This is a genomic window from Marinimicrobium locisalis, assembly GCF_039822625.1.
In the GTDB taxonomy this organism is placed as follows: domain Bacteria; phylum Pseudomonadota; class Gammaproteobacteria; order Pseudomonadales; family Cellvibrionaceae; genus Marinimicrobium; species Marinimicrobium locisalis.
The window spans coordinates 1-57,671 of the sequence record NZ_JBDLLG010000023.1; the positions used below are offsets into that span (position 1 = coordinate 1).

At 59.0% G+C, this 57,671-nt stretch carries 48 protein-coding genes, 1 tRNA gene and 1 riboswitch (1 of these 50 running past the window's edge); of the genes, 41 read left to right on the forward strand and 8 right to left on the reverse strand.

What is annotated here, in order from left to right; genetic code table 11:
• Window positions 1-151: 151 nt before the first annotated feature.
• Together AAE514_RS14530 and AAE514_RS14535 are read right to left on the reverse strand one after the other, a co-directional pair.
• Window positions 152-280 carry a hypothetical protein gene (locus AAE514_RS14530; RefSeq protein ID WP_347332279.1) on the reverse strand — a complete coding sequence of 43 codons (129 nt, stop codon included), beginning with the start codon at window positions 278-280 and terminating at the stop codon, window positions 152-154.
• A 6-nt stretch (window positions 281-286) separates the two neighbouring features.
• Window positions 287-913 carry a DUF2306 domain-containing protein gene (locus tag AAE514_RS14535; RefSeq protein ID WP_347332280.1) on the reverse strand — a complete coding sequence of 209 codons (627 nt, stop codon included), beginning with the start codon at window positions 911-913 and terminating at the stop codon, window positions 287-289.
• A 453-nt stretch (window positions 914-1,366) separates the two neighbouring features.
• On the opposite strand from AAE514_RS14535, the gene AAE514_RS14540 reads away from it, so the two are divergent.
• The 4 genes from AAE514_RS14540 to AAE514_RS14555 are packed head-to-tail and all read left to right on the forward strand — an operon-like array spanning window position 1,367 to window position 8,037.
• Entirely contained in the window at window positions 1,367-2,866 is a 1,500-nt protein-coding gene (locus AAE514_RS14540; RefSeq protein ID WP_347332281.1) for a DUF3375 domain-containing protein, read from the forward strand.
• Window positions 2,867-2,868: 2 nt separating this feature from the next.
• The gene (locus tag AAE514_RS14545) at window positions 2,869-3,600 is read left to right on the forward strand and encodes a DUF4194 domain-containing protein (RefSeq protein WP_347332282.1); all 732 of its coding nucleotides are present in this window, start codon (window positions 2,869-2,871) and stop codon (window positions 3,598-3,600) included.
• Window positions 3,597-6,902, forward strand: a complete 3,306-nt coding sequence (locus tag AAE514_RS14550; RefSeq protein WP_347332283.1) for an ATP-binding protein — start codon at window positions 3,597-3,599, stop codon at window positions 6,900-6,902. Before AAE514_RS14545 ends, AAE514_RS14550 begins: the two co-directional genes overlap by 4 nt.
• Window positions 6,886-8,037, forward strand: a complete 1,152-nt coding sequence (locus AAE514_RS14555; protein ID WP_347332284.1) for a DUF3322 domain-containing protein — start codon at window positions 6,886-6,888, stop codon at window positions 8,035-8,037. The genes AAE514_RS14550 and AAE514_RS14555 overlap by 17 nt, the downstream gene beginning before the upstream one ends.
• A 246-nt stretch (window positions 8,038-8,283) precedes the next feature.
• Here the strand turns inward: AAE514_RS14555 and AAE514_RS14560 are convergent.
• Window positions 8,284-8,370: transfer RNA gene (locus AAE514_RS14560), tRNA-Leu, on the reverse strand.
• Between the two features lie 149 nt (window positions 8,371-8,519).
• On the opposite strand from AAE514_RS14560, the gene queA reads away from it, so the two are divergent.
• The 5 genes from queA to AAE514_RS14585 all read left to right on the forward strand — a co-directional run bounded on the left by queA (window position 8,520) and on the right by AAE514_RS14585 (window position 16,033).
• Window positions 8,520-9,635: a tRNA preQ1(34) S-adenosylmethionine ribosyltransferase-isomerase QueA gene (gene queA / locus AAE514_RS14565; protein ID WP_347332285.1), complete on the forward strand. Its 1,116-nt coding sequence runs from the start codon at window positions 8,520-8,522 to the stop codon at window positions 9,633-9,635.
• 12 nt (window positions 9,636-9,647) lie between these two features.
• Entirely contained in the window at window positions 9,648-10,766 is a 1,119-nt protein-coding gene (tgt, locus tag AAE514_RS14570; RefSeq protein ID WP_347332347.1) for a tRNA guanosine(34) transglycosylase Tgt, read from the forward strand.
• A gap of 124 nt (window positions 10,767-10,890) precedes the next feature.
• The gene (gene secD / locus AAE514_RS14575; RefSeq protein WP_347332286.1) at window positions 10,891-12,768 is read left to right on the forward strand and encodes a protein translocase subunit SecD; all 1,878 of its coding nucleotides are present in this window, start codon (window positions 10,891-10,893) and stop codon (window positions 12,766-12,768) included.
• A gap of 12 nt (window positions 12,769-12,780) precedes the next feature.
• Window positions 12,781-13,944, forward strand: coding sequence for a protein translocase subunit SecF (secF, locus tag AAE514_RS14580; protein WP_347332287.1), 1,164 nt, complete (start codon window positions 12,781-12,783; stop codon window positions 13,942-13,944).
• 70 nt (window positions 13,945-14,014) lie between these two features.
• Complete coding sequence (locus AAE514_RS14585) at window positions 14,015-16,033, forward strand: hybrid sensor histidine kinase/response regulator (protein ID WP_347332288.1); 2,019 nt, start codon at window positions 14,015-14,017, stop codon at window positions 16,031-16,033.
• Window positions 16,034-16,129: 96 nt separating this feature from the next.
• Here AAE514_RS14585 and AAE514_RS14590 read toward each other — a convergent pair whose 3' ends face one another.
• Window positions 16,130-16,933, reverse strand: a complete 804-nt coding sequence (locus AAE514_RS14590; RefSeq protein ID WP_347332289.1) for an inositol monophosphatase family protein — start codon at window positions 16,931-16,933, stop codon at window positions 16,130-16,132.
• A gap of 477 nt (window positions 16,934-17,410) precedes the next feature.
• Between AAE514_RS14590 and trmJ the strand changes: the two genes are divergently transcribed.
• The 20 genes from trmJ (at window position 17,411) to AAE514_RS14690 (ending at window position 37,052) form a co-directional block, all read left to right on the forward strand.
• Complete coding sequence (gene trmJ / locus AAE514_RS14595; protein ID WP_347332290.1) at window positions 17,411-18,202, forward strand: tRNA (cytosine(32)/uridine(32)-2'-O)-methyltransferase TrmJ; 792 nt, start codon at window positions 17,411-17,413, stop codon at window positions 18,200-18,202.
• Window positions 18,203-18,304: 102 nt separating this feature from the next.
• Complete coding sequence (gene iscR, locus AAE514_RS14600; protein ID WP_347332291.1) at window positions 18,305-18,781, forward strand: Fe-S cluster assembly transcriptional regulator IscR; 477 nt, start codon at window positions 18,305-18,307, stop codon at window positions 18,779-18,781.
• 38 nt (window positions 18,782-18,819) lie between these two features.
• Window positions 18,820-20,013, forward strand: coding sequence for an IscS subfamily cysteine desulfurase (locus AAE514_RS14605; protein ID WP_430623905.1), 1,194 nt, complete (start codon window positions 18,820-18,822; stop codon window positions 20,011-20,013).
• 142 nt (window positions 20,014-20,155) lie between these two features.
• Window positions 20,156-21,595 (forward strand): Fe-S cluster assembly protein SufB, encoded by a 1,440-nt coding sequence (gene sufB, locus AAE514_RS14610; RefSeq protein WP_347332292.1) that lies wholly within the window; start codon window positions 20,156-20,158, stop codon window positions 21,593-21,595.
• A 154-nt stretch (window positions 21,596-21,749) separates the two neighbouring features.
• A complete protein-coding gene (gene sufC / locus AAE514_RS14615) occupies window positions 21,750-22,499 on the forward strand; it encodes a Fe-S cluster assembly ATPase SufC (RefSeq protein WP_347332293.1) in 750 nt (249 codons plus the stop codon).
• A 3-nt stretch (window positions 22,500-22,502) separates the two neighbouring features.
• Window positions 22,503-23,813 (forward strand): Fe-S cluster assembly protein SufD, encoded by a 1,311-nt coding sequence (sufD, locus tag AAE514_RS14620; RefSeq protein WP_347332294.1) that lies wholly within the window; start codon window positions 22,503-22,505, stop codon window positions 23,811-23,813.
• A gap of 28 nt (window positions 23,814-23,841) precedes the next feature.
• Window positions 23,842-25,092: an aminotransferase class V-fold PLP-dependent enzyme gene (locus AAE514_RS14625; RefSeq protein ID WP_347332295.1), complete on the forward strand. Its 1,251-nt coding sequence runs from the start codon at window positions 23,842-23,844 to the stop codon at window positions 25,090-25,092.
• Window positions 25,093-25,113: 21 nt separating this feature from the next.
• Window positions 25,114-25,473, forward strand: a complete 360-nt coding sequence (locus AAE514_RS14630; protein WP_347332296.1) for a HesB/IscA family protein — start codon at window positions 25,114-25,116, stop codon at window positions 25,471-25,473.
• Window positions 25,474-25,477: 4 nt separating this feature from the next.
• Window positions 25,478-26,014, forward strand: a complete 537-nt coding sequence (gene sufT, locus AAE514_RS14635; RefSeq protein ID WP_347332297.1) for a putative Fe-S cluster assembly protein SufT — start codon at window positions 25,478-25,480, stop codon at window positions 26,012-26,014.
• Between the two features lie 8 nt (window positions 26,015-26,022).
• Window positions 26,023-26,442, forward strand: coding sequence for a SufE family protein (locus AAE514_RS14640; RefSeq protein ID WP_347332298.1), 420 nt, complete (start codon window positions 26,023-26,025; stop codon window positions 26,440-26,442).
• Window positions 26,443-26,607: 165 nt separating this feature from the next.
• Window positions 26,608-27,033: a nucleoside-diphosphate kinase gene (ndk, locus tag AAE514_RS14645; protein WP_347332299.1), complete on the forward strand. Its 426-nt coding sequence runs from the start codon at window positions 26,608-26,610 to the stop codon at window positions 27,031-27,033.
• A gap of 33 nt (window positions 27,034-27,066) precedes the next feature.
• Entirely contained in the window at window positions 27,067-28,242 is a 1,176-nt protein-coding gene (gene rlmN / locus AAE514_RS14650; protein ID WP_347332300.1) for a dual-specificity RNA methyltransferase RlmN, read from the forward strand.
• A gap of 28 nt (window positions 28,243-28,270) precedes the next feature.
• A complete protein-coding gene (gene pilW / locus AAE514_RS14655; RefSeq protein ID WP_347332301.1) occupies window positions 28,271-29,050 on the forward strand; it encodes a type IV pilus biogenesis/stability protein PilW in 780 nt (259 codons plus the stop codon).
• 7 nt (window positions 29,051-29,057) lie between these two features.
• Entirely contained in the window at window positions 29,058-30,053 is a 996-nt protein-coding gene (locus tag AAE514_RS14660) for a RodZ domain-containing protein (protein WP_347332302.1), read from the forward strand.
• Window positions 30,054-30,088: 35 nt separating this feature from the next.
• The gene (gene ispG / locus AAE514_RS14665) at window positions 30,089-31,213 is read left to right on the forward strand and encodes a flavodoxin-dependent (E)-4-hydroxy-3-methylbut-2-enyl-diphosphate synthase (RefSeq protein WP_347332303.1); all 1,125 of its coding nucleotides are present in this window, start codon (window positions 30,089-30,091) and stop codon (window positions 31,211-31,213) included.
• A gap of 62 nt (window positions 31,214-31,275) precedes the next feature.
• Window positions 31,276-32,565, forward strand: coding sequence for a histidine--tRNA ligase (hisS, locus tag AAE514_RS14670; protein ID WP_347332304.1), 1,290 nt, complete (start codon window positions 31,276-31,278; stop codon window positions 32,563-32,565).
• Window positions 32,566-32,607: 42 nt separating this feature from the next.
• The gene (locus tag AAE514_RS14675; RefSeq protein ID WP_347332305.1) at window positions 32,608-33,312 is read left to right on the forward strand and encodes a YfgM family protein; all 705 of its coding nucleotides are present in this window, start codon (window positions 32,608-32,610) and stop codon (window positions 33,310-33,312) included.
• A complete protein-coding gene (gene bamB / locus AAE514_RS14680; RefSeq protein WP_347332306.1) occupies window positions 33,309-34,454 on the forward strand; it encodes an outer membrane protein assembly factor BamB in 1,146 nt (381 codons plus the stop codon). The genes AAE514_RS14675 and bamB overlap by 4 nt, the downstream gene beginning before the upstream one ends.
• Before the next feature lie 252 nt (window positions 34,455-34,706).
• Window positions 34,707-36,149, forward strand: a complete 1,443-nt coding sequence (der, locus tag AAE514_RS14685) for a ribosome biogenesis GTPase Der (protein WP_347332307.1) — start codon at window positions 34,707-34,709, stop codon at window positions 36,147-36,149.
• A 9-nt stretch (window positions 36,150-36,158) separates the two neighbouring features.
• Window positions 36,159-37,052 carry an AEC family transporter gene (locus tag AAE514_RS14690; protein ID WP_347332308.1) on the forward strand — a complete coding sequence of 298 codons (894 nt, stop codon included), beginning with the start codon at window positions 36,159-36,161 and terminating at the stop codon, window positions 37,050-37,052.
• 192 nt (window positions 37,053-37,244) lie between these two features.
• Here AAE514_RS14690 and AAE514_RS14695 read toward each other — a convergent pair whose 3' ends face one another.
• Genes AAE514_RS14695 through thiO form a run of 3 tightly spaced genes read right to left on the reverse strand, consistent with a single transcriptional unit; the run spans window position 37,245 to window position 39,396 of the window.
• Window positions 37,245-38,036 (reverse strand): thiazole synthase, encoded by a 792-nt coding sequence (locus AAE514_RS14695; RefSeq protein ID WP_347332309.1) that lies wholly within the window; start codon window positions 38,034-38,036, stop codon window positions 37,245-37,247.
• Window positions 38,037-38,240, reverse strand: coding sequence for a sulfur carrier protein ThiS (thiS, locus tag AAE514_RS14700; protein ID WP_347332310.1), 204 nt, complete (start codon window positions 38,238-38,240; stop codon window positions 38,037-38,039). It abuts the gene before it with no gap.
• Window positions 38,233-39,396, reverse strand: coding sequence for a glycine oxidase ThiO (gene thiO / locus AAE514_RS14705; protein WP_347332311.1), 1,164 nt, complete (start codon window positions 39,394-39,396; stop codon window positions 38,233-38,235). Before thiO ends, thiS begins: the two co-directional genes overlap by 8 nt.
• 79 nt (window positions 39,397-39,475) lie before the next feature.
• Window positions 39,476-39,590, reverse strand: a riboswitch (TPP riboswitch).
• A 61-nt stretch (window positions 39,591-39,651) separates the two neighbouring features.
• On the opposite strand from thiO, the gene AAE514_RS14710 reads away from it, so the two are divergent.
• Complete coding sequence (locus tag AAE514_RS14710; RefSeq protein WP_347332312.1) at window positions 39,652-39,930, forward strand: Rdx family protein; 279 nt, start codon at window positions 39,652-39,654, stop codon at window positions 39,928-39,930.
• Between the two features lie 106 nt (window positions 39,931-40,036).
• Here AAE514_RS14710 and xseA read toward each other — a convergent pair whose 3' ends face one another.
• Entirely contained in the window at window positions 40,037-41,383 is a 1,347-nt protein-coding gene (gene xseA / locus AAE514_RS14715) for an exodeoxyribonuclease VII large subunit (protein WP_347332349.1), read from the reverse strand.
• A 169-nt stretch (window positions 41,384-41,552) separates the two neighbouring features.
• Here xseA and guaB point away from each other — a divergent pair, with 169 nt between their 5' ends.
• From guaB to AAE514_RS14770, 11 genes are all read left to right on the forward strand, one after another.
• On the forward strand, window positions 41,553-43,025 hold the full coding sequence (gene guaB / locus AAE514_RS14720; RefSeq protein ID WP_347332313.1) for an IMP dehydrogenase: 1,473 nt from the start codon (window positions 41,553-41,555) through the stop codon (window positions 43,023-43,025).
• A 203-nt stretch (window positions 43,026-43,228) separates the two neighbouring features.
• A complete protein-coding gene (gene guaA / locus AAE514_RS14725; protein ID WP_347332314.1) occupies window positions 43,229-44,806 on the forward strand; it encodes a glutamine-hydrolyzing GMP synthase in 1,578 nt (525 codons plus the stop codon).
• A 48-nt stretch (window positions 44,807-44,854) separates the two neighbouring features.
• On the forward strand, window positions 44,855-45,571 hold the full coding sequence (locus AAE514_RS14730) for a YebC/PmpR family DNA-binding transcriptional regulator (RefSeq protein WP_347332315.1): 717 nt from the start codon (window positions 44,855-44,857) through the stop codon (window positions 45,569-45,571).
• A gap of 182 nt (window positions 45,572-45,753) precedes the next feature.
• Window positions 45,754-47,175 (forward strand): ATP-binding protein, encoded by a 1,422-nt coding sequence (locus tag AAE514_RS14735; protein ID WP_488212735.1) that lies wholly within the window; start codon window positions 45,754-45,756, stop codon window positions 47,173-47,175.
• A gap of 7 nt (window positions 47,176-47,182) precedes the next feature.
• On the forward strand, window positions 47,183-47,875 hold the full coding sequence (locus tag AAE514_RS14740) for a response regulator (protein WP_347332317.1): 693 nt from the start codon (window positions 47,183-47,185) through the stop codon (window positions 47,873-47,875).
• A gap of 210 nt (window positions 47,876-48,085) precedes the next feature.
• Window positions 48,086-48,445 (forward strand): hypothetical protein, encoded by a 360-nt coding sequence (locus tag AAE514_RS14745; protein ID WP_347332318.1) that lies wholly within the window; start codon window positions 48,086-48,088, stop codon window positions 48,443-48,445.
• 91 nt (window positions 48,446-48,536) lie between these two features.
• Entirely contained in the window at window positions 48,537-49,553 is a 1,017-nt protein-coding gene (locus tag AAE514_RS14750; RefSeq protein ID WP_347332319.1) for a hypothetical protein, read from the forward strand.
• Between the two features lie 220 nt (window positions 49,554-49,773).
• Complete coding sequence (locus tag AAE514_RS14755; RefSeq protein ID WP_347332320.1) at window positions 49,774-50,364, forward strand: methyltransferase; 591 nt, start codon at window positions 49,774-49,776, stop codon at window positions 50,362-50,364.
• A gap of 32 nt (window positions 50,365-50,396) precedes the next feature.
• Entirely contained in the window at window positions 50,397-51,473 is a 1,077-nt protein-coding gene (locus AAE514_RS14760; protein ID WP_347332321.1) for an efflux RND transporter periplasmic adaptor subunit, read from the forward strand.
• Window positions 51,473-54,562, forward strand: coding sequence for an efflux RND transporter permease subunit (locus tag AAE514_RS14765; RefSeq protein WP_347332322.1), 3,090 nt, complete (start codon window positions 51,473-51,475; stop codon window positions 54,560-54,562). The genes AAE514_RS14760 and AAE514_RS14765 overlap by 1 nt, the downstream gene beginning before the upstream one ends.
• 628 nt (window positions 54,563-55,190) lie before the next feature.
• On the forward strand, window positions 55,191-57,671 hold the 5' end (the start) of the coding sequence (locus AAE514_RS14770) for a glycoside hydrolase family 94 protein (RefSeq protein WP_347332323.1). Its footprint extends 6,141 nt past the window's final position; only the first 2,481 of its 8,622 coding nucleotides appear in the window; it begins with the start codon at window positions 55,191-55,193; its stop codon lies beyond the right edge, outside the window.

Consider the following 57,671-nt stretch of genomic DNA (forward strand, 5'->3'; position numbering starts at 1 on the left):
GCTGACAGCCAATGAGGAAAACCGGCAACTATCTGAAAAATTGCCGTTTATGGACGGGCACTAATTACGAGAGGTGATCTCGATTCCTCGCAAGTGGACGCAAGGTCGAAGACTACATATCCCAGAAATACACACCTACCCTTGTCGATAACTACTCGCGTCTATATTCAAAGATGCGGGAAGCGGGTAAGACATTCAGTTTGTTGTCGCCAAAGCCGGTCGCCCGTGTAATGGCCATTGACGCCCCCGAACCGGGCAACCCCCGACGTTTCGGTTTCATGAAGGCTCACCTGGGTGTTTCAGAAGATTTTGATCGCATGGGTGAGGCTGAGGTCACGACGCTATTTTGATTCAAGGGCCGATGCCCGCCCGGCGCAAACGCGAAAAGAATCTTTGGAACCCGCGTGTGGAGCAGGACACCTCCAATGATGACAACCAGAGCAGAGGGTACTCCCGCGGCAAACTGTGCGGGCAGGGTAAACACCATCGTTGTGAGCTGCGCGACACCGGCGGCCACCAATCCGACGTATGACCAGCTCATAAAATAGGCATGCATCTCAAGCCAGCGCGATGCCGGGCGGCGCAGAATGGCCGGAATGAACCCGCCGGTCAACGTGGCGAGGCTGACGACCGCAAGAATATGGAAGGGCCCTGCGTTGGCCCAGTCCTCATAAACCAAAAGCGCGCAGGCGTTCAGTATGAGCAGGGATAGGGCGTAAAGGTAGCCGAGGGTTCTATGCCGTCGGCCACCTTTCGGGCGCAAGATGACGGCCGCCCCGAGGAGCAGGGCCACTACCGCGAAAATTATATGTATGGTTCCCAACATCTTTTGAATTCCTTTGCCGGTGCGGGTTTTCGGGTGCGCGAGCGCCAGCACCCACAATCGGTTCCAGTTGGGCGAGGTAATGCTCAAAGACCCCTCGGCCTTTTGGGACTGAACGCGAGCTCGGTGAACGGTTTGCTGCCTCGCACATCGCTTTTAAAAGCAATGCGCTTTGTAAAACAAAGCATGTCTATTAAATGCTCCCTGGACGTTGGAGTCAAGCAGGAATTGGCCTTTTGATGATTATCGCGCCATCTGGGGGGGCGGTTGGATTCGGGCTCAGTGCCTGGACCAGATGAAGTGGCCTTGTTCGACGCCTCGTGCCGGAAACAAGTGCTGCTGATCTTCTGCCAGCCGGAAAGCTGGAGGGGCCCGCGGGGCTGGTTGGGGGCCGCTCTCAGTCTTCCCGTGCGGTAGGCGTTATCGAGGATGGGCGAGTCTACAAGGGGTACCGGCTGTCTTCGGTGGTCGTGATACAGTACGCCTTTAAATCCAATCGTAAGGGGTTGGCCCCGTCAACCCATCCGACTTGAAGCAGGACTCATGGATACGTCTGCCCTCGACAAATCCCGCCGCTACGTGACCGCCCGGCATCAGCACCCGGCTTGGCAGTTGCTGGCCTCGCGCCGCGCACCTCTGGTGCTCGGCTGCCTTCAGTCGTTGTTTGAGTTGGCTACCGACGGCGTGCCCATGGAGGATGCGCTGCAAGGACTATCGGAAATGCTAGCGGCCTACGCCAGCGACGATGCTTACAATATCGATCCGGACAATACGCCGCTGCAGGCAGGCCGCGAGCTGCGCGAATGGATCAAGCGCGGCTTGGTGGTGGAGCGGGACGACCGGCTGTACGCCACCGATGCTCTGCAACGCGCCCTCGGGTTTGTGGACTCGCTGGACGGGCGAATCATGACCTCCACCGCCTCTCGCCTGTCGGTTGTTCAGCGGGAAATCGAGAACCTCGAAGTGGGCCTGAACCCCAACCCTGCCAGCCGCATTGCCAGCCTGCGCCGTCGTATCCACGGGCTTGAGCAAGAGCTGGCGGACGCCGAGGCAGGGAGAGTGCCGGTGCTGAGTGAGGCGCAGGCCATCGAGGGGATTCGCGAAGTATACAATCTGTCTACCAGTCTGCGGGCGGACTTTCGCCGAGTGGAAGATTCCTGGCGTGAGGCGGATCGGGAGCTGCGCCAGTCCATTATCAGTGAGCAATACCACCGGGGCGAGATTGTTGACCGCCTGCTCGAGGGTCATGAGACGTTGCTCAGCACCCCCGAAGGGCGAGTGTTCGAGAACTTCCAGCAGCAACTGCGTCAGAAACTCGAACTGGATGATATGAAGGAACGGCTGCGCGCCATCCTTAAACATCCTGCCGTCTCCAAAGCGCTCAATCGGGACCAGCGGCGCGACTTGCAATGGCTGGTGATGCGGCTGGTCAAGGAGTCTCAGGCCGTCTTTCAGGCGCGCTCTCGCAGTGAACGCGACGTTAAAGGTTTCCTGAAAACCGGGCTGGCCGCCGAGCATCACCGGGTGGGCAATCTTCTATCGGAAATTATGAACGTCGCCCTGGGCGTGGATTGGCAGCGTCAAGCCGTGCGGCGCACTCCAACGCCACTGCCCCCGGTGGGTGTAGCGGTCAATGGGTTACCGCTGGCCGAGCGGCTGCGGTTCAAATCCGTTGAAGACGACGCCCGGGAAGAGCTGGATTTGGCCGCCGCCAGCACCGGCCTGGAGCAGATGGGAGAGGAGTTCTGGGAGGCCTTTGATGGTCTCGACCGGCACTTGGTCATTGAACAGACGTTGACGGAGTTGGCCAAAGCCGCTCGCCCCATGAGTATCGGGGAGCTGGCTCGTGCGTTGCCTCCGGCCCACGACCTGGAAACCATGGCCCTGTGGTTGGGTATGGCCCGCGAGGCGGGTATCAATATAGCCGGGGATGAGGTCGAGGAGTTTGAGCTGGTAGACGCCGAACAGCAGCGCTGGCTTTATCGGGTACCCATGACGGGGCTGAGTCATGAGCCCTTACAAGCGATTGACTGGGAGCTGTGACCATGGCGAGTATTTTTGATGAGCTGACCGTGAACCAGAAAGCAAGTGACGAGCCGCAAGCGCCAACGGCCTCCACTACCGAACCGGATGCACCCCAGGCCACAGGCCAGCCACGTACCACCCGGCGCGTGCGTGACGCTGTTCAGGAGTTGCTGAAATTCGGATTGCTGGAGGAGAGCCAAAAGCCCAATTTGTATCGTATTGTCCTGACCCACAGCGAGGCGGTGGCGTCGATTCTCGAGCCGCTCGATCTTGAAATGGGCGCGGACGAGGTGCGCGGGCTGGTGTTTCTCAAAGTGCGCCGGGAAGACTCCCCCGAGGAGGATGACTGGAGCCACCCGCTGGTTCGCCGCCAGCGGCTGAATTTGGAACAGTCACTACTGGTGGCCATTCTGCGTCAGTATTTTATTGCTTATGAACAGGAGTCCGGCACGGGTGCGGGCGAAGCGTTGGTGGCGGTGGACGAGCTGATTCCGCAGCTGCAGGTGTACCTGGGGGACTTGGGAAGTGATGCCAAAGAGCGCACCCGGGTGATTCAATTGCTGGACCAGCTTAAGGGCCACGGCGTGGTCTCAAGCCTGGATGCCCACGAGCGGGTCACCATCCGGCCCATTATTGCGCACCTGGCCAACCCGGATAACCTGCAAGCACTGCTCGCGTGGCTGAAAACCCAAGTGTCACAGCAAGAGGTCGGTGAACGAACGGGTGAAGCAGCAGGAGGCGACGACGAATGAAGCCAACCACGCTCTGGGCCGCCGACGAAACCTATGTGCTTGCTCAGTTGGACCTGTTCAACTGGGGCGGCTTTAGCGGTCGCCATCAGGCCGAGATTGACCCGGCCGGTACGGCGGTCATTGGCCCCACCGGCAGTGGCAAAACCACGTTGGTGGACGCGTTGATGACACTGTTGTGTGCCAGCCCTCGCTACAACCTTGCGTCCACGGGGGGACATGAAAGTGACCGTGATCTGGCCTCCTACGTGCGCGGCGTTACCGGCCCGGGTGATGGCGGCGCGGGTCAGTCCCACATCACTCGCCCCGGTAAAACCGTGACGGCCATTACGGCCACCTTTGAAAACCGTGATCGCCTGGTGCGTCTGGGTGCCATTCTCTGGTTTGAAGGCACTAGTTCGGCCGCGACCGATATGAAAAAACTCTGGCTTTTTACCGAAGCCCCGGAGCATACCCTGGAGCACTGGCTGACGACCCATCAAGAGGGCGGCATGCGCGCCTTGCGTCAGATGGAAAAGCAGGGCACCGGAATCTGGACCTTTCCCAGCAAGAAGCAATACTTGGCCCGCTTGCGGGATTATTTTGATGTGGGGGAAAACGCCTTCACCTTGCTGAACCGGGCGGCGGGCCTGAAACAGTTAAACAGTATCGATGAGATCTTTCGCGAACTGGTGCTGGACGATCATTCCGCCTTTGACCGGGCGGCGGAGGTTGCCACCGGGTTTGATGACCTGAAAGATATTCACGAAGAGCTGGAGATCGCCCGTCGTCAGCAGAACTCGCTGGTGCCGGTGGCGGATGGCTGGGAGCAGTATCAACGCCACCGCGCGACCCTTGAAGAGCAGGAAACCCTGGGTCGCCTTCTACCCATTTGGTACAGCGAACAGGCCCACCGGCTGTGGAAAACGGAGGTGGAGCGATTAGAGCAGCAACAGGCTCAGGCGCACAGCCGTCAGGAGGCGCTGGCGCAGCAGAGCGAGCAGCACAATCAGGCCGTTGCGGATGCCCAACAAGTGTACATGCAGGCCGGCGGCGGCAGCATTGATGAGCTGCAGGCGCGAATTGGCGAGTGGACCAACACCCGAGCCAAACGGGAACGCTACGCGCAGGATTATCAGCAGCTGGTGGCCGTACTGGATTTGCCGGAATCGCTGGATGCCGAAACGCTTGCCAAGAATCAGGCCCAAGTGGCTGAGCGCGAGTCGACCCTGCACCAATCGTTAGCGGAAGCTCAGGAGCAGGCATTTCATCTCGGCGCGGACGAGCGTTCGGTGAATCAACAGCTAAAGGTGCTTCGCCAGGAGTACCAGGACGTCAGTGCTCGGCCCGGCTCCAACTTGCCCGCCAAATTTCAGCGCTTTCGCGCGGAACTGGCTGAACGGCTTGACCGTTCCGAGGACGATTTGCCGTTCGTCGCGGAGTTGGTGCAGGTTAAAGCCGCGGAAAGTGCGTGGCGTGGCGCCATTGAACGGGCCATTGGTAGCCAACGACTGCGCATACTGGTACCCCCGGAGTCCATGAAAACGGCGCTTGAGTGGGTGAATGCGCGGCACAACCAGTTGCATGTGCGCCTGCTGGAAGTCAAAAGCACTGAGCAGCAGGCGCGCTTTTTCGACGATGGCTACACCCGTAAGCTGGAGTACAAGAGCCACCCTTACCGGGAAGCGGTCAAGCATCTGTTGGCGGGTATCGACCGGCACTGCGTCGACAATGCTGAGCAATTGCGCGACACAGCGCACGCGATGACCCTGCAGGGCACCCTGTCCGGCAAGGCCCGTTTTTTCGACAAACAGGACCAGAAACGCCTTGATGAGGACTGGCTTACCGGCTTTGACAACAGGGACCGGCTGGCGGCCCTGAAGGCGCAAATCGACCAGGCTCAAACGGAACACGGAGAGGCCTCCCGGCAGGTGGAGGCGGCCAAGGCCAAGGTCAGCACCTTGACTGGACAGTCAAGGCTACTGGGCCGGTTAAGAGAGCTGGATTTTGAGGACATCGACTTGCCCGGCGCCGATCAAATGCTGGAATCGCTCCGCAAACGTCTCGAACAATTGACCTCACCCGAATCGGATTCGGCAAAAGCCAAAAAAGCCCTGAATGAAGCCAAGCGGTTATTGCGAGAGACCGAGCAGCGCTACCACGAGGTGTACGCCGACGTGAAGCAACTGCAGCGCGACCACGAACGGGCCACCGCTCAACGCCAGAAAGCCTACCGCCGGTCTGAAGCGGGGTTAAGCGAGACGGAGAGGGCATTGGCCGAGGCTCATTTTGAGCGGCTCTCTGAAGACCAGCGCGAGGAGGCCCGCGACTTGGAAGCTCAGGCCTCTGACGCCTTGCGAGAGAAGACCGACAAACAGCGCGATAAATGCAGTGAGTTGAAAGGGACGCTGATTAAACGTATGTCTGACGCTCTGAAAGAAGACCGTGGTGCGCTGTCGGAAGTGGGGCGAGAACTGGAGGATGTCCCCAAGTATCTGGAGCGACTGCAGGTGCTGACCGAAGAGGCCTTGCCGGAAAAGCTCAACCGGTTTCTCGATTATCTGAACCGCTCTTCCGATGAAGGGGTGACTCAGTTGCTGAGTTTTGTCGACAACGAAGTGTCTATTATCGAAGAGCGTATTGAAGACTTGAATAGCACCTTGCGCCGAGTGGACTTTCAGCCCGGGCGCTACCTGCGCTTAGTGTCCAAAAAGGTGGTGCACGAGAGCTTGCGCACTCTGCAGCGGGCGCAACGGCAACTGGCCTCGGCTCGCTACAATGATGATGCCGGTGAAAGCCAGTACAAAGCGTTACAACACTTGGTGAACCTGCTGCGCGATGCCTGCGAGCGCCGCCGTACGCAGGGCGCCAAGGCGTTGCTCGACCCCCGCTTTCGCGTGGAGTTTGCGGTGTCTGTGGTGGACCGGGCTACCGGTCAGGTGATCGAAACCCGCACCGGCTCCCAGGGCGGCAGCGGCGGTGAAAAAGAAATTATTGCCTCCTACGTACTGACCGCCTCGTTAAGTTATGCGCTCTGTCCAGACGGGAGTGCTCGGCCGTTGTTTGGTACGATCGTGTTGGATGAGGCGTTCTCCCGCAGCTCTCATGCGGTAGCCGGCCGTATTATCGCCGCTTTACGGGAGTTCGGCTTGCACGCCGTGTTTATTACGCCCAACAAAGAAATGCGCCTGCTGCGCAACCATACTCGTTCGGCCATTGTGGTACACCGTCGGGGCATGAAATCGAGCCTGACCTCGCTCAGCTGGGAGGCTCTGGGGGAATACCACCAACAGCGGATGAAAGCGCGGCATGAAGTCGCCCAGTGAATGTCGCCAACGTCTGGCTCGCCAGTGGCACCAAGCGTCGGTGCGCGAGGCGCGCCTGCTGAGCGGTGATCCCTGGCCCCTGGCTCTGCCCATCGGCCGGCCTAGCGCGAAGGCTTTCGCCGAGAACCCTCGCGAGGTTCAAGCCCATGTGCAGGCTTGGAAGGCGGTCGGTGTGGGCGAGGTTCAATGGCAGCCCGTCAACTATCGGGCCGGGGCCGAACCGGTATCCATGCCCGTCTGTTGGTGGCTGCGCACTCCCACAGAATGGGTGGCGGCGATGGAGGATTCGGCCATCCGGAACGAGTTTTCCGCGCTGGAACAACTAGTGGGGGAGGCGGATGAGCGTTTTCGTTCCTTGCTGATTCGTCGGCGGTCGCTATGGTTGAACAAACCGCTGGACGAAGTCATCAGCACTTTGCGGCTCGCTCAAACCCTAACGCCGGGCTGCGCACAAGGCCGCCCTTTGCGGTTGCTTGCCGGTCACGGGGTGGACACCAAGTTTTTTGAGCGCAACGGCGCGCTCCTGACCCGACTACTCGATGAGCGCTTTGACGGCGCCGCCAGTGAACAGGGGCTCACCACGCTTCTGGACGCTCTGGACGAAGGAGACCACTGGGTTTTGGTCGCGCCGTTGTGCGATGGGTTGCTACCTTTCAAGCGGCTACGGGTTTCTACGTCGGAGCTGACGAACACGGCTGTTCCTGGTACACGGGTGTTGATCGTTGAAAACGAACGGTGTCTGCACCAACTGCCCGAATTACCCGACACGGTTGCCATTTTGGGGGCCGGGTTGGACCTGCAGTGGCTGGGTGCCAGCCACTGGGGCGAAAAGTCACTGGCTTATTGGGGCGATATGGACACCTGGGGCCTGCTGATGCTCGCCCGAGCTCGTACCTGCCAGCCCCAACTGACGCCACTGCTAATGAACCAACCACTATTCCAGCGCCATGCCCCGCGCTCCGCCGTTCCAGAACCGGTAGCCGCTCAGCAGAGCGCTCCAGAGGGGCTGACTGAGCCCGAAACGGCTTTGTATCAATACCTGCTGAGTCTCAGCCGAGGTCGCCTGGAGCAGGAGTATCTGGCGCCTGAGGAGGTAAGAGGCGCACTAGAAGGCTGGTTGAATCAGTCGGTATAAGCAAGATATTGATGAGCACTATATTGCTCAAAGAGTGGGGTTGAGTCTTTTTGTGCGCATTATGATGTCCTCAAGGTGAGCTTTATAGGGTGGTTTGAGCAAGGAGGGTGGGTTTGTCTCCGGTATTTGATTTTGCGCCTATGAAAGCGGACCCGGAAAGGGTTGTGCGTACCAGGAAGAAGCCTCCCCGAAAAGTGGATGCCTCGCTATTCTTATAGCATTTTCTTGGGAGGATAAATAAAGAAGTGGTACCAGAGGCCGGACTCGAACCGGCACACCCTCGCGGGCGGGGGATTTTGAATCCCCTGCGTCTACCAATTTCGCCACTCTGGCACAGGTTTGCTGCTTTGCTGCGTTTCGGGGCGGGATTATAGCAGCGTGCGGAGCGGCGTCAACCGGAGATTGCTCGGGAGGCTTGAGATAGCCAGAACGGGGCTTTTGGGGTACCCTTGCGGGCTTTTCTTAGCCAACTCCGAATGTCTATGCGTCGCCAGGATTTTAACTACCACTTACCCGAGTCACTGATCGCCCGTGAACCCGCCTCCGAGCGGCGGGGCAGCCGCTTGTTGTGTTTGGACGGGCCCACCGGTGAGCTTCAGCACGCCCAGTTTCCCGATATTTTGGACCAGGTCCGGCCCGGTGATTTGATGGTGTTTAATGACACCAAAGTCATCCCCGCCCGGTTGTTTGGCACCAAAGAGACCGGGGGGCAGGTGGAGATTTTGATTGAGCGCTTGCTGAGCGATCAGCGAGTGCTTGCTCACACCCGGGCCAGCAAGTCCCCCAAAATCGGCAGTACCATCGTGCTCGAAGACGGGACCCGCCTGGCCGTGACCGGGCGCCGGGATGACCTGTTTGAGCTGAACTTCCCGCCGGAAGAGCCGGCGCTGGAGGCTCTGGAGCGGCTCGGGCATATGCCGCTGCCGCCCTATATTGAGCGCGAGGACGAGGCCCTGGACCGGGAGCGCTATCAAACTGTTTACGGGCGGCGCGCCGGGGCGGTGGCCGCGCCCACCGCCGGCTTGCACTTTGATGCGGATTTGCTGGAACAACTACAAAAAAGAGGCGTGACGCTGGCGTTTGTGACGCTGCACGTTGGGGCCGGTACCTTTCAGCCGGTGCGGGTGGAGAACATCGCCGAGCACCGTATGCACAGCGAAGTCATGGAAATTGACGAGGAGGTGTGCCGGAAGGTGCGCGCCACACGGGCCGGCGGTGGACGGGTAATCGCGGTGGGCACTACCAGCGTCCGCTGCCTGGAAACCGCCGCCATGCAGGCCGAAGACGGGCCGAGCGCGGAGGAGGGCGCCCCACAGGTGGCCGAAGGCGGCATAGTGCCTTACCGCGGCGAGACCGACATCTTTATTACCCCAGGCTACGAGTTCCGCGCGGTGGATGCCCTGCTGACCAATTTCCACTTGCCCGAATCCACGCTTCTGATGTTGATATCCGCCTTTGCTGGCTACCGCCACACGCTGGCGGCGTATGAAGCGGCGGTGGAGCAGCAGTACCGTTTTTTCAGTTACGGCGATGCCATGTTTATTACCCGAAACCCCGATGCGCCGCGCGAGCCGGTGGGCACGCCCTCCGAGGATTAAACCATGTCTTTTATGCAGTTTGAGCTGGACCGCCAGGAGGGGCAGGCACGGCGTGGCCGGCTGACTTTCCCTCGCGGCACGGTGGAAACACCCGCCTTTATGCCGGTGGGTACCTATGGAACGGTTAAGGGCATGCTGCCACGGGATATCGAGGCCATCGGTGCCCAGATTATTCTGGGCAATACCTTTCACCTGATGCTGCGCCCGGGCACCGAGGTCATCAAGGCCCACGGGGATTTGCACGATTTTATGCAGTGGTCCGGGCCCATCCTGACCGATTCCGGCGGCTTCCAGGTCTTCAGCCTGGGGGATATCCGGAAAATCACCGAAGAAGGAGTCTCCTTTCGCTCGCCGATCGACGGGAGCCCGGTATTTCTGGGGCCGGAGGAGGCGATGCAGGTCCAACGGGACCTGGGCTCGGACATCGTGATGATTTTTGACGAGTGCACGCCGTACCCGGCCACCGAAGAGGAAGCCCGCAAATCCATGGAGCTTTCCCTGCGTTGGGCGGCCCGCTCCAAGACCGCCCATGGGGACAGCCCCTCGGCGCTGTTCGGCATTGTGCAGGGGGGTATGTACGAATCTCTGCGACGAGAGTCGCTGGCGGGCCTGAAGGAGATTGGCTTTGACGGCTATGCCATCGGCGGCCTGTCGGTGGGGGAGCCCAAGGAAGACATGCTTCGCGTGTTGAGCGGTTTAGCGCCGCATATGCCCAAGGACAAGCCCCGCTACTTGATGGGCGTGGGCAAACCGGAAGACTTGGTTGAAGGGGTGCGCCGTGGGGTCGACATGTTCGACTGCGTTATGCCCACCCGCAATGCCCGCAACGGCCACTTTTTTACCCGCGAAGGGGTGATCAAAATCCGCAACGCCCGCCACCGTCACGATACCGGGCCTCTGGATGCGCACTGCGACTGCTACACCTGTCAGAACTTCAGCCGCAGCTATCTGCACCACCTGGATAAGTGTGGGGAGATGTTGGGCGCGCAGCTGGGGACCATTCACAACCTTCGCCATTATCAGGCCTTGATGGCGGGCCTGCGCACCGCGCTGGAGGCGGGGGAGTTGGAAGGTTTTGTCGGGGATTTTTATCAGGCCAAGGGCCTGCCCGTGCCCGCCGTTGCGGGCTGAGTCACAAAAAGCGCCACGGAGCGCCGCTTTCATTGAGGCGCTCTGATTGTTGTCTAGGGGGAAATCGGTATAATCCGGGCCTTCGTTTGTATCCGATACCGTCGAATAAGTCACGGAACTGTCTATGCTTAACCGCTATCCGCTTTGGAAGTACCTACTGATTCTTGTAGTCGTTGCCCTGGGCTTCGTCTATGCCTTGCCCAACCTCTACACCCCGGACCCGGCGGTGCAGATCTCGGGGCAGTCCGGTTCCGTTGAGGTGGACCAGGCGCTGGTCGACCGGGTGAGCGAGCAGCTCGCCGAGGCCGATGTTGAATTCACCAGCATTGAGCTGGGTGAGAACAACATTCTGGTGCGCCTGGCCCATGAAGACGCGCAAATGCGCGCTCGGCGTCAATTGCAGGAGGCGCTGGGTTTTGACTACGTGGTGGCCCTGAACCTGGCGCCCACCACCCCTGGCTGGCTGGAAGCCATGGGCGCCTCGCCCATGCGCCTGGGCCTGGACCTCTCCGGCGGTGTGCACTTTTTGATGGAGGTGGACACCGCCGCAGCGCTGGAGACCCGTCAGGAAATCAATGCCGATGAAATGAAAAGCACCCTGCGGGAAGAGCGGATTCGGTACAACAGCCTTGAGGTCAACGACGAGCAGGCTATCGTTGCACGCTTTCGTTCCGCCGACTTGCGGGATCAGGCGGTTGAGGCCCTGGAAGATGAGTACGACACGCTGCTTTTTGTCGAGGATCAGAACGAAGAGGGTGACCACCGTTTTGTCGCACGGCTGAGCGAAACCGCCGTTGACGAGGTGGAAGACTACGCTCTGGGCCAAAACCTCATTACGCTGCGTAACCGGGTGAACGAGCTGGGCGTGTCCGAGCCGGTGGTGCAGCGCCAAGGCGGCAACCGGATCATCGTGCAACTGCCCGGCGTGCAGGATACGGCCGAAGCCAAGCGGGTTATTGGCAAGACCGCCAACCTGGAGTTCCGGCTGGAGGCCGGGCCGGACACGCTGGTGTCCATGAAAGAATCCTTCCCTTACCGGAGTGAAACGGACCGCCAGCGCTACGGCGAAGCGGAGCTCGAGCGACAGATTATCCTGACCGGCGATCATGTGGCCAACGCCACCAGCAGCTTTGATGCCGAAACCAGCATGCCGCAGGTCAACATTACCCTGGATGGCATGGGCGGTACCAAAATGCACCGCGCCACCCGCGACAACATCGGCCGGCGCATGGGCGTACTCTTCATTGAGCACAAAACCCGCACCGAGTACGAGACCAACGAAGCGGGCGAGCGTGTTGAAGTGCGGGAAAACTACGTCGAGCGCGAAGTCATCAGCCTGGCGACCATCCAGAGCGCGTTGGGTAAACAGTTCCGCATTACCGGCCTGGAGTCACCGGCCGAGGCTTCCGAACTGGCGCTGCTGTTGCGCGCCGGTGCCCTGGCCGCGCCCATGTATTTTGTCGAAGAGCGTACCATCGGCCCATCCTTGGGGGCGGAGAATATTCAGACCGGTTTGAACTCCGTGGTCATCGGCTTGAGCCTGGTGCTCGTCTTTATGCTCTTTTACTACAAAGTGTTCGGCATTTTTGCCAATCTGGCCCTCTCCGCCAATATTCTGTTGTTGGTGGCGGTGATGTCCCTGTTGGGCGCGACACTGACGCTGCCGGGTATTGCCGGTATTGTGTTGACCGTCGGTATGGCGGTGGATGCCAATGTGCTGATTTTCTCTCGTATCCGGGAAGAGCTGAAAAACGGCATGCCCCCACAGGGAGCGATTTACAAAGGCTACGAGCAGGCGTTTGTGAGTATTATGGATGCCAACGTTACCACCTTGCTGGTCGCGGTCATCCTCTACGCCATCGGCACCGGCCCGGTACAAGGCTTTGCGGTCACGCTGTCGATCGGTATTCTGACTTCCATGTTTACCGCCATCATGGGTACACGGGCACTGGCCAATCTGGTCTATGGCCGTCGTCGCAACCTGAAAAAGATCTGGATTTAAGAGAGCACCGCTATGTCACAGGAAGCGAAAGTCATTAATTTCATGGGTTGGCGGAAAACCGCCGCCACCATCTCCATTGTGCTGCTGATCGGGTCGATCGTGGCGCTGGCGGTTCGCGGTCTGGAGTTTGGGCTGGACTTCACCGGCGGCTCCCAAATCGAGCTGGGGTTTGATCAGCCGGCGGACCTGGGCACCATTCGAGACGTGCTCTCTGACGAGGGGCTGGAAAACCCGGTAGCGGTGTTTTTCGGTTCTGATTCCGAGGTACTGATTCGCACCCAGGACGCCTTGAGCGATGGCGCCCTGGATCAGCTGAACGAGGATGTGGCGGCGCTGTCGTCCGGGGCGACCCTAACCGAAGTGCGCCAGGCCCCCAGCGACCAGGTTCGGTTTTCCGAAGTGTTGGTTTTTTCGGGGGTAGAGGCGCAAACCTTGCGGGACGCCGACCTGTTCGATGCCGACTATTTTGGCCAGACCCGCATCTCGAGCGACGGTGACCAAGTTACCGTGGCGGTGGAGAATGCACTGGACAACGTCTATTCGCGCTACCTGATTAGCGCTCTTGAGGAGGCAACCGGCGCCACCATTGAGCTGCGCCGCAGTGAATTTGTGGGGCCGCAAGTGGGCGCCGAGCTGCGGGACCAGGGCGGCTTGGGGATGTTGTTTGCGCTCGCGGTGGTGATGATCTATGTTGCTATTCGCTTCCAGTATAAATTCTCCATCGGTGCCGTGGCGGCCTTGATCCACGATGTGATTATCGTTCTGGGCTTCTTTGCGCTGCTGGGAATCGATTTCGACCTGACGGTTCTTGCCGCGGTACTGGCCGTAATCGGCTATTCGCTGAACGATACCATTGTGGTATTTGACCGAATTCGCGAGAATTTTCGGAAGATGCGCCGAGGCACCACCAATGAAGTCATTAATACCTCGTTGACGCAAACCCTCGAGCGGACCTTGCTGACCTCATTGACCACTTTGCTGGTGTTGCTGGTTCTGTTTTTCTTCGGTGGTGAGTTGATCAATGGCTTCGCCACGGCGCTGATTGTCGGCGTTGTTGTGGGTACTTACTCGTCTGTTTACGTCTCCGCCAATACCCTGGCAGTGATGCATCTGACGAAAGAGGACCTGATGCCCCCGCAGAAAGAGGGGGAAGACCAGGAAGAAGTACTGCCGTAGGATTCGGTGTAGACTCAAGCAACAAGCGGAACCGGGCGGGCCGGTTCCGCGTGATCCATGAGCGCACGTTATGTCGAATCGCGTTACCTTTAGCGGGGAAGAGGAACTTGAGTCCCTGGATGCGGCGCAGCTGCGCGACCTGGTAGCCCGCTACCGGCGGATATTCAACGGTAGCGGTTACGGCTTCTGGGAATGGGACCTGAACACCCATCGGATTGATTGGTCCGGCGGTTTCTGGGAATCCCTCGGCTATGACGATGAGGATAAGCTGTGCATCAGTGATGCCCATCAACTGCCGGATTACATCCACCCCGACGACCGAAACGGCATGCTGGAGGCGGTGCGGGAGCACCTGCGCAGTGGCGAACCACTCAATACCTCCTACCGAATACTCACCAAGCGTGATGGCTACGTTTGGACCCAAGTACGGGCCAACTCTATTCGCGATGAGTACGGTCGCGTGCTCTATATTTCCGGTGTCAACTTTGATATTACCGAACTGAAAAACGTCGAGGCGGCCTTGCGCGAGAGTGAGGCACGCCAGGCGCGAATTATTCAGGCCTCCAACGATGGCATCTGGGAATGGTACGCCGACCGCAAAGGCTTCCACTTCTCCAACCGTTGCTGGGAGCACGCCGGCTACGACGAAAAAGACGACGTCGTGATCCGGGGGCAGAACCGGATTTCGGTCTGGCGCTCCCACATCCACCCGCAGGATCTCCCCAAGTTCGACCAGACTCTGGCCGACCATATGGCCGGCCGTGCGCCTTTTGACATCGAGTACCGAATTTTCGGCAAAGACGGCGATATTCGCTGGATACGCGCACGCGGCCGGGCCAGCTTTGATTTGGAAGGCAACCCGGTACGGATGTCCGGCACCAATATGGATATTACCGATATCAAGCGCGCCGAAGAGCGGGTGGTGCAGGCGAAGGAAACGGCGGAGAAGGCCAACCAAGCCAAGTCCGACTTCCTTTCCAGCATGAGCCACGAACTGCGCACGCCGCTTAACGCCATTCTCGGTTATGCGCAGCTGTTTCAGTACGAAGAGAACCTGACCAGCAGCCAAGTCGATAACGCCCGGGAGATTCGCAAGGCCGGCGAGCACCTGCTGCAGCTGATTAACGATGTGCTGGATCTCGCCAAGATAGAATCCGGGCGAATGACTTTTTCCATGGAGCCGGTTCTGGTATCCCGAGTGGTGGCGGAGTGCTTCACCTTAATCCAGCCCCAGGCGGATACCATGAATGTTCGCTTCAGCGCGGACATGAACCGCTTGGAAAGCACCTACGTGGTGGCCGACAACGTGCGCCTTAAGCAGGCGCTGCTCAATTTGATCAGCAACGCGGTCAAATACAACCGGGTCGGGGGCGAAGTGGAAGTTCGCCTGACGGAGCAGGAAGACAACCGCCTGCGCATCACGGTTCGGGACTCCGGCCAGGGCATTCCGGTCAGCCGCCAGAACGAGGTGTTCCAGCCGTTTAATCGTTTGAATGCGGAGTACACAAAAATCGAGGGCTCGGGCGTTGGGCTGGTCATCACCAAACAGCTGGTGGAGATGATGGGCGGCAAGCTGGCGTTCGAGAGTACCGAGGGAGTGGGCACTGAGTTCTGGATGGACCTGCCCATGTCCACGGAGTGGAATCAGGATTTGGTGGCGGACCGCCAAAGCCAGGGCTCTCACTCGGTTAGCCGGCCGGAGCACTTGGCGGTGGAGCGCCCGTGCACCATTCTGTATGTGGAGGATAATCCGTCGAATATCCGTTTGATGCAGCAGGTTCTAAGCCGTTACCCGCAGCTGACGCTGGAGGTGGCGGAGGAGGCGTTTCTGGGCATTTATAAGGCCCGGAGCGAGCGGCCGGATATTATTATTTTGGATATTAATCTGCCGGGTATGGATGGCTACGAGGCGCTGTCGGTGCTGAAGCGCGACCCGGTGACGATGAATATTCCGGTGGTCGGTCTGTCAGCCAATGCCATGCCCTACGATATAGAACGCGGCAAAAGCGCCGGCTTCTACGATTACCTCACCAAGCCGGTGGAAATTAACCACCTGATGCATACCTTAAACGCTTTGCTCTCTGATTGATTGGCTTCTTCGTTTGCTGAGAGTCCAGTGTGAGGGAGGTCTCCCTGGGGTATTCCCCACTCCCGCCGGACTAGACGTTATTGCAAAATCGAAAACCTACTTAACGTGACCGAGGTGCTTCTCAATCACCTGCAAAACAGGCTTAAACACCTTCGGCGTGCCACACACAATATGTCCGGTTTCCATAAAGGTCGAACCGCCGTGGAAATCACTGATCAAGCCACCGGCCTCCTTCACCAGCAACACACCCGCCGCGAAATCCCACTCATTCAAATGCATCTCCCAAAAAGCGTCATAACGGCCCGCCGCCACATACGCCAAATCCAGCGCCGCCGAGCCCGCCCGGCGAATGCCCGCCGTCTGACCGGCCAACTCCGCCACTGATGCCAAAAACGGCTGAATCTTCGCAAACGCGGGGCCATCAAAGGGAATGCCAGTGCCTAGAAGGGCGCCTTCCAACCCGCGGCGGCTGGAAACGCGAATTCGGCGGCCGTTCAATGACGCGCCACGGCCACGGCTGGCGGTGAACTCCTCGCGCCGAACCGGGTCCAGAACCACCGCGTGCTCCACTTGCCCCTTATACAGACAGGCAATCGAGACAGAAAAATGCGGCATGCCGTGAACAAAATTCGTGGTGCCGTCCAGCGGATCGATCACCCATACATAATCCGAATTCTTGCCCTCAATGGTGCCGCCTTCCTCACCGCGGAAACCGTGGTCCGGGTAGGCCTTGCGCAACACCTGGATAATCGCCCGCTCCGCACCGCGGTCGACTTCGGTCACGAAGTCATTGGGGCTCTTGTTTTCGATTTTCAGCGTATCCGGACGTTCGTAGGCGCGTTCAATCAGTTCACCGGCCTTGCGCGCCGCGCGCAAAGCCATGTTCAGCATGGGTTCCATAGGGCAATCAGTCTTTTCTTGAGAAATGGGAAAGAACGGGGGGAGGCTAGTGGTCCATGCGGCTAACTCTGTAATTCTCAGCCGCCACACAAGCGTTGTGGGCAAGGCGCGCGATCGCAGGACTGGCCGTGCCAATTCAAGTGAGCGCAACACCGTCCACGACGCTTGTGTGGCGGCCCTTCGGGAGAGCCTGTGCCGGCGCGACTCAGCGTTGCGTTTCTTGACAAGGGACCCACCCTTGCCAGCGAAACGCGCCTTGATTCGCACCGGCACAGGCTCTCTGAGAGTTACAGAGTTAGCCGCATGGACCACCATCTCCCGAAGGCCGCACAGTATACCGACATGGGAGGGGCCTCGCCAGCGGCGACCGGTAAATAACCGCCACCGGGGCGGATCACCGAAAGGCGCGGTCGTGCTAGAATACGCGCCTTTTCGTCGCGCACCCTTATTAAAGACCGCTTTGCATGAGAGACCGCTATGAGCAGCAACCGTTTCGATAACATCCGAATCGTTCTGGTGAACACCTCCCACCCCGGCAACATCGGCGGGGCGGCCCGGGCCATGAAGAATATGGGGCTCTCGCGGCTCTACCTGGTGGCGCCCAAGGAGTACCCCGCCGAGAAGGCCGTCTGGCGGGCGGCGGGGGCGCTTGATGTGCTCGATAACGCCGTGGTGGTGGAAACCCTGGAAGAAGCCATCGAAGGTTGCGGCCTGGTGGTGGGCACCAGTGCCCGGGAACGTCGGATTCCCTGGCCGCTGGTGGACCCGCGCCAGTGCGGAGAACGAAGCTGGCAGGAGGCGGGCGAGCATGAGGTCGCGCTGCTCTTTGGCCGGGAGGACCGGGGTCTGACGAACGAGGAGCTGCACAAGTGCCAATACCACGTGCACATTCCCGCCAACCCGGAGTACAGCTCCCTGAACCTGGCGACCGCCGTGCAAGTGCTGTGCTATGAGCTGCGAATGGCTCACCTGTCCGAACAGGAGGGTGGCCCGCTGGGGGCGACTGAATGGGACATGCCGCCGGCCAAAAGCGAAGCGCTGGAGCGTTACTTTGAACACCTGCAGCAAACGTTGGAAACGCTGGGCTTTCTCGAGCCGGATAACCCCCGCCAGACCATGACCCGCCTGCGCCGCCTTTATCACCGCATCCGCCCGGATGAAATGGAATTGAGCATTCTCAGGGGTGTTTTGACCGCCACCCAGAACTACGTTTACCACACCGATAAGCGCCTCAAAGCCTTACAGGACGCCGCCGACAGGGAAAAGTGAGTGGACAAATGGAAATAGTTGAGTAAAATACTCGGTTATAGGGGCGGGGCTCCGAATACCGGCGCTGCCCGCCAAAACCGAGAAAGAGGCGCAAAACCAGCCATGAGACTGACAACCAAAGGTCGATATGCGGTCACCGCGATGCTCGACTTGGCACTGCACAGTGAGCAGGGGCCGGTCAGCCTTGCGGATATTTCCAATCGGCAGGGAATCTCGCTCTCGTATCTGGAACAGCTGTTTGCCAAGTTAAGGCGGCAGAAGCTGGTCAGTAGCGTGCGCGGCCCCGGTGGCGGTTACCGCCTGGGTGGTGAGCTGGAGGCCATATCCGTGGCCCAAGTGGTGGATGCGGTCAGTGAGTCGCTCGATGCCACCCGCTGCGAGGGCAAAGGGGACTGTCAGCACGGTCAAGTCTGTTTGACCCACTATTTATGGGAAGACTTGAGCGCCCAGATTCATCGGTTTTTAAACGATATTTCGCTGGCGGACTTGGTTCAGCGCCGGGACATTCAGGCCGTGCGCGACCGTCAGGATACTCAGCAGCGCATATCCGCCGAACAGATCGCCTGTAGCCAGATTTAAACCCGCCCGCATCACGAGTAACGGAGGTGAAGCCGCCAATGACGCCCCCAGAGAAGCCCGGCGCTGTGCGCCAACCGGTTTATCTCGATTACGCCGCCACCACGCCGGTGGACCCGGCCGTGGCGGAGCGTATGGCGGCGTGTCTGACTTGGGACGGCAACTTTGCCAATCCGGCTTCCCGCTCCCACCTCTATGGGTGGCAGGCCGAGGAAGCCGTGGAAACCGCCCGCCAACAAGTGGCGGACCTGATTGGGGCGGACCCGCGAGAGATTGTTTGGACCAGTGGCGCCACTGAAGCCGACAACCTGGCCCTTAAGGGCGCGTGGGATGCTCGTCGCCATGGCGGCAAGAACGGTGGCCACCTCATCGTCTCTGCGATTGAGCACAAAGCGGTGTTGGACACGGCGAAGTGGCTGGCCGACCGGGGGGTAGAGGTGACTTTTCTGGAGCCCGACAGCGCCGGACGAGTTCGTCCGGGCGCGCTGGAATCGGCCCTGCGGGAAGACACCTTCCTTGTCAGCATCATGCATGTGAACAATGAGCTGGGCAGTATCAATGACATCGGCGCCCTCGGGGCGTTGTGCCGGGACAGAGGCATTCTGTTTCATGTGGACGCGGCTCAAAGTGCCGGCAAATTACCGTTGTCCGTAACGGACCAGTACGTGGATTTGATGTCATTGTCCGCCCACAAAATGTACGGCCCCAAGGGCGTTGGCGCGCTTTACGTGCGCCGCTACCCGGACGTGCGGATCGAGTCCCAGATACACGGCGGCGGCCACGAGCGGGGCATGCGCTCGGGCACCTTGCCCACCCACCAGTGCGTGGGTATGGGCGAAGCGGCGGCATTGGCCGCCGAACGCCTGGAGGCCGATACCGCGCGAATTGCCCAGCTGCGCGACAAGCTCTGGCAGGGCATACGCGATTTGCCGGGCATCCAGGTCAACAGCGACCTGGAACACACGGTATGCGGCCACCTTAATCTGGCGTTCAGCGGTTGCGACGGTGAAATGCTGCTGTTGTCCCTGCGGCAGATTGCCGTGGCCACCGGTTCGGCCTGTACCTCGGCCAGCCTGGAACCGAGCTACGTGCTCAAGGCCATCGGCCTGAGTAACGATCTGGCGCAGTCCTCCCTGCGTATTAGCCTGGGAAGGCTCACCACTGAAGAGGAGGTGGCGTTCGCGACCCAGCACATCCGGGAGGTGGTCACGAAGCTGGGGCGCAAAAGCGCGTGAGCTAATGCGCCTTTGAGCGCAGCCAAGAGCGTAGAAAATTCAAAGCGCCCGGTTAACAGGGCGCCCGGTTTCGCCGGTAGAACGACACGAACACACACTGATTAGCTAACTCACTCCGACAACCGGAGACAGAGGTGAAGTAATGGCAGAGCAACAAGTTGAAAACGTGATCAAGCGGGAGTACGCCGCCGGTTTCCATACCGACATCGATACCGATACCTTACCGCCCGGTCTAAACGAAGACGTGGTTCGGTTTATCTCCGCCAAGAAAGGCGAACCCGAATGGATGCTGGAATGGCGTCTGCAGGCCTTCCGTGCCTGGGAGAAAATGGAAGAGCCGAGCTGGGCCCACGTGAACTACCCGAAGGTGGACTTCCAGTCACTGTCTTATTTCTCCCAGCCGAAAAGTATGGAAGATCGTCCCAAGAGTTTGGACGAAGTCGACCCCGAGCTGCTGCGCACGTATGAAAAGCTGGGTATTCCGGTGCATGAGCAGGAAATGCTCGCCGGCGTGGCGGTGGACATGGTCTTTGACTCCGTCTCCGTCGTGACCACCTTCCGGGAAAAGCTCAAAGAGGCGGGCGTGATTTTCTGCTCCATCAGCGAAGCGGTGCATGAATATCCAGAGCTGATCAAACGCTACCTGGGCACGGTGGTGCCGCAGAAAGACAACTACTACGCCGCGCTTAACTCCGCCGTCTTCTCGGATGGTTCCTTTGTGTACATTCCCAAGGGCGTGCGGTGCCCCATGGAGCTATCCACCTACTTCCGGATCAACGAACAGAACACCGGGCAGTTCGAGCGCACCTTGATCGTCGCGGAAGAGGGCTCTCACGTGAGCTACCTGGAAGGCTGCACGGCCCCCATGCGCGATGAGAACCAGCTACACGCCGCCGTGGTTGAGTTGGTGGCGCTGGACAACGCCGAGATCAAATACTCCACCGTCCAGAACTGGTACCCCGGCGATGAAGAGGGCAAAGGCGGCATCTTCAACTTTGTGACCAAGCGCGGTTTATGCCACACCAACTCCAAAATTTCCTGGACGCAGGTGGAAACCGGCTCCGCGGTTACCTGGAAGTACCCCAGCTGCATTCTTCGCGGTGACAACAGTGTGGGCGAGTTTTACTCGGTGGCATTGACCAACAACCACCAGCAGGCCGATACCGGCACCAAGATGATTCACATCGGCAAGAACACTCGTTCCACCATTATTTCCAAGGGGATTTCCGCCGGCAAAAGCTCCAATGCCTACCGTGGCTTGGTGCGGATGAACCCGGGGGCGGAAGGCGCCCGCAACTACACCCAGTGTGATTCGCTGTTGATCGGCGACCGCTGCGGGGCGCACACCTTCCCCTACATCGAAAGCAAAAACCCCTCGGCGGTCATTGAACACGAGGCCACCACCTCCAAGGTGAGTGAAGACCAGATGTTCCTGTGCCAGCAGCGCGGCCTGGATCCGGAGAAAGCCGTTTCCATGATCGTGAATGGCTTCTGCCGGGAAGTGTTTAAAGAGCTGCCCATGGAATTTGCCGTGGAAGCCGGCAAATTGCTCGAAGTGAGCTTGGAAGGGTCTGTGGGGTAGTGGCAATGGCGGGCGGTTTATACCGCTGCGCTCGGTTTCGCCCTACGTGGAGTTCGAAGCTATCCGTAGGGCGAATAAGCGAAGCGCATCCGCCGTCCCCAAAGCCTGACGCTCAAACCGAATTTACGTTTTTAAGACATTGGAAACCGACACTATGCTGACCATTAAAGACCTTCGTGCCAGTATCGAAAACGAAGAAATTCTCAAGGGCCTGAGTCTGGACATTAAACCGGGCGAGGTGCACGCCATCATGGGCCCCAACGGCTCCGGCAAAAGTACCCTGGGCAACGTCCTCACCGGCCGCGAGGCGTATACGGTGAACAGCGGCAGCGTCGACTTCAATGGCAAAAACCTGTTTGACCTGGAACCGGAAGAGCGCGCGCGGGAAGGGTTATTTCTGGCGTTTCAATACCCGGTGGAAATCCCCGGCGTCAGCAACATGGAATTTCTAAAAGCGGCGGTGGACGCCCATCGCGAGCACCGCGGGGAAGAAGCTATTTCCTCCGTGGACTTTCTCAAGCTGGCGCGGGAAACCTGCAAGGAAGTCGACCTGGACCCCTCCTTTCTCAAGCGTGGGGTCAACGAAGGTTTCTCCGGGGGTGAGAAAAAGCGCAACGAAATTCTGCAAATGATGTTGCTTAAACCCACCCTGTGCATTCTCGATGAAACCGACTCGGGCCTGGACATCGACGCCCTGCAGGTCGTCGCCAAGGGCGTTAACGCCATGCGCGCCGAGGACCGCAGCTTCGTGGTGGTGACTCACTACCAGCGGCTGCTCAACTATATTGTGCCGGATAAGGTCCACGTTCTGGCCGGTGGCCGCATTGTGAAAACCGGCGGTAAGGAACTGGCGGAAGAGCTGGAAGCCAAAGGTTATAGCTGGGTTGAAGAGGAGGTGGCCTAAGCCATGAGTGATTTTCAGCAACAGGCACTCCAGTTGGCCGGGCAACAGCAGAGCCCGGACTGGCTGGCCCAGGTGCGCAAAACCGGTGCTCAGCAGTGGCTGAAGACCCCCTGGCCCAGCCGCAAAACCGAAAATTGGAAATACACCCCCCTGGCGCCTTTGCAGCGTTCGGAGTTTCAGCAATGGGCGGCCAAGACCACCGGCTGGCAGGACGGGATCGATTTTTTGGAGTTAAACGCCACTCGCCTGGTCTTCGTCAACGGTGTATTCGATGCGGAGGCCTCGGATTCCGAGCTGCCCGCGGAAGTCGTCCGGTTTGGAGACGCCTCCACCGACCAGCAGGCGGTCATCGCCGAACACCTGGGGCGGATTGTCGACGGCGAGCAACACCTGTTTGCGGCCTTGAGCAATGCCTGGGCCTCCGAGGACGGTGTGCTGGTGCACGTGCCGAAAAACGGTGAGCTGGCCAAACCCTTGTACATTGTTCACGTGTCCACGCCCACCGGCGCGCCCGCCACGGCGAATCAGCGCCTGTTGGTGGTGCTGGAAACCGGCGCAAGAGCTAGTGTGATCGAGCACTTTGCCTCGACCGAAGATGAGCAGGACGGCTTCGTCAACAGCCTGACCGAAGTTAATGTGGGGGAAAACGCCGAGTTGCGCCATTACCGCATTAACCTGGAAGAGGAAAATCTGTTGCACGTGGGCGGTATCCACGCCAACCTGCAACGTAGCGCGCGCTTGCGCGGTTTTACCGTTTCCCTGGGTAGCAAGCTCAAGCGGATTGATTACCAGGTTAATCACTGTGGGGAAGGGGCACACCTGGACTTGCAGGGCATCTACCTGCCCAAGAACAAACAGTTTGTGGACTACCACACCAACGTCCAGCACAAGGTGCCGCACTGCACCAGCAACGAGGTGTTCCGGGGTGTGGTGAGCGACTCGGCGCATGCCGTGTTCAACGGTCGTATCCACATTCACCAGGACGCCCAGAAAACCCTGGCGGAGCTGAGCAACAAGAACTTGCTGACCTCACGCAAGGCGGAAGTGGATACCAAGCCGGAGCTGGAAATTTATGCCGACGATGTGAAGTGTGCCCACGGGGCCACCGTCAGTCAGCTGAACAAGGAGGCCATGTATTATATGCAGGCGCGCGGCATTTCCCGGGACGAAGCCCAGGTGATGCTCAGTTTCGGCTTTATCAATGAACTGCTGCAAGAGGTCGCGGAGCCGGCGGTACGGGACTATTTGGCGCCTCGCCTGGCCCAGCTGTTCAGCCCTAATACGGACCTTTTGCGGCACTTGCAGTACGAATAAGGCCCTAACGTAATACAGAAGAGAGTTTATGAGTAACGCTGAACGCGCAGACCCGACCACCCATTTTGACGTGGAAGCGGTTCGACAGGACTTCCCCATTCTGCACCAGCAGGTGAACGGGCACCCCTTGGTGTATTTGGACAACGCCGCCACGACGCAAAAACCCCGGGCCGTGATCGACGCCATCAGCGACTATTACCTGTATGACAACAGCAATGTGCATCGTGGCGCCCACGCCCTGGCCGAGCGCGCCACCGCCAAGTTTGAAGGGGCCCGTGAAACCGCCGCCAAGTTTCTAAACGCGCCGGGGCGCGAGCAGATCATCTGGACGCGCGGCACCACCGAAAGCATCAACCTGGTGGCCCACAGTTGGGGGCGGACCGAGCTCAAGCCCGGGGACCGGATTTTGGTCTCCGCCATGGAGCATCACTCCAACATCGTGCCCTGGCAGTTGATCGCCGAGGCCACCGGCGCGCGGGTTGAAGCCATTCCGGTGGACAAAACCGGCACCCTGGACATGGACGCGTTCGAGTCCTTACTCAAAGAGGGCCGGGTGCGAATGGTCTCCATCGGGCACGTTTCCAATGCCTTGGGCACCGTTAACCCGATCGAACAGGTCATTCAGTGGTCTCATGAAGCAGGGGCCCTGGTTATGATCGACGGGGCGCAGGCCGTGAGTCACTGGCCCGTGGATGTGCAGGCGTTGGATTGCGACTTTTACGCGTTTTCCGCTCACAAACTGTTCGGCCCAACGGGTATTGGCGTGCTTTATGGCCGCCGTGAGTTGCTCGAGGCCATGCCGCCCTACCAGGGCGGCGGCGAGATGATTCAGCACGTGAGCTTTGACGGTACCTCTTACGGCCAGTTGCCGTACAAGTTTGAAGCGGGCACGCCGGACATTGCCGGCGCTATTGGCCTGGCCGCCGCCATTGAGTACGTGAACGGTTTGGACCGGGCCGCCGCCGTGGCGTATGAGCGTGTGTTGCTGGCCTACGCCGAAGAGAAGGCGCAGGCCACCGAGGGGGTAACCCTGGTGGGCACGGCGGCACACAAAGTGAGTGTGCTGAGTTTCTTGGTGGAAGGGACCCATCCCAACGATCTGGGCTTCCTCTTGGACCAGCAGGGCGTGGCGGTGCGCACCGGCCACCACTGCGCCCAACCGATTATGGACCAGTACGACATTCCCGGAACCGTGCGGGCCAGTTTCAGTTTTTACAACACCTTTGATGAGGTGGACCGGCTGTTCGAGGCGCTGGATAAGGCCCGGCAGTTCTTTTAATGAATACAGGAGCAGAGTGAGATGCCAGTAGAATCTTATGATCCCGCTCGGCAGGCCGTGACGGTCACTCCGGCGGCCGTGGAGCACTTTCGCCGGCAGATTGCCGGCGACGACAACGCCACTGCCGTGCGCTTGAGCGTGAAAGAAAGCGGTTGCACCGGCTTCATGTACGTCATTGATCTGGTGCATGAACCCCGTGAGGGGGATGTGTATTACGCCCTGGACGAAGATGTGCCGCTGTATGTGGACCCGGATAGCCTGAACGTGGTGACCGGCACCGAGATCGATTACGTCGTGGAAGGCGTGAACCGCCAGCTGAAATTCCTCAATCCCAATGCCCAGGATTACTGTGGCTGTGGCGAAAGCTTTAGCGTGAACTGAGCCCATGACCGAAAGACGTATGGTGGTGGCCCAGGCGGACTGCCCAGCCCGCCGGGTGCCTGACGGTACACCATTGACCATTCCCAAAGACACCTTCGTGACCATCACCCAATCCCTGGGGGGCAACTACACCCTGACCTACCACGGCCAGATGGTGCGGGTGGACGGCACCGATGCCGGCGCCCTGGGGCTGGAGGAGCAGGTGCTGGACTTTGCGGCGCCGGCCGATGGACGCATTCGGGAGGATCAGGTCTGGGAGGCGCTGCGCACGGTCTATGACCCGGAAATACCGGTGGACTTGGTCAATCTGGGGCTGATTTACCGCTTGCAGATCGATCAACCGCGCCAGCGCGTGGACGTGGAGATGACCTTGACCGCTCCCGGCTGCGGCATGGGGCCGGTATTGGTGGGCGATGTGGAGCGCCGGGTGGCCAAAGTGCCCAACGTGGAGGCGGTTGCCGTCAACCTGGTGTTTGATCCGCCCTGGCAGCGCGAGATGATGAGCGAGGAAGCCCAGCTCGAAACCGGAATGTTCTTTTAGGAAGTTGTATGTCTGAATTTGGTACCGAAATCACCGCCGACGATATTGTAGAGACTCTCAGTTTTTTCGACACCTGGGAGGACCGCTACAAGTACATCATCGACCTGGGCAAAGAAGTCCCGCCGCTGGACCCTTCTCAGCAGGTCGAGCAGAATCTGGTGCGCGGCTGTCAGAGTCAGGTCTGGCTCGTCCATCGGGAAGAGGGCGGGCGCCTCTATTTTGACGCCGACACTGACGCCTTTATCGTCCGAGGTCTGCTGGGCGTGGTCTTGGCCGCCTACAACGGGAAAACGCCTCAGGAAGTGCTGGATTTCGATATCGAAGGCTATTTCGAGGAACTCAACCTCCTGAAACACTTGAGCCCTACCCGGGGTAATGGGCTGCGTGCCATGGTGGCGCGCATCCAGAGCATCGCCCGCGGCGCCTGAGTTTCGCTCCCTACGCTCATCGAGGTGCGGCAGGGCGCACATTCAGCGTCGAATCGCGCCACCGCGGGGTGGTTTATGGCCACAACCCGCGTATAATTCTCGCACTTCTCCAACCCCGCAAGGGTTGGGGCCCTGACAGACGCGATTGGATCAACGGAGCGAACAATGTCCGAACAACAAACCCTCTCCATAATTAAGCCAGATGCGGTAAAAAAGAACCTGATTGGCGCAATTGAGAGCCGTTTCGAGCAGGCTGGCCTCAAGGTCGTGGCACTTAAAATGATCCACCTGACTCGGGAACAGGCCGAGGGCTTCTACGCCGAGCACAAAGGCAAGCCGTTTTTTGACGGCTTGGTGGAGTTTATGACCTCCGGGCCGGTCTGTGTCCAGGTACTGTCGGGAGAAGGGGCCATCGCCCGCAACCGGGAACTGATGGGGGCCACCAACCCCGAGGAAGCCGAACCCGGCACCATCCGCGCCGACTATGCCGAGAGCGTGTCGGTAAATGCCGCTCACGGTTCCGACTCCCCGGAGTCGGCGGAGCGGGAAATCGCATACTTTTTCGAGCCCGGCGAAATTTTCGTCCGCTGAGACGCTCGGGCCCTGTTGATCTAGGTTATGACCATGACTGCTGCAACCGCTGAAAACATCGCCGAATCCGCCTCTGAACCGGCGCGGGTGAACCTCCTCGGCATGCCCGAGGCCAAGCTGGTGGCCTTCTTCGAGACCCTGGGGGAAAAGCGTTTTCGCGCCACCCAAGTGCTCAAGTGGATTCATCAGCGTGGGGCGGAAAACTTCGATGAAATGACCAACATCAGCAAGGTGTTGCGGGAGAAGCTCAAGGCGAATGCCGAAATTCGCGCCCCCGAGGTCATCGAGCAGCTGGACTCCAAAGACGGCACTCGTAAGTTCCTAATCCGGGTCAGCGGCGGCAGCGTTGTGGAAACCGTCTTTATCCCCGAGGGTGATCGGGGCACGTTGTGTGTCTCCTCCCAGGTGGGTTGTTCGCTGGACTGTAGCTTCTGTGCCACCGGCAAGCAGGGCTTTGACCGGGACCTGACCGCGGCGGAAATTATCGGCCAGGTCTGGATCGCGGCCAAATCCTTCGACCAGCTCCAGCCCAACGGCCCGCGCAAAGTCACCAACGTGGTGATGATGGGCATGGGCGAGCCGCTGATGAACTTCGACAACGTGGTCGATGCCATGAACCTGATGATGGAGGACAATGCCTACGGCATCTCCAAGCGCCGGGTGACCCTGAGCACCTCCGGTGTTGTGCCCGCGCTCGACAAGCTGGGGCAGTACACCGACGCCTGCCTGGCCATCTCCCTGCACGCGCCCAACGATGAGCTGCGCAACGAGCTGGTGCCCATCAACAAAAAGTATCCGATTGCCGTGCTGCTGGATTCCGCTAAGCGCTATATTGCCGGCCTGCCGGATACTCACCGGCGTATCACCATCGAATACACCTTGATCGATCACGTCAATGATCGGCCCGAGCACGCCCATCAGCTAGCGGAGCTTTTGAAGGATGTGCCGGTCAAAATCAACTTGATCCCGTTCAACCCGTTCAACCTCTCCAACTACAAGCGGGTTAGCAACAACGCCATGCGGCGCTTTCAGACCATTTTGATGGAGGCGGGATTCATTACCACGGTTCGTACCACCCGCGGTGAAGACATCGACGCGGCCTGTGGCCAACTGGCCGGCACCGTTAACGATGTGACCAAGCGCAGCGAGCGTTATCGGGCGAAGTTCGATGAGCTGCAAGCGGTTAAGATTATTGCGCCGTCACCTTGAGGTGATGGTCGGGTCAGTGAGGGTTACCATGATAAAAACAGCCAACAAGCCATTTAACGTGATTCGGGCGCTATGTCTGGCGGTCTTTTGTTTGAGTATGATCGGTTGCGTGACCCAAACCACGGGGAATGAGGTGGACCGCAAGGCCGCTCTCGATACCCATTACAGACTGGCACTGGCCTACCTTGATAACCGCAATCGCGACTCGGCCCGTCACCACATTCAGAAAATTTTCGAGCTGGATGATGACTCGGCCAAAGGCTTGGCGGCCCAGGCGGTTTTGTTTCAACTGGAAGGGGAAGCCGAGCTGGCGGAAGACCGGTTCAAACAAGCCCTGAAGGAAGACCCCGGCTTTTCCCAGGCGCGCAATAACTACGCGGCCTTTCTGTATCAGCGCGAGCGTTACGAGGACGCCTTCGAGCAGTTCGAAATCGTCAGCCGGGACCTCGATTACGATCAGCGCGCCCGAGCGCTGCTGAGCCTGGGACGGACCGCCCAGAAGCTCGAGCGGGACGAGCGGGCAAAGGCCGCCTTTGAGCACGCTTACAATCTGGACCCGAATATTGCGCCGGTTCTAGTGGAACTGGCGTTTATCAGCTTCCAGAATGAGGATTACGCCAAGGCGAAGGAATACTTGGACCAGTATTCGCGAGTGGCCCAACAGTCCGCGCGCACGTTGCTGCTCGGTATCAAAATTGAGCGCATTTTTGGCAACAAGGACAAAGAGGCCAGCTACGCCATGGCGTTAAAGAACCGCTTTCCGTATTCCGAAGAGTATCTGGAATACAAGCGTGAAATGAGTCAGTGAGGTCCCGATGTCAGCCGACGAATCGCAAGAGAATAACGAGCCGGTCAACGCCCCCGGCCAGCGCCCCGGCGCGTTACTAAAGTCCGCTCGTGAACAGGCAAAGCTGAGCGAAGAGGACGTCGCGCGCGAGCTGCGGATGACCGTCACCAAGGTTCGTGCCCTGGAAGCGGATGAGTACGAAAAGCTGCACTCGGACACCTTTATCCGAGGTTATTTGCGTACCTATGCCAAGCTGCTGAACCTGGACCCGAACGCCATTCTTGATGCCTACAAGCAGGCGCGCCGCGAGGCGGGTTTGGGCGATGAACCCGAAGAGAGCCCGCTGCAGATCAATGTGCCCGCACCCGCCCGGTCCATGGGAAGGTTTATTGTCTGGATTGTTTTGCTGTTGGTTGGTATCTGGGCGTTGTCCGTTTGGTTCCTGGGCAACCGAGAGGAAGTGGTGGAACCGGCCCCGGTCATGGAGCCGGCCGCGGAGCTCGATGCTCCGGTCAGTGATCTCACCCCCGGCCAAGCGAATGAGCTTAAAGAGACCTCTCCCCGGGAAACGCTGGGCACGGAGGGCACAAGCCTGAACAACCAGAGTCAAGAACTTGCCCCAGACGCTGCCGACCGTACCTCAGCGTTGGCGGACCCGGCGCGGGAGGAGGGCGCTGCCGGCACGCCCGAGCCAGCTCAGGCCTCAGTGGCGGCCGCCGAAGCCGGCGCCTCGGTGTCCCGAGCGGCCGCGCTCAATGAGCCAGAAGCGGGAAGCGAAAGCGACAACCTTGACCAACTACGCTTGAGCTTTACCGAAGAGTGCTGGCTGGAGGTGACCGACAGCCGCGGCGACGTTCTTGAAACAGACCTGATGCAGCCCGGCCAGACACTGGAGTTGCGGGGCGAAGCCCCCTTTACCGTTAAACTGGGCAACGCCGCGGGTGCCGACATTCAGCTAAACGGCGAGCCGTTCGAATTCGATCGTCCCGCCAGTGGTCGCTACCAGGCGGTCACTGTTAATTAATGTGTTCGTACCGATAACCCCGATAGGATCGCATCATGCACACCGAGTCACCGATAAAACGCCGTCAGTCCCGCCAGATTATGGTCGGCCAGGTGCCTGTGGGCGGAGGGGCGCCCATCTCCGTACAGAGCATGACCAACACCGAAACCACCGACGTGGCGGCCACGGTTGAACAAATCCAACGGCTGCAACTGGCCGGCGCCGATATTGTGCGAGTTTCCGTCCCCAGCATGGACGCGGCCGAAGCCTTCGGCCAAATTCGCAAACAAGTGGACCTTCCCCTGGTGGCGGACATTCACTTTGATTACCGCATCGCCCTGCGCGTGGCGGACCTGGGCGTCGATTGCCTGCGCATCAACCCGGGCAACATTGGCCGGGAAAAACGCATCCGCGCGGTGGTGGACAAAGCGCGCGACCTGAATATCCCGATCCGTATTGGCGTCAATGCCGGTTCACTGGAAAAAGACCTGCAGAAAAAATACGGTGAACCCACGCCCGATGCCCTGGTGGAATCCGCCTTGCGGCATGTGGACATCCTGGACCAACTCAACTTTCACGACTTCAAAGTGAGCGTCAAAGCCTCGGACATTTTCATGGCCGTCTCGGCCTACCGAAAACTGGCCGAGCAGATCGAACAGCCCCTGCACCTGGGCATTACCGAAGCCGGCGGCTTGCGCTCGGGCACCGTCAAGTCCTCCGTGGGGCTGGGCGCCTTGCTAATGGACGGCATCGGCGATACCGTCCGCATCTCCCTGGCGGCCGACCCGGTGGAAGAGGTCAAAGTCGCGTGGGATCTGCTAAAGAGCCTGAAGCTGCGCAACAAGGGCGTAAACTTTATCGCCTGCCCGAGCTGCTCCCGGCAGAACTTTGATGTGATCAAGACTATGAACGAGCTGGAGCAGCGGGTGGAGGACATTACCATTCCCCTGGACGTGGCGGTTATCGGCTGCGTGGTCAACGGACCGGGCGAGGCAAAAGAAGCCGACCTCGGCCTGGCCGGCGGTGCGCCCAACAACCTGATTTATATCGACGGCAAGCCCAGCCAAAAACTGGGCAACGAGACACTGGTGGACGATCTGGAGCGTCTGATCCGGGAAAAGGCCGAACAGAAGAAAGAACGCTTGGCCAAAGAAGAAGAGAATATGATTGCCCGCGTTTGATGGAGAGCCGGACGATCTTATTGGCACCTTAAATTAAGAGAAAAGAGACTTAGGATAGCCCCTTGAAAAAACTCCAAGCCATACGAGGAATGAACGACCTACTGCCGGACGACTCCGGCCAGTGGCAATACCTGGAGAACACCCTAAAACGCATCCTCCAGCAATACAGCTACCGGGAAATACGCTTTCCCATCCTCGAAAACACCGAACTGTTCAAGCGCTCCATCGGCGAAGTCACTGACATCGTCGAAAAAGAAATGTACACCTTCGACGACCGTAACGGTGACAGCCTCACCCTGCGGCCCGAAGGCACCGCCTCCTGCGTGCGCGCCTGCGAGCAACACGGCCTGCTCTACAACCAGACCCAACGGCTCTGGTACATGGGCCCCATGTTCCGCCACGAGCGCCCGCAAAAAGGCCGCTACCGCCAATTCCACCAAGTAGGCGTAGAAGTGTTTGGCATGACCGGCCCGGACATTGATGCCGAAGTACTGCTGCTGAGCGCGCGTATCCTGCGCGAACTGGGTGTGGCCGACAAAGTGACGCTGCAACTGAACAGCCTGGGCAGCGCCGAAGCCCGCGCCAACTACAAAAGCGCGTTGGTTGATTACCTGAGCCAGTACAAAGACCAACTGGACGAAGACAGCCAGCGCCGGCTAACCAGCAACCCGCTGCGCATTCTGGATAGCAAAAGCCCCGACACCCAGAAACTGCTCAACGGCGCCCCGATGTTGTTGGACCACCTGGACGACGAATCCAGAGAACACTTCCAGCGGCTCCAGGACATTCTGAACACCGCCGGCGTTCCGTTTGAGGTAAACCCCCGGCTGGTTCGGGGCCTGGACTACTACGGCAAGACCGCTTTCGAGTGGGTCACCGACGCTCTGGGCGCCCAGGGGACCATCTGTGCCGGAGGCCGTTACGACGGCTTGGTGGAGCAACTTGGCGGCAAGCCGACCCCGGCCATTGGCTTTGGAATCGGGCTGGAGCGGCTGCTGTTGTTGCTCCAGGCCACAGAACAGCTACCCGAAGGGCTGGATCGACACACTCAGGTCTATCTTGTGGCGGTGGGTGAGGTACAATCCACGGCGCTGTCATTGGCGGAGCAACTGCGCGATGCTCTGCCGGGGCTTCAGCTGCTGAGCCACTGCGGCGGCGGCAGCTTCAAAAGCCAAATGAAAAAGGCGGACAAGAGTGGCGCCGAAGTGGCGCTGATCCTGGGCGAGGACGAAGCTCAGTCCGGGTTACTCGGGGTTAAGTATCTGCGCGAGGAACAGCCCCAGGAAACCCTCTCCGTGCCCGAGGTGGCTGACCGGCTTCGGTCGCGCTGGCCGGCACTGCGTACCCAATAATCAAGACTGACAATACAAGATTGACAATAATAGGAGCATATCGTGAGTGATTTGACCGAAGAAGAACAGCTGGAAGCCCTTAAGCGCTGGTGGAAAGAAAATGGCAAGTGGGTCATTACGGCCCTGGTGGTTGGCGTCGGCGGTTATTTGGGTTGGACCACCTACCAGGACCAGCAAGAGGCCAAGGCCGCCAATGGCTCCGCCCTTTATTCGGAACTGTTGGACACTTTGCAGGTCCAGAGTGGCCAGACGCTGTCGGACGATGCCCGCGCCGAGGCCGCCGAGTTGGTTAGCCAGCTCAAGGCGGAACACGCAGGTAGCGCTTATGGCGTTAACGCGGCTTTGATTCAGGCCGGCCAAGCGGTGGAAAACGGCGAGCTCGACACGGCCGAAAGCGAATTGCGGTGGGTGCTGGATCAGCAGCCCAGCGACGAAACCCGGCACTTGGCCCAAGTACGACTGGCGCGGGTCATTGCCGCCCAAGGTCAACTGGACGATGCTCTGGCGACGCTGAAGGAAGGCAACCCCTCCGAGGTCATGAAAGCCGAATACGCCGAAGTTCGCGGCGATATCTTGAGCCAGCAGGGTGATACGGCTGGGGCACGGGAGGCCTATCAGTCCGCTTTGGAGTCGCTGGATATGCAACAGCAAAACCGTCGCAGATTGCTACAGATGAAACTCGATAACTTGCAACCGGCAACCGCCAAAGAAAGCGAAGGGGCGGGTGCCGAGGAGAATGCTTCATGAGGTTATGCGCACTGGCGCTATGTGGTTTGCTATTTTCCGGCTGTGCCCTGTTTTCCAAGGACGACGGGACCGAACCGGTTGATTTAGTGGAATTTGAGCCGACCGTTGAGTTGGATTCACGCTGGAAAACCAGTGTCGGTAACGGCACGGGTGGCAAGGTGGTTAAATTGAGCCCGAGCCTTCAGGGTGGGGCCCTCTACGCGGCGAGTTTCAACGGTGAAGTCATTGCCGTGGATACCGAATCCGGTGACCGCCTGTGGCGCCGTAAAACCGGCGACGATATTTCCGGTGGTGTCGGCACCGGTGCCGAGCTGGTGCTTTACGGCACCGGGGAAGGCGAGGTCGTGGCCCTGTCTCGGGAAAACGGTGAAGAACTCTGGCGCCGGCAGTTGACCAGCGAAATTATCTCCTCCCCGCAGACCGATGGTGACCGCGTGGCGGTACAGGCCATTGACGGCAAACTCTTTGCAATGAACGCCCAAAGCGGTGAGATCCTCTGGCAATACGAGAACCAGCCACCGGTATTGACACTGCGTGGCACCGCCTCGCCGTTGATGACTGGCTCGGCGGTGGTCGCGGCCTTTGCCAACGGTAAGGTAATGGCGTTCAACCCCAGTAACGGGCTGACCTTGTGGGAGCGCCGGGTGGCGCTGCCCCAAGGCCGTTCCGAGATTGAGCGCATGGTGGACGTTGACGCATCTCCCCTGTTGGTCGGCTCCACCATCTACTTAGCCTCTTATCAGGGCAATGCCATGGCGGTCAGTGCCAGTAGCGGCCGACCGCTGTGGAGTCAGGAGGCCTCGACCCACAAAGACTTGGCGGTGGAGGGCGGAAACCTGTTTCTCTCCCAAGCCGACAGTGTGGTTCGTGCGCTAAGCACCACCAGCGGACAGCCGCGTTGGGAGAATGACCAGTTGTTGCGTCGGAACATTAACGGCCCGCAAGTGCTGGGCGAATACGTGGCCGTGGGCGATTACGACGGTTATCTGCACTTGCTGAACCAGTCCGATGGCGCCTTTGCCGCGCGGGATCGGTTGGATCGCGGTGGTATCTCCGGCGGGATGGTCACCGATGGCTCGGCGCTCTACGTGCAAACCGACGACGGTGACCTCTACGCTTTGGAAGTTGAGCCTCTGGACTGACCGGCGGACGGTACTTGCCTGAGGGCCAGCACCCAGTCCGAGCGTGAAACGCCAAAACGACGACGATATTGTCGTTGTTTTGGCGTTTTTGCTTCCAGACCTCTCTTAAGGCTCATGTATGCCCCTGAAACCGCTGTCAGGGGCCGATAAAAGTGCTATCCGGCTGTATAAAAGTGCTTCAATCCGCTATCCTAGACGCCTTCGCGTTGCCCGCAACGCCTCTTAACTCTCTGCACCCGTGATACCGTCTTTATGATTCCAGTCATCGCCCTGGTGGGCCGCCCCAATGTGGGTAAATCCACGCTGTTCAATCGCCTGACCCACAGCCGAGATGCCTTGGTGGCTAACCATGCGGGCCTCACGCGGGACCGCAAGTACGGCGAGGCCGAGGTGGACGGCCGCCGGTTTATGGTCATCGACACCGGTGGCATTAGCGGGGAAGAGGAGGGCATCGACAGTGCCATGGCGGGCCAGTCGCTGCTGGCCATCCAGGAAGCGGACGTGGTGCTCTTTATTCTCGATGCGCGCGCTGGCCTGACCGCCGCGGACGAAATGATTGCCCGGCACCTGCGGGTAGAGAATAAGAAAACCTACCTGGTCGCCAATAAAATCGACGGCGTGGACCCCGATCTGGCCCTGGCACCTTTTTATGAATTGGGGTTGGGGGAAATTTTCCCGACCACGGCCACCCACGGGCGGGGCGTGAAGTCGATGATGTCCGAGGTGGTGGAGCAGCTGCCGCCGCCCGAGGAGGAAGTGCCGCCACCGACTATTGAAGGGATCAAGATTGCCGTGGTGGGCCGCCCCAACGTGGGCAAGTCCACGCTGGTGAACCGAATGCTCGGGGAAGATCGGGTTGTGGTCTACGATCAGCCCGGCACCACCCGCGATAGCGTTTATATTCACTATGAAAGGCTCGAAAAACCCTACACTCTGATTGACACCGCCGGGGTGCGCCGCCGAAAGAACGTCTCCGAGTCGGTGGAGAAATTCTCCATCGTCAAAACCCTGCAGGCCATTGACGATGCTCACGTGGCCATTCTGGTAATGGACGCCAGCGAAGGGGTAGTGGATCAGGACCTGCACCTAATGGGCAGCGTGCTGGATGCCGGGCGGGGCCTGGTGGTTGCGCTCAATAAGTGGGACGGGCTGGAAGACGGACACAAGCAGTACGTGCGCAGGGAGTTGGAACGCCGTCTGCGGTTTGTCGATTTTGCCAAAATCCACTTTATTTCCGCGCTTCACGGCACCGGGGTAGGGCACCTCTACGAATCCGTGGAAGGAGCCTACCGTTCGGCCACGGACAAGTTCTCCACCAACTTCCTCACCCGTATTCTACAGGACGCCGTGCGCGAGCATCAGCCGCCGATGATTAACGGCCGTCGCATCAAGCTGCGTTACGCCCACCCCGGTGGCCACAACCCGCCTATTATCGTGATTCACGGCAACCAGACCGCCGCCGTACCCAACCACTATGCCCGTTACCTGGAGAAAACCTTTCGCCAGGTGCTGGACCTGGAAGGTACGCCGGTGCGCATTGAGTTCAAGTCCAGCGAGAACCCCTTCGCTGATCGTAAGAAACCGAAAAACCAGGGTGGACGCGGGAAGAAAGCGTATGGAAAGCCTCAAGGCAAGCCACAAGGAAAGGATCAAGGCGGCCGTGGTAAGAACGGTAAAAGCGGGCGTCGTTCTTAAGGCCGGCTCATGAGCCATCTGCTCCTTATTGTCGTCTGTCTCGGGATTGGCCTGCTCTTGCAGCGGGCCAAGCGGATGCCGGCGGAGGCCGGTACGGCCCTTAATATTTACGTGCTTTACGTCGCCCTGCCGGCGATGATTCTCACCGAAATTCCCAAACTCACGCTGGACCACAGGGCCCTGCTGCCGGTGATCAGCACCTGGGTGGTGATGACCTTCACTGCGCTTTTGGTGTGGGTGACGGCCCGTTGGCTGCGCTGGTCGCGTTCGGTGACCGGCGCCCTGATGTTGATCATTGTTTTGGGCAACACGTCGTTTGTGGGCATTCCGCTTATTCAGGCGCTGCTGCCCCCCGAGGCGTTGCCCTATGCCTTGCTCTATGATCAGGTTGGGACGGTAATCGCGCTTAACACCTACGCCGTTGTGGTGGCCGCCTGGTACAGCGGGCGGAACACCTCGGCGAAACAAGTGGGCAAAACCATCGTCACCTTTCCGCCGTTGGTGGTATTGGCCATTGCCTTTTTGACCTTTCCCTTGGACTACCCCGAATGGTTGCGTTTCACCACCGCGCGCATCAGCGAGAGCCTGGTGCCGGTGGTGATGGTAGCCGTGGGGCTGCAGTGGCAACTAAAGCTCGACCGCGCGCACCTGGTGCCTTTGGGTGTGGGGTTGGGCTACAAGCTGGTGCTGATTCCCGCCGTGGTGTTTGCGGTGTTTGCGGTGGCCGGGCTCGACTCCGTCGCCGCCGATGCAGTCGCGCTACAGACGGCCATGCCCTCCATGATTTCCGCCGGCGTGGTCGCCATGGCACACGGGCTGGCCCCGCGTCTGGTGTCGACCGTGGTGGGGTATGGTTTGCTCCTGTCCTTGATAACGGTTCCTCTCTGGAGTCAGCTGCTTTAATGGCGGGTGCGCTTCGCTTACCGCGCCCTACGGGATGCTTATGGCTCGGTCACACGTAGGGCACGGTAAGCGAAGCGCACCTGCCGTTGATGGTCGGGCAACCGCTTCCTTGGTGACATTGATGGCGGGTGCGCTGCACTTACCAAGCCCTACGGGGTGTATGGGCGACATCCTATCGCCCGCCACACATGTTTACGATTGATGCCAGAACGGTTGGCCGATGGTGGGCGTGCTCGGGCTCGCGGTCTGGCGTCGTTCCATCAGCCCGGCGTGGTACGCTTTGCGGCCGGCATCAATGGCATCGGCAAAGGCTTCCGCCATTAGCGGTGGCTCGTGCGCTTTGGCCACGGCGGTATTCAACAAAATGCCGTCGAACCCCATTTCCATCGCTTCGGCCGCCTGCGATGGGGCGCCCAGCCCGGCATCAATAATCATCGGTACGTTGGGCAAGCGCTCTCTTAGCGTGCGCAGGTTGTAGCGATTCAACAGTCCCTGCCCGGTGCCGATGGGGGACCCCCAGGGCATCAACACCTCGCAGCCCACATCCAGCAACCGCTGGCCCACGATCAAATCGTCGGTGCAGTAGGGCAGAACTTTAAAGCCTTTTTTGGTCAGTTCATCCGCGGCTTCCACCAGTCCGAAAGGGTCCGGTTGCAGATTGTAGTCATCGCCCACCACTTCGAGTTTGATCCAAGGGGTATCGAACATTTCTCGGGACATTTCCGCCAGCGTCACCGCCTCTTTCACCGACTTACAGCCGGCGGTATTGGGGAGCAATTTGCAGCCACTGGCCCTAATATATTGCCAGAAGGCATCGCCACTGCGATCTCCGGGGTTCTGCCGGCGCAGCCCCAGGGTAACGATGTCGCAGCGCGAGGCTTGCAGCGCATCGCGCATAATCGTGGGCGAGGTGTATAGCGCCGTGCCCAACAGGAAACGGCTATCGAACGTTTCGCCGTAAAGCGTTAAAGAATCGCGGCTCATTTAACCTCCTCCCACCGGTTTGACGATGTCCAGATGATCGCCCTCCTGCAAAGTGATATCCCCGTAACGGGAACGGGGCACGAACTCCCCGTTAATCGCCACGGCGAGTTTCTGGTCGCCATACTCCCACTGCTTCAACGCTTCGCTCAGAAGCGTTTTATCAGAGAGCTCGGCGGGTTCGTTGTTCAGGCTAACATTAATCATGTGCGGGCTCTTTCGATAAAGGCTCTTGCGATAAAGGCTCTGAAGATAAATGTCCCGCCCCTTGGGAGGCATTGGGAATCGGACGCTGTAAGAACCTCGCGAAGGGCGTATCCTCCTCGCCGGCGATCTCGGCCAGCACTTGTTTTACCACCGCCGGGGCCAATAAATACCCGTGGCGAAACAAACCGTTGACGGTGATCAAGCCCTCCGTCGTTTCAATATGCGGGTTGTTGTCCAGATACGTGGGCCGCAAGTTGACGGGTTGTTCGAGGATGCGCGCCTCGGCAAAGGCCGGGGAGAGCGTGTAGAGGGCGCTGCCCAGTTCCAGAGAGGACTGCAAAGACATGGGCGAGCGGTCCTCGCTTTCGATTTGAGTGGCGCCGATCACAAAACGGTGGTCGGGTTTTGGGACAATGTATAGCTGGTAGCGTGGGTGCATCAACCGCACCGGACGGTGTAAAACAATCTCCCGGGTGTGAACGTGAAGCACTTCCCCTCGTACACCGCGCACGGCGGGTTGTTGAGGCTTGGCGCCCACCCCTCGGCAATCAATTACCCGATCAAAACGGTACTGTTGGCCGGCGCTGTACAGTATTCCCTCGTCCACATTGACGGGGCATTCAAAGTGGCAGTCGCCGCCGAGTCGCTCGATTGTGGTTAATAGTTGACTCAACAGCTCGCGGTTGTTGAGAAACCCTTCAGCCTCCAGTAGCAGGCCACGCTGGAAACGGTCGCTCAAATCCGGCTCCAGATCATGCAGTTCCGGGCGAGTCACCCATTGGTAACCGTCGGCGGTTTCGGTCACGTATTGAAGCTCCCGGTGGAACTGCGAGAGCTCCGCTTCATCCTGTGGGTGTGAGACCACCAAACTGCCTTGCTGGTGCCATAAGGTGTGTTCACTCTCTAACTGGTTAACCCACAGCGGCCATTGGGCGAGGGCAAACAGCCCCATATCGTAAACCGGACGTTCGGACACCACCGCCTCGCTCAGCGGGGCCACCATGCCGGCGGCGGTCCAGGCGGCGGAGTCAACGCCCGCCCGTGTGCCGGCGTCAAACAGGCTGACACGGTGGCCGCGAAGCAATAGTTGCCAAGCCAGGAGGCGGCCGAGCAGCCCGGCGCCGGCAATGCCGATGGATTCAGTTTCGTTGCCCATAAGACCTCTCTAGCGCTATTGAAGATGGCGAGAGATCAGGCGATTAAAGCAGGGGAAGCGGTAAAGGGGCCTATTGGATTGGCCGGACATGCTTGTTTCCTCCGCAGGCATCAACCTGATCAGGTTCAACGGGTTTCGGTTTTTCCGATCTCAGCCTATGACGCAATTCGCGTGAGGCACCCCGACAAGTCACTCAATAGTAACGAGAGCGGATGATAGAATCAATGGCACTACACGGAGATTAAGGAGTACCCCATGGCGAAACCGAGAATTGAAATCGAATTTTGTACCCAGTGCCGTTGGCTGTTGCGAGCGGCCTGGCTCGCGCAGGAGCTGTTGAGCACCTTTGATGGCGGTGAACTGGGCGAAGTGGCCCTGATGCCGGGCACCGGTGGAATTTTCGAAATCCGGTGCGACGGCGAATTGTTGTGGTCCCGCAAGGCGGAGGGGCGGTTTCCCGAGGCGAAGGAGGTGAAGCAGTTGGTGCGGGACAGAGTGGAGCCGGAGAGGGACCTTGGGCACAGTGACCGGTGATGAAATATTGGTAGGTGGCGCTTCGCTTACCTACCCTACGCCATACGCAGTCCGTCACGGTTCCGTAGGGTAGGTAAGCGAAGCGCCACCTACCATTGAAGCGCCATTAGCCCTCCACTCGGCTCAAAATCTCTCCCTTCGCGACCCGCGTACGAATCCGGTCTCCGGCCTTCACCTGCGCCGCATCGCGAATCACCTCGCCCGCCTCGCCATGCACAATCGCGTAGCCGCGCTCCAGGGTGTTCAACGGACTCACACTCTGCAACATCCGTCCCGCCTCACCCAGGCGCTGGCGCTGCTGCTTGAGGGTCTGTTGCATCTGCCGGTTCAGGCGTTCGCGTTGCTGCTCTACCTGAAGCCGCCATTGGCGCAGGCGGGGTTCGGGTCGCTGCGCTTTTTGTCGGGCCGCCAGGCTGGCCACTCGCTGGTGTGCGCTGGCAAGGCGTTGACGCATTATTTGGTTCAGCCGCAACTCCAGGCCGTCCAGTCGCTGGCTTTGCTGCTGCAGGCGCTCCCCCGGATGGCGAAGCCGCTTTCCCAAATGCTGTGCGTGTTGGTGTTCCGCCCGAAGGCGCCGTTGCATCAGTTGTGTCAGGCGCTGGGCGTAACCTCGGAACTGGCCAAGCCACTCACTCGCGTCCGGTACCACTAGCTCCGCGGCGGCAGAGGGGGTGGGTGCGCGCAGGTCCGCCACAAAGTCGGCGATGGTGAAGTCCACCTCGTGACCGACGGCACTGACTACCGGTACCTCGCTGCTGACAATCGCCCGGGCGACCATTTCTTCATTAAAGGGCCACAGGTCCTCCAGTGAGCCGCCACCCCGGCCCACAATCAACACATCGAAAAGCCCCGCCCGGTTCGCCAGCTCGAACGCCTGAACAATCGCCGGAGCAGCCTCTTTGCCTTGAACCGGCACGGGGAGCAATGTCACGGGAATGCTCGGAAAACGCCGCTTGAGAACCGTCAGAATATCGCGGATGGCCGCACCGGTGCCGGAGGTGATTACCCCGATGTGTTGGGGCAGGGCGGGTAGGGGGCGCTTGCGCGCCTCATCGAACAGACCCTCCTGAAGCAACTTCTCCTTCAGGGCCTCGAAGGCCCGCTGGAGGGCGCCGTGCCCGGCCTCTTCCATGTGTTCGGCTATTAACTGATAGTCGCCCCGGTTCTCGTACAGGCTCACTCGGGCCCGCACCAGTACCTGCTGACCCTGTTGGGGCTGAAAGCGCACCTGCTGGTTGCGCCCGCGAAACATGGCGCAACGTACCTGGGCGTTGTCGTCTTTCAGCGTGAAGTACCAGTGGCCGGAGGAAGGCCGGGCGATATTGGAAATTTCACCCTCCACCCAGATTAACGGCAGGTGGGTTTCCAGCAACTGCTTGGCGCGCCGGTTCAGCTGGCTGACGCTGAGCACTTGGCGTTCGCGGCTCGGGGAATTGAAGTCATCGTTAAACATGACGGCATTATACTCTGCCCGAACTCCCTTTTGGTGGGTGTTTGGCAGTTTACCCAAACCCCTCCTAGCGGTTATAATTGACGGTTTACTTTAAGACCCTCCTGTTAAGTCTCCGCACCCGTTGGTGCATTGGCCAGAGGGTCGTTACTTAGGATGGAAGGTTGGCTGTATGTTGCGTATTGCTGAAGAAGCCCTCACGTTCGACGACGTTTTGCTCCTCCCGGGCTATTCGGACGTCACACCCAAAGACGTCTCCCTCAAGACCCGGTTGACCCGCGGCATTCAACTGAATATCCCGCTGATTTCCTCCGCCATGGATACCGTGACCGAAGCCCGGCTGGCCATCGCCATGGCGCAAGAGGGCGGTATCGGGATCATCCACAAAAGCATGGGCATCGAAAAACAGGCCCAGCAGGTACGTCAGGTGAAAAAATTCGAGGCCGGGGTGGTCAAAGACCCCATCACCATCGAATCCACCGCGACCATCAGCGACCTGCTGGCACTGACCCGGCAAAACAACTTCTCCGGGGTGCCCGTGCTGGACAACGGCGACCTGGTCGGCATCGTCACCGCTCGCGATGTGCGTTTTGAAACCAACCAGAACGCCAAAGTCGCCAACATCATGACCCCGAAAGACAAACTGGTGACCGTCAAAGAAGGCGCCAGCAACGACGAAGTACGCCGCCTGTTGCACAAGCACCGCATCGAAAAAGTCCTGGTGGTCAACGACAACTTCGAGCTCAAGGGCCTGATTACCGTCAAGGACATCAACAAAGCCGAAAAGTACCCCAACGCCTGCAAGGACCCGGAAGGCCGCCTGCGAGTGGGCGCCAGCGTCGGCACCAGCCCCGACACCGACCAGCGCGTGGAGGCCCTGGTCCAGGCCGGCGTTGACGTCATTGTCGTCGACACCGCCCACGGCCACTCCCGCAACGTGCTTGAGGGAGTGAAGCGCATCAAGGCCCATTACCCGGACCTGCAAGTGATCGGCGGTAACATCGCCACCGGCGACGCCGCCCGGGCCCTGGTCGAAGCCGGCGCGGACGGCGTCAAAGTCGGCATCGGCCCCGGTTCCATTTGCACCACCCGCATCGTCAGCGGCGTGGGCGTACCGCAAGTCAGCGCCATTGCCAACGTCGTCGCCGCGCTGAAAGACAGCGACGTACCGGTGATCGCCGACGGCGGCGTCCGGTTCTCCGGCGACCTGGCCAAAGCCGTCGTCGCCGGCGCCCACACCGTCATGATGGGCTCCATGTTCGCCGGCACCGAAGAAGCCCCGGGCGAAGTTGAACTGTTCCAGGGCCGCACCTACAAAGCCTACCGCGGCATGGGCTCACTGGGCGCCATGTCCCAGACCCAAGGCTCCAGCGACCGCTACTTCCAGGACGCCAGCCAAGGCGCGGAAAAACTCGTCCCCGAAGGCATCGAAGGCCGCGTGCCCTACAAAGGCCCGCTAAACGTCATCGTCCACCAAATGATGGGCGGCCTGCGCGCGGCCATGGGCTACACTGGCAGCCACACCATCGACGAAATGCGCACCCAACCGCACTTCGTCCGCGTCACCTCCGCCGGCATGGGTGAAAGCCACGTTCACGACGTACAAATCACCAAAGAAGCCCCGAACTATCCGGTAGGGCGCTAAACACAACCCGTAGACGCATGGGGCTCTGATCGATTTTGGGGTCCCACCAAAGGTAGGTTCGGTATGGGGTCCACCGGTTGAAGACTCTCTGAGGCAAGGATGCCGATGAGAAGCCCCCAAGGACGGGTTCACGGCGGGTCTTCAACCGGTGGACCCCATACCGGACCGGCTACAAAGCTCCAAAACCGAAAGCAAGAGCCCCCATGACCCAAGACATTCACGCCCAAAGAATCCTCATCCTAGACTTCGGCTCCCAATACACCCAACTCATCGCCCGCAGAGTGCGAGAAATCGGCGTCTTCTCCGAAATCCGCGCCTTCGACATGAGCGACGACGAAATCCGGGACTACAACCCCAACGGCATCATCCTCGCCGGCGGCCCCGAATCCGTCCACGCCGAAGGCAGCCCAAGAGCCCCCCAAGCCGTCTTCGAACTCGGCGTCCCCGTACTCGGCATCTGCTACGGCATGCAAACCATGGCCGAACAACTGGGCGGCTCAGTACAAGGCTCCAAAGTTCAAGAGTTTGGCTACGCCCAAGTCAAAGTCCACGGCCAAACCCAACTCCTGCACGACATCAAAGACCACCTCGACCACAACGGCGACTCCCTACTCGACGTCTGGATGAGCCACGGCGACAAAGTGATCAAACTGCCGCCCAACTTCGAAATAATGGCCTCCACCCCGAGCTGCCCCATCGCCGGAATGGCCTGCGAAGATAAACACTTCTACGGCGTACAGTTTCACCCGGAAGTCACCCACACCCTGCAAGGCCAACGCATCCTCGAACACTTCGTGTTTGAACTCTGCGGCTGCGAAGCCCTCTGGACCCCCGCCAAAATCGTCGACGATGCGATTGAAAAAGTGCGTGAACAAGTGGGTAAGGACAAAGTCCTGCTCGGCCTCTCCGGTGGGGTAGACTCCTCCGTCGTCGCCGCGCTGCTGCACAAAGCCATCGGCAGCCAACTCACTTGCGTATTTGTGGACAATGGCCTGCTGCGTAAGGAAGAGGGCGACCAAGTCATGGAAATGTTCGCCCGCAATATGGGCGTCAAAGTCATACGTGTGGACGCCGAAGACCAATTCCTCGGCAAACTCCAGGGCGTGGACGACCCCGAAGCGAAGCGCAAAATCATCGGCAACACCTTCATCGACGTGTTCGATGACGAAGCCACCAAGCTCAAAGACGTCAATTGGCTGGCCCAGGGCACCATCTATCCGGACGTGATCGAATCCGCCGCCGCGAAAACCGGGAAGGCCCACGTGATCAAATCCCACCACAACGTGGGCGGCCTGCCGGAAACCATGAAAATGCAATTGGTCGAGCCGCTGCGCGAACTGTTCAAAGACGAAGTGCGCAAAATCGGCCTCGAACTCGGCTTGCCTTACGACATGGTCTACCGCCACCCCTTCCCGGGGCCGGGCCTGGGCGTGCGGATTCTGGGCGAAGTCAAAAAAGAGTACGCGGACATTCTGCGCGAAGCCGATGCCATCTTTATCGAAGAGCTGCACAACGCCGACTGGTACCACAAAACCAGCCAGGCCTTCGCGGTGTTCCTGCCGGTCAGGTCCGTGGGCGTCGTTGGTGATGCCCGCCGCTACGAATGGGTAATCGCCCTGCGGGCGGTGGAAACCATCGACTTCATGACCGCCCGCTGGGCGCACCTGCCGTACGAATTGCTGGAGAAAGTCTCCAATCGCATTATCAACGAAATTTCAGGGGTGTCACGGGTGACCTACGATGTATCCAGTAAGCCACCAGCGACCATTGAATGGGAGTAGGCCGTCAGCTGACGGTCGTGCATCGATTAACGAACCCGGTATTCACCCATGGGCAGAGCCTACCAGAACCGTAAAGAATCCATGTCCAAAACCTCGGACATGAAAGCCAAAATTTACAGCCGTTACAGCCGCGAAATATATATGTGTGCCAAATCCGGCGGCACGGAGCCGACCGGTAACTTGGCGCTGGCGTCTCTTCTGGAGCGCGCAAAAAAAGAGCAGGTGCCTGCTCACGTCATCGATAAGGCGATCGCCAAGGCGGCCGGTGGTGGTGGAGAAGACTTTGCGGTGGCGCGTTATGAGGGCTTCGGCCCGGGTAACACCATGATCATTGTGGACTGCCTGACCGACAACCCGAACCGGACCTATGGCGACGTGCGTACCTGCTTCAATAAGGTGAAAGCCAAGCTGGGCGCCTCGGGCGCGGTCAGTCATTTGTTCGACCACAGCGCGATATTCAGCTTCTCCGGGCCGGATGAGGACGCTGTGCTGGAAGCGCTGGCTGACGCGGATGTCGATGTCACCGATATCGAGGCCGAAGACGGCGTAATTACGGTGTTTGCCCCGCAGACCGAATTCGCCAAGACGCGCAATGCGCTCAAAGGTGCTTTTGAAGGGATAGAATTTGACGTCGAGGATATTCAGTTTATACCCCAAGTGACGACGGCGATCGAGGGCGAGGATGCTGAACAGTTTGAAAAGATGCTCGATCTGTTGAACTACCTGGATGACGTCCAGCAGGTTTACCACAACGCTGACTATTGAGAAACAATAGGCGCTGAACAACGTTGACGGGCACCACGACGCCAGCCGGGCCTTTGCCCTATGCCTGCTGGCCAATTGTGAAAACACTGTGAAAGTGGCTGCTATCGACAGGGCGATGTCTGTCATTCTGGAAGCCGGCCCGCTACCATAGAGGCCGATTCGCTTCCGGAATGGCCCCGACCATGCGCCTTACGCTCAGCCGAAAACTGTGGCTCGCTTTTTTTTGCACGCTTTCGCTCTGCGTGCTGACCATGTACCTTTTGCTGCATGGCACGCTTAAACGCGGCTTTTTGGATTACACCTCCCAGCAGGCGGTGCAACGGCTGGAGATCCTTCAGGAGGCCCTGGTCAATATTCACGGGGAAGAGGGCTCGTTCGCCGAACTGAGTCGCGACCCGCAACGTTGGCTGGACTTAAAGTCGATAATCTTTCCCGATCACAGTTCTTCCATCGTATCCGCTGACGAACAAACGGGAAAGGGCAGCTCCGACAAGTCACCGCAAGATTACTACCGCGAGTTCGTTACCAGCATCAGCCTGCACGACGCCGAAAAGAACCTGCTGATGGGTGTCCCCAAACCGGACCAGCGCATCAGCTGGGTGCCGCTGAGCAGGGGCGAGTCAATTATCGGCTATCTGGGTTTCGTAAAGCCAGACATTGTGGTGCGGGAGGCGGACCGGCGTTTTATGAGTCACGTGCTCCGGGTATTCGGCATCATCAGTCTGGTTATTTTGGTGATCTCCCTGGGCGTTGCCACCTTTTTTGCCCGACGAATCAGTAAGCCGATCGTGGCCTTGTCCGAGAACACCCAGGCCCTGGCTTCCGGCGACTATAGCCGGAGAATTGAGGCCCAAGGCCAGGACGAAATCGGGCAGCTCTGCCGCCACTTCAATCAGCTGGCGCAGACCCTGCAAGCCAACGAACACTCCCGCGCCCATTGGATTGCCGATATTTCCCACGAAATGCGCACGCCGGTGTCGGTGCTACAGGCGCACATCGAGGCCTTGCAGGATGGCGTGAGGCCGCTCAACCGTGAATGTCTGGCGTTGCTGCACAGCAAGGTATCGGGTCTCAGTGCGCTGATCGACGATCTGTTCGAACTCACCCTCTCCGACATCGGTGCCCTCAGTTATCAAAAGCAGACGTTGTCCCTTAGCCAATTGGTATCGAGCTGTGTGGAGCAGTACCAGGACAAGGCACGTGCCGCTGGCCTGAGTCTCGCCGCCAAGCTCCCGGAAGCAGAGCCGATTACCTTGACCGGCGACCCCAAACGCCTGGAGCAACTGATCAACAACCTGCTGGAGAATTCGATTCGCTACACCCGCGCCAGCGGCCGGGTGGAAGTCGAGCTGGCCCAAGACTCCACAAACGTAACATTAATGGTTCGTGACAGTGCACCATCGGTACCGCCGAAAGACCGGGACAGAATCTTTGAGCGCCTGCACCGCCTGGAAGCCTCCCGTAGTCGCAACACCGGTGGCGCGGGTCTGGGCCTAGCGATTTGCAAGAACATCGTCGCCGCTCACCAGGGAGCCATCAGCGCCGAGGATTCACCCTTGGGAGGGGTGACCATTCGGGTACAATTGCCCCACAACAGCGATTAAAAAGAACATGACCACTCCCTTGATTTGCATTGTCGAAGACGAACCCGAGCTGGCCCAGCTGGTGGACGATTACCTCAGTGCCAGTGGCTACCGCACCCTCCAGTTTCACCGGGGCGATGATGCCGAAGCCTGGCTCAGAGGGCACGAGCCCGCCCTGATCCTGCTGGACCTCATGTTGCCCGGCATGGATGGCCTACAACTCTGCAAGAACCAACAGGCCCGAAGCCCCGTGCCCATCATCATGATGACCGCCAAGGTGGAAGAGATTGATCGTCTGCTGGGGCTGGAGCTGGGCGCCGACGACTATGTCTGCAAGCCGTTCAGTCCGAGGGAGCTGGTAGCCCGGGTAAAGGCTGTCCTTCGCCGCAGTCAAAGCGACCCGGCCTCATCCGCTGGCGAAGAAGTGGCGGCGGTCTCGCTGGATGAGCAGGCGCTGAGCGTCACCCTGTTTGGCGAGGTGATCGGGCTGACGACCATCGAATTTAGGCTGTTCTCGCTGTTGTTCTCCCATCCGGGACGAATTTTCTCCCGCCAATACATACTGGACAATATCTATCAGGATTACCGTGTGGTGAGCGACCGCACCGTGGATAGCCACATCAAGAAGCTGCGCAAGAAATTGGTTACGCCCGACGAACAGCTCGATCTGATTCATTCCGTCTATGGCAGCGGTTATAAATACGAGGCGCCTCCGCGGTAGCACCGCCTGGATTTCCTCCTATCCCCGAAAAACCTTCGTCTTTCCCGAGACATAACGCCCGCAAACCGCCAACGAACGTTGGCCTTGCACATTTCCTTCACAGTTCAGCCACTTTTCTTCCCCAGTTTTGGGGCATTCTAACCCTGTTCCCGACGTAAATCGCCTGAACGGTCGGACGGGACACAAACCCACATTATTAAGGAATGAACTATGAAGAAGCTACTTTTGATCGGCCTGGCAATTGCTGGTGTTAGCGGCGTGGCCTACGCCTCCTCGGAAGAGGGTTGCGAAGGTACAAGCCGCTTTACGGAGAACCTCAATCTAGACCAGGCACGGGCCTACGAAGTGGAGCAGATTCTCAGCTCCTACAAGCAGGTAAAGGACCTGGCCATGAACGGTAATCACGAGCAAATTCCGGTGTTTATTGAGGAGAAAAACGCCGAACTTTCCGAAGTGTTGACCGAGCAGGAAATGCAGAAGTTCAAGGAGAATGTTGGCGAATGGACGCAAAGCAAGGACTTTTCCAAGTACCGGAAGTTTTCCGGAATGAACTTTGGCAAGAAACAGTAATTGACTGAAACGGCGAGCCTCTCTGAGTGTGAACGACGCAGAGAGGCTCGGTTAAAAACGCTTATAAAAAGCGATTGCAAGGGCCAAAACGATGAACTTCAGAATTGCCACCACCGTTACAATTTCCATTGTGTTTATAACGCTGATGACAACCGGAGTACTGCTGTACTCCATGCCCTGGAACTATTTTGTCGGCGCCATTCATATCTGGGCCTCGATTTTCTTTATTATCGGGACCTTGCTGCACTTCAAAAACAACTTCAAGGCTTACTGGAGCCACCTTAGGAGAAAGATCGGTAGAAGAGCGCTGAGTTTTTCCGGGGTGGGTTTTCTGGTTCTGGTGGCAGGCCTGATGTTTGGTGTTGCCCCCTTTGCCACGGTAATGGAGTTTGGCGAAAGGCTGCGCACCGCCAATCAGCCGGTCACGCGTGAATATACCCTGCTGGATTTGACCGCTGGTGCGGGCCAACCCAGCATGGACCTATTTATCAAGGCCGGCAGTGCCTACGAATCCGAGCCACAGCCCGCCGTGCTTGGTTTTACCTATACTACTGTGCCGCAAATCGCCGTATGGATGGAAACCTTGGAAGGGCAATACATCGATACCCTTTATGTCACCGGCAAGGCTGCCAGCTCCGGTTTTGGTGAAACCGACACCGGCGCGACCCGCCGGCCGGAAGCCTTGCCTTATTGGAGCCACAGCCGAGGGGTTGAGGAAGCTGACGGCTATTTTGTGCCCTTGCGCAACAACGCCGATCTGGACGGCGTTAGCGGCGCGACTCCCAAAAGCGACTACCAAATCGCTCTCTCGGCCCCGCGTATGGGTCGGTATCGTCTGCTTCTGGAGGTTAACCGTAGCTACGACTTCAACGACTACTATACCCGCGAGCGCTTTCCAGAAGACCCGATTTACAGCGGAGATGGCGCCTCGGGGCAGCCCTCGTTGATCTATGAAACGATTATCGACTCAGCGGCACCGGGCCAGTACTTGCTATCGTTGCTCGGCCGCGGCCATCACTCCGGGGCCGACGGAGCGTTGTACCGCGACCTTGAGGGAATCACTACCGCTCGCAACATTTTGTCGTTTATTGTGGCTAAGGTTGAGTAGCAGACGTTATGCTTGGGGCTTCACATCCGGCGGCAAATCGGTGGCATAGCATGGATAGACGTAACTTTGATACGATACCGCTCGGTGGGAGGGGAACTGAGGCCCGCCGGCGACGTTGCCGCATCAAGCCATCCCAATGAAGTCTCTCCTTACTCGAAGGCGATAGATTATGTATGAGGACTCTCTATTAGCTTCAACCATGAGGGGGGAGAGCGTTTCATTGCACGAGATTCGCCTGGAACAGGTGCTGCGGCGCCTGCGAGCCAGTGGGGCGCGCCGGGTGTTGGATCTTGGATGCGGTTCGGGGCAGTTGTTGTACCGGCTGGCGGGCGAAAAGCAGTTTAAAGAGATTGTCGGCCTGGAAGTCTGCTCCCACTCATTGAGACAAGCCCGGGAAATGCTGGCCGACCACCTTCAAGGTGAGGTTGGCCGGCTGAGGTTGCTCAATGGCTCCTACATAGATCCTCAGCCCTCTCTTGTTGATTACGACGTCGCGGCCATGGTAGAAACCATCGAGCATATTAAGCCGGAGCAGCTCTCGGCGGCGGAGCAGGCCGTCTTTGGCCAGATGCGCCCGCGAGCGGTTTTCCTGACCACGCCCAACCGGGAATTCAACCCCCTTTTTGATCTCCGGCCGGGAGAGTTTCGCGAGCCCGATCATAAGTTTGAGTGGGATCGCGGCAAGTTTAGCCAGTGGGCTCATGGGGTTGCCCGGCGCAATGGCTATCGGGTGGTTTTGGGCGGCATTGGGGAAGAAGACCCCGAGCTAGGCCCCCCTACCCAGACTGCCTGGTTTTCGCTTCGCCACTGAGGGCAACGACAAACAGTTTAGGAGACGGACTCTTGTTCACCAAAAAGCTCAACCCGCTCTGGATAGCCGGCGCCCTTGTCGTGTTATTGATTATTTGGCTGGCCTCTGGCGAGGTTCTACAGGCGCCGGACAAGGCACCAGAGGCGACCGAGCCGCCCCCCGCCTCTCTAAATAGAGTCCAGGTGCGCGAATTTCGCGCGCGAACCCATCAACCTGACTTGGCGCTGCAAGGGCAGGTTGAGGCCTGGCAGCAGGTTGAAATCATCGCGCGCGTGGGCGGTGAGGTGATGAACTTGCCGGTGGAGCAGGGCTCTTTGGTAGAACAAGGAAAAGTGCTGGTGAAGCTGGACGCCGAGGACCGTCAGGCCCGTGTGGAACAACTGAAGGCCGACCTGGAGTTGGTGGAAGCCCAGGTTGAGGCCTCTGAAAAGCTAAGGGCGCGGGATCTGAACTCCCAAATTGAACAGCTCGGAGCGGTGGCCGAGCGGGCGAGGGTTCGCGCGGAACTGGAAGCGGCGCGGCTGGCGCTTCGAAACACCCGCCCGAAAGCGCCGTTTGATGGAATCTTCGACCGGCGCTTCGTAGACGAAGGCGATTATGCCCAGGCTGGACAGAGACTGCTTCGCTTTGTAGATATCTCCCGGTTGCGGGTAAGCGCCCAAGTCTCCCAGCAGGACGTGCATAAACTTGAAGTGGGCTACCCGGCCACCATTACCCTGCTTGATAACAGCCAGTTAAAGGGGCAGTTAACCTACGTGGCGGCCGTCGCCGATCCCGAGACCCGCAGTTATTACGTCGAAATCGAAGCCACGAATCCCGAGCGGCGTCGTATTGCCGGAGGGAGCGCTGCCATTCAAATCCAGCTCGGCGAGGTACAAGCGCATCATATCGCACCCTCCCTGCTCTCGCTTGATGGGGACGGGCGCACGGTTGTTCGCTACGTGGATGAGAATCAGCAGGTGAAGGAGCAGCCGGTGGAGTTGATTAGCGCCACTCGCAAGGGCGCCTGGGTGAGTGGATTGCCCGAGCGAATCAATCTGATTACCCAGGGCGCGGGGTTCGTCGAGCCGGGGCAGGAAGTGGAAGTGGTTATGGCCGGGGAGGAGTAATGGAAAACCTCATTCGCGGCGCACAGCAACGCAGCCGGGCGACGCTGCTGCTTTTTTTGATCCTGGTGGTGGGCGGAATCAGCGCTTACATCGCCATTCCCAAGGAAGCCAACCCGGACGTTCCGATTCCCATCATTTACGTGTCCATGATGTACGAAGGGGTGAGCCCGGAAGACGGCGAACGCCTGATGGTCCGGCCCATGGAACAGGAGCTGCGCTCGCTGGAAGGCTTGCGGGAAATGACTTCCACGGCGAGCGAGGGGCATGCGTCGGTGATGTTGGAGTTCGATGCCGGCTTCGATGCCGACACGGCCCTGCAAGATGTTCGCGAGCAGGTTGACCGGGCTCGCGCCTACATTCCTCAGGAAGCGGAAGAGCCGACGGTGCACGAAGTGAACGTGGCGCTGTTCCCGGTACTGTCTGTCGGCCTTTCCGGGCCACTATCCGAGGAGGAGCTAATTCAAACGGCGCGCCTTCTGAAAGAAGAAATTGAAGGCATTACCGAAGTGCTGGAAGTGGAAATCGGTGGCGACCGGGAAGATCTTCTGGAAATTCTGGTCGAGCCCCAGGTGCTGGCCAGTTACGGCATTGACTATGCCGAGCTGTTCAATCTGGTTTCACGCAACAACCAGCTAGTGGCTGCCGGGAGTCTGGACCTTGGGTCGGGACGCTTCTCCATTAAAGTGCCCAGCGTTATCGAAAACCTCGATGATGTGATGTCGTTGCCGGTAAAGGTCGACGGGGAAACGGTGGTGACCTTCGGCGACGTGGCGACATTGCGCCGCACCTTTTTTGACCCCGAAGGTTTTGCCCGTATCAATAATCAACCCGCCGTGGTGCTGGAAATCTCCAAGCGCACCGGCGCCAACATTATCGATACGGTCGCCCAGGTACGCGGCATTATGGAGCAGGCACAATCCCGCATGCCCGATGAAATTCAGGTGGATTATATTCTGGACGAATCCACTGAAGTTAAAACCATGCTCTCGGAGCTGTTGAATAACGTTACCACGGCCGTCGTGCTGGTGCTGATTATTATCGTGGCCACCATGGGCGTTCGTTCGGCGTTGATGGTGGGAGTTACCATTCCCGGTGCTTTTTTAACCGCCATCCTTGCGATTTGGGCCATCGGTTACACCATGAACATTATCGTGCTGTTTGCCCTGATTCTGGTGGCGGGCATGCTGGTCGATGGGGCCGTGGTGGTGAGTGAGCTAGCGGATCGCAACCGCCGAGAGGGAGACGAGCCGCACGATGCCTGGGCCAAAGCGGCCACTCGCATGGCCTGGCCGATTATTGCCTCCACCGCGACCACGCTCGCCGTATTCTTCCCGTTGCTCTTCTGGCCGGGTGTGGTGGGCGAGTTCATGAAGTACCTGCCGGCCACGGTTATTATCTGCCTGCTTGCCTCACTGGCGATGGCATTGGTTTTTTTGCCCACGCTGGGCGGCGTCAGTGGTAGGACCCAGGGCCCGAGTCGGGATGAGCCGACTCGGTTTGGCCGGTGGTACCGCTCGTGGTTGAATTTCTCACTGCAGCGCCCCTGGTGGACTCTGCTCGTGGTGATGTTGGTCATTGTGGTGATTTACGTCATCTACGGGCGTTTCAATCACGGCGTGGAATTCTTTCCAGACGTGGAACCCAAGTCGGCCCAAGTGACGGTTCGGGCCCGGGGGGACCTATCCGTCTATGAGATCGATGACTTGGTGCGGCAGGTGGAAAGCCGTCTGCTCAACATGCCCGAAGTGGAAGCCCTCTACGCTCGCTCCATTGCCGACCCGGACTGGAATACCGGGGCGGATACCGTCGGCACGCTCCAGTTTCAGTTTATCGACTGGGAAAAGCGACGGCCCGCCCGTGAAATTCTCGCGGATATGCGTGAACGCACCAAAGACATTCCCGGCATTATTTTGGAGTTTCGTGAACAAGAACAGGGCCCGGGTGCGGGCAAGCCCTTTCAGTTGACGATCAGCTCCTCCGACCCGTCGATACTCGATGAGAACGTGGAGAAGATCCGACAAACCATGGATGAAGTTGGCGGCTTTACCGACGTCAGCGATGATAGAGCCATTCCCGGTATAGAATGGCGGGTACGGGTCGACCGCGAGGCCGCCGCGCGCCTGGGGACCGACGTGGTGACGGTCGGTAATGCCGTGCAACTGGTTACCAATGGCATTCTGCTGGCGCGCTACCGCCCGGAAGATGCCCTGGATGAGGTGGATATTCGTCTGCGCTTCCCGGAAAGTTGGCGCCATATTGATCAGCTGCGCCAGCTTACCGTGCAAACCCCGCGCGGTCAGATTCCCGTCTCCCAGGTGGTGGAATTTGAACCCTCGCCCAGGGTGGGCACGTTACACCGCGTGGACGGCGAGCGGGCGATTACAATCGAGGCGGGCCTGGAGGAAGGCTATCAGTTGGACGAGCGCTTGCAGGCGGTGCGCGAGAACGCTCTTGCCGACCTTCCCGATAAGCTTCAAGTCAGCGTCGGTGGGGAAGGGGAGGACCAGCAGGAAGCGGCGGAGTTCTTAATACTGGCCTTCTTTCTGGCCATCTTCCTGATGGCTTTCATTCTGGTGGTGCAGTTTAACAGCCTCTACCAGTCCGCCTTAGTGTTGTCAGCCATTGTGTTATCCACCGCCGGTATTTTGCTGGGGCTTTTGATCAACGCCCAACCGTTCGGAATTGTCATGGTCGGCATGGGCGTTATCGCCTTGGCGGGTATTGTGGTGAATAACAATATCGTTCTGATCGACACCTACAACGAACACCGGGAAAAGGGCCTGGAGGCCTTACCCGCCGCCCTGGAAACCGGCTGCCTGCGTTTGCGGCCGGTGCTGCTTACCGCTGGTACCACCATCCTGGGCCTAATGCCCATGGTGCTCGGGATCAATGTTAACCTTCTGGAGCCCAGCCTGGGGATTAACGCGCCCTCCACCCAGTGGTGGACTCAGCTATCCAGCGCCATTGCCGGCGGCCTGGCGTTCGCTACCGTACTCACGCTGCTGCTGACTCCCGCGCTGTTGGTATTGGGAGACAGAGTGCATAAGGCATGGATAAGGCGGAGCGGTCGGACGTCGCAACGCCGTTAGAGGCCAATTTGCGTTCGATGCCTATCTAGAAGGAAGCCCCAGCACTCTGCTAGTGTCACTCTCGATGGGCTGCTATGGGTAATCCTATCCTGAGAGGTGGCCTGTAGTGTTTATGTCTACAACCGCTGACCCGTTCGCTATCTATACAGCACTTCGGGATGAGGCAGAAGCGCTGTTCCACGCGGGTACGACACCGGTAGCCGTGCATTGGACGATGGGCGTTAGTTAACGACGCCTTCAGTACTTTGAATACACTGGTGTGTTCCGAAAAGCGGATTCTCGCGACATTATCCAACCCATTGTTGTTGCTTTATTCGAGTCGATAGCGACGGTTTCGTTCGGCTAGCCTGCAGCGTCGCCCGCGAGTTGGGTCGCGTCTGTGCGTTAGCGTACTTAGTGATGAAGATGAGCAAAAAAATAAAGGAATTTCTATGAAAATGGGGCGCAAGAAATACAGAGACAGCCGTTGCACGACGCTATCCTTACTGGAGTATTGGTGTACACTTAATTGTTGCTGGATCAACCCGTTTAGGTTGAAGGTTCGTAAGGCGATGGACGCCTTTTGGGTAAGTACCGGTGACACAGCCAGGCTTCCTTCCTCATTCCAAGATTCAACAAGGAGCCTGTTATGACCATCAAAGCGTTCAAGTTCTCGGCTCTCATCGGGAGTGGGTTCGGCCATGACCAAAACACCGAGTTGTTGCGCGCCGAGCTGTTCAGTATTGAGCAACTCAAGCGACACGCGACCCTATTAGCAGAGCAGCACCACATCGACCCGAACCCCGGAGCGGACCGGTTGCTACCGCGCTTGGCGGACAATACGCGGGTTTTACGAGCGGCTTACGATGTCGTGACGGCGGCCGCGACGACCGGGCAGCGCATCGTTCCCACCGAAGCCTGGCTGCTCGACAATTTCTATCTTATTGAACAGCAAATTGGCTTGGCGCGCCGACATCTCCCGCGCGGCTATAGCCGCCAGTTGCCTCGGTTGGGTGAGGGGTTGTCGGCCGGTTTTCCCCGCATTTACGATTTGGCGCTGGAATTGATTTCCCACATGGACGGGCGCGTTGACGGCGAGAATGTCACCCAGTTTGTGGCGTCCTACCAAACGGTGGAGCCCTTGAAGCTGGGCGAGCTGTGGGCGTTCCCCATTATGTTGCAGTTGGCGCTGCTGGAGAACTTACGTCGCGTTGGCGTGCGCATTGCCCAGCGGAGCGAGGAACGCGATGCGGCCATCGAGTGGGCGGATCGCATGCTGATCGCGGCAGAGAATGATCCCAATCAGCTGATCCAGTTGTTGGCCGAGTTTGCCCACGCCGATGTACCGTTGACGGCCTCCTTTGTGGAGGAATTTTACGATCGGCTTCAAACCCAGGGGCCGGCCATGGCCTTCGTTCAAACTTGGGTCGAGCAAAAGCTGCTCGAACAGGGTGTGACTGCCACGAAGCTGTCGGAAGCGGCGGGGCGAACGGATGCGGCCAACCAGATATCCATCGCCAATAGTATTGGCAGCCTGCGCTTTATTGGCACCATGGACTGGAAGCAGTACGTCGAGTCGCTCAGTGGGGTTCATAAAACCTTGAGTGATGACCCCTTAGATACCTACGCCCGCCAAAATTTTTCGACTCGTGATCGCTATCGGCATATTGTCGAGGATGTGGCGCGGGGCAGTGCGAATGATGAAACGGCAGTGGCGCGGGAGACCGTCGCACTGGCCCAGAAGGCAGCCGAAGAGTACGGCCCGAAAGACCGGAGGGGCCATGTGGGTTACTACCTTGTCGATCGTGGGCGGGCCTACCTAGAGCGGACTGTTGGGTGCCGTCCGTCGTGGAAAACCCGCTTTAAGCGGTGGAGCCTACGTCTTCGTCTGCCTCTGTACCTCGGTTCGATTTTATTGCTGACGTTGACTGCTACGGCCGGCGTGCTCCATGCGCTTGATGATGTCGCACTGAGTGACTGGCGCTATTGGCTCCTCGCCACCGCCGTTGTGATTGGCGCCTCGGCTTTGGCGCTCTCGCTGGTTAATTTGGCGGTGACGCTGTTGGTCCCGCCGCGTGTTTTGCCACGGTTGGATTTCTCCCACGGAATTCCCGATGCGCATCGCAGCATGGTTATTGTGCCTACTTTGCTGACTACCCGTGGGGATATCGATAACCTGGTCGAGGGCTTGGAAATTCGTTACTTGGGCAATCGTGATCCGAACCTGTACTTTGCGCTGCTGACGGATTTCCCCGACGCACCGGAACAGACGTTGCCGGATGACGCGGCCTTACTTGACTATGCGCGCAGCGCCATAGAAACACTCAACGACACTTATCACGAAGACCGCGCCAGTGTCTTCTATCTGTTCCACCGGCCCAGACTTTGGAATCCGTTCGAACGGGTGTGGATGGGCTACGAACGCAAGCGCGGCAAGCTTGAGCAGTTCAATGCCCGTCTGCGTGGGGAGGCGCTCACAGCCTTTTCGGATATTGTCGGCGATCAATCCATTCTGGGTTCGATTCGGTACGTCATTACTCTGGATACTGACACGCAATTGCCACGTGATGCCGCACATGCCCTGGTGGGTAACTTGGCGCACCCCCTTAACCGACCGGTTTACGACACCCACAAGGGCCGCATCGTGGAGGGCTATGCGATTCTGCAACCGCGGGCCTCTATCAGCCTGACCAGTGCCGGTCAGTCACGCTTCGCGAAACTGTTCGCGGGGGACTCGGGTTTGGACCCCTACACGCGCGAGGTGTCGGATGTATATCAGGATGTGTTCGCGGAAGGGTCGTTCATTGGGAAGGGCATATACGATGTGGACGCTTTTCGTCAGGCTGTGGACGGGCGTTTTCCAGAGAACCTAATTCTCAGTCACGATCTTCTGGAAAGTGGCTATGCGCGCTCGGCGCTGGTGAGCGACGTTCACCTGATTGAGGAACAACCGGCCAGCGTCGCCATTGATGCCAGTCGCCGTCATCGTTGGATGCGCGGGGACTGGCAAATCGCCGGTTGGTTGCTACCGCGCGTACCGGGCCCACCCAGTGAAAGCGGCGCCAAGTCAAAAGGCCGATCGAATCCACTATCGGCCCTGTCGCGGTGGAAGATTATCGATAATCTGCGG

Coding starts and splice junctions, on each gene's coding strand:
- sufB (WP_347332292.1), top strand. CDS start 20,156: ATGGCAGAGCAACAAGTTGAAAACGTGATCAAGCGGGAGTACGCCGCC.
- AAE514_RS14740 (WP_347332317.1), top strand. CDS start 47,183: ATGACCACTCCCTTGATTTGCATTGTCGAAGACGAACCCGAGCTGGCC.
- sufC (WP_347332293.1), top strand. CDS start 21,750: ATGCTGACCATTAAAGACCTTCGTGCCAGTATCGAAAACGAAGAAATT.
- AAE514_RS14530 (WP_347332279.1), bottom strand. CDS start 280: ATGAAACCGAAACGTCGGGGGTTGCCCGGTTCGGGGGCGTCAATGGCC.
- AAE514_RS14540 (WP_347332281.1), top strand. CDS start 1,367: ATGGATACGTCTGCCCTCGACAAATCCCGCCGCTACGTGACCGCCCGG.
- AAE514_RS14640 (WP_347332298.1), top strand. CDS start 26,023: ATGTCTGAATTTGGTACCGAAATCACCGCCGACGATATTGTAGAGACT.
- bamB (WP_347332306.1), top strand. CDS start 33,309: ATGAGGTTATGCGCACTGGCGCTATGTGGTTTGCTATTTTCCGGCTGT.
- AAE514_RS14735 (WP_488212735.1), top strand. CDS start 45,754: ATGCGCCTTACGCTCAGCCGAAAACTGTGGCTCGCTTTTTTTTGCACG.
- xseA (WP_347332349.1), bottom strand. CDS start 41,383: ATGTTTAACGATGACTTCAATTCCCCGAGCCGCGAACGCCAAGTGCTC.
- AAE514_RS14750 (WP_347332319.1), top strand. CDS start 48,537: ATGAACTTCAGAATTGCCACCACCGTTACAATTTCCATTGTGTTTATA.
- AAE514_RS14660 (WP_347332302.1), top strand. CDS start 29,058: ATGTCAGCCGACGAATCGCAAGAGAATAACGAGCCGGTCAACGCCCCC.
- AAE514_RS14745 (WP_347332318.1), top strand. CDS start 48,086: ATGAAGAAGCTACTTTTGATCGGCCTGGCAATTGCTGGTGTTAGCGGC.
- thiS (WP_347332310.1), bottom strand. CDS start 38,240: ATGATTAATGTTAGCCTGAACAACGAACCCGCCGAGCTCTCTGATAAA.
- AAE514_RS14730 (WP_347332315.1), top strand. CDS start 44,855: ATGGGCAGAGCCTACCAGAACCGTAAAGAATCCATGTCCAAAACCTCG.
- AAE514_RS14550 (WP_347332283.1), top strand. CDS start 3,597: ATGAAGCCAACCACGCTCTGGGCCGCCGACGAAACCTATGTGCTTGCT.
- AAE514_RS14690 (WP_347332308.1), top strand. CDS start 36,159: ATGAGCCATCTGCTCCTTATTGTCGTCTGTCTCGGGATTGGCCTGCTC.
- AAE514_RS14590 (WP_347332289.1), bottom strand. CDS start 16,933: ATGGAACCCATGCTGAACATGGCTTTGCGCGCGGCGCGCAAGGCCGGT.
- trmJ (WP_347332290.1), top strand. CDS start 17,411: ATGAGCAGCAACCGTTTCGATAACATCCGAATCGTTCTGGTGAACACC.
- ndk (WP_347332299.1), top strand. CDS start 26,608: ATGTCCGAACAACAAACCCTCTCCATAATTAAGCCAGATGCGGTAAAA.
- AAE514_RS14765 (WP_347332322.1), top strand. CDS start 51,473: ATGGAAAACCTCATTCGCGGCGCACAGCAACGCAGCCGGGCGACGCTG.
- ispG (WP_347332303.1), top strand. CDS start 30,089: ATGCACACCGAGTCACCGATAAAACGCCGTCAGTCCCGCCAGATTATG.
- iscR (WP_347332291.1), top strand. CDS start 18,305: ATGAGACTGACAACCAAAGGTCGATATGCGGTCACCGCGATGCTCGAC.
- AAE514_RS14710 (WP_347332312.1), top strand. CDS start 39,652: ATGGCGAAACCGAGAATTGAAATCGAATTTTGTACCCAGTGCCGTTGG.
- guaA (WP_347332314.1), top strand. CDS start 43,229: ATGACCCAAGACATTCACGCCCAAAGAATCCTCATCCTAGACTTCGGC.
- queA (WP_347332285.1), top strand. CDS start 8,520: ATGCGTCGCCAGGATTTTAACTACCACTTACCCGAGTCACTGATCGCC.
- AAE514_RS14695 (WP_347332309.1), bottom strand. CDS start 38,036: ATGAGCCGCGATTCTTTAACGCTTTACGGCGAAACGTTCGATAGCCGT.
- guaB (WP_347332313.1), top strand. CDS start 41,553: ATGTTGCGTATTGCTGAAGAAGCCCTCACGTTCGACGACGTTTTGCTC.
- AAE514_RS14605 (WP_430623905.1), top strand. CDS start 18,820: ATGACGCCCCCAGAGAAGCCCGGCGCTGTGCGCCAACCGGTTTATCTC.
- AAE514_RS14630 (WP_347332296.1), top strand. CDS start 25,114: ATGCCAGTAGAATCTTATGATCCCGCTCGGCAGGCCGTGACGGTCACT.
- der (WP_347332307.1), top strand. CDS start 34,707: ATGATTCCAGTCATCGCCCTGGTGGGCCGCCCCAATGTGGGTAAATCC.
- AAE514_RS14555 (WP_347332284.1), top strand. CDS start 6,886: ATGAAGTCGCCCAGTGAATGTCGCCAACGTCTGGCTCGCCAGTGGCAC.
- pilW (WP_347332301.1), top strand. CDS start 28,271: ATGATAAAAACAGCCAACAAGCCATTTAACGTGATTCGGGCGCTATGT.
- AAE514_RS14545 (WP_347332282.1), top strand. CDS start 2,869: ATGGCGAGTATTTTTGATGAGCTGACCGTGAACCAGAAAGCAAGTGAC.
- secD (WP_347332286.1), top strand. CDS start 10,891: ATGCTTAACCGCTATCCGCTTTGGAAGTACCTACTGATTCTTGTAGTC.
- thiO (WP_347332311.1), bottom strand. CDS start 39,396: ATGGGCAACGAAACTGAATCCATCGGCATTGCCGGCGCCGGGCTGCTC.
- tgt (WP_347332347.1), top strand. CDS start 9,648: ATGCAGTTTGAGCTGGACCGCCAGGAGGGGCAGGCACGGCGTGGCCGG.
- AAE514_RS14625 (WP_347332295.1), top strand. CDS start 23,842: ATGAGTAACGCTGAACGCGCAGACCCGACCACCCATTTTGACGTGGAA.
- AAE514_RS14585 (WP_347332288.1), top strand. CDS start 14,015: ATGTCGAATCGCGTTACCTTTAGCGGGGAAGAGGAACTTGAGTCCCTG.
- secF (WP_347332287.1), top strand. CDS start 12,781: ATGTCACAGGAAGCGAAAGTCATTAATTTCATGGGTTGGCGGAAAACC.
- rlmN (WP_347332300.1), top strand. CDS start 27,067: ATGACTGCTGCAACCGCTGAAAACATCGCCGAATCCGCCTCTGAACCG.
- sufT (WP_347332297.1), top strand. CDS start 25,478: ATGACCGAAAGACGTATGGTGGTGGCCCAGGCGGACTGCCCAGCCCGC.
- sufD (WP_347332294.1), top strand. CDS start 22,503: ATGAGTGATTTTCAGCAACAGGCACTCCAGTTGGCCGGGCAACAGCAG.